Source organism: Azonexus sp. (assembly GCF_049652925.1).
In the GTDB taxonomy this organism is placed as follows: domain Bacteria; phylum Pseudomonadota; class Gammaproteobacteria; order Burkholderiales; family Rhodocyclaceae; genus Azonexus.
In genome coordinates, this window is record NZ_JBASFI010000040.1 from 113,200 (window position 1) to 168,725 (window position 55,526).

General features: G+C 61.4%; 61 protein-coding genes, 1 other RNA gene and 1 riboswitch (2 of these 63 only partly in view). Of the genes, 32 read left to right on the forward strand and 30 right to left on the reverse strand.

What is annotated here, in order from left to right:
* A protein-coding gene (locus tag WBK19_RS19145; RefSeq protein ID WP_511292619.1) for a GntR family transcriptional regulator crosses the window boundary here: on the forward strand, positions 1–353 show its final stretch. 409 nt of this gene lie to the left of the window's left edge; the window shows 353 of its 762 coding nt (coding positions 410–762); the start codon falls outside the window, past its left edge; its stop codon occupies positions 351–353.
* Here WBK19_RS19145 and WBK19_RS19150 read toward each other — a convergent pair.
* The 5 genes from WBK19_RS19150 to WBK19_RS19170 form a co-directional block, all read right to left on the reverse strand.
* A complete protein-coding gene (locus WBK19_RS19150; protein ID WP_511292621.1) occupies positions 285–1,085 on the reverse strand; it encodes a sulfite exporter TauE/SafE family protein in 801 nt (266 codons plus the stop codon). The two genes, WBK19_RS19145 and WBK19_RS19150, sit on opposite strands and share 69 nt — an antisense overlap.
* Complete coding sequence (locus tag WBK19_RS19155; protein ID WP_511292623.1) at positions 1,082–1,534, reverse strand: EVE domain-containing protein; 453 nt, start codon at positions 1,532–1,534, stop codon at positions 1,082–1,084. The genes WBK19_RS19150 and WBK19_RS19155 overlap by 4 nt, the downstream gene beginning before the upstream one ends.
* Before the next feature lie 42 nt (positions 1,535–1,576).
* Positions 1,577–1,755, reverse strand: a non-coding RNA gene (ssrS, locus tag WBK19_RS19160) — 6S RNA.
* A 34-nt stretch (positions 1,756–1,789) separates the two neighbouring features.
* A complete protein-coding gene (locus WBK19_RS19165; protein WP_511292625.1) occupies positions 1,790–2,134 on the reverse strand; it encodes a cell division protein ZapA in 345 nt (114 codons plus the stop codon).
* Complete coding sequence (locus WBK19_RS19170; RefSeq protein WP_494646602.1) at positions 2,127–2,324, reverse strand: hypothetical protein; 198 nt, start codon at positions 2,322–2,324, stop codon at positions 2,127–2,129. The genes WBK19_RS19165 and WBK19_RS19170 overlap by 8 nt, the downstream gene beginning before the upstream one ends.
* Positions 2,325–2,439: 115 nt before the next feature.
* Positions 2,440–2,646: riboswitch (cobalamin riboswitch) on the forward strand.
* 108 nt (positions 2,647–2,754) lie between these two features.
* Here WBK19_RS19170 and WBK19_RS19175 point away from each other — a divergent pair.
* The 10 genes from WBK19_RS19175 to WBK19_RS19220 all read left to right on the forward strand — a co-directional run bounded on the left by WBK19_RS19175 (position 2,755) and on the right by WBK19_RS19220 (position 15,608).
* Positions 2,755–4,575: a TonB-dependent receptor domain-containing protein gene (locus WBK19_RS19175; protein WP_511292627.1), complete on the forward strand. Its 1,821-nt coding sequence runs from the start codon at positions 2,755–2,757 to the stop codon at positions 4,573–4,575.
* Positions 4,576–4,581: 6 nt separating this feature from the next.
* A complete protein-coding gene (locus WBK19_RS19180; RefSeq protein ID WP_511292629.1) occupies positions 4,582–5,559 on the forward strand; it encodes a FecCD family ABC transporter permease in 978 nt (325 codons plus the stop codon).
* Positions 5,556–6,329, forward strand: coding sequence for an ABC transporter ATP-binding protein (locus WBK19_RS19185; RefSeq protein WP_511292631.1), 774 nt, complete (start codon positions 5,556–5,558; stop codon positions 6,327–6,329). The genes WBK19_RS19180 and WBK19_RS19185 overlap by 4 nt, the downstream gene beginning before the upstream one ends.
* 65 nt (positions 6,330–6,394) lie before the next feature.
* Positions 6,395–6,985 carry a cob(I)yrinic acid a,c-diamide adenosyltransferase gene (gene cobO / locus WBK19_RS19190; RefSeq protein WP_511292633.1) on the forward strand — a complete coding sequence of 197 codons (591 nt, stop codon included), beginning with the start codon at positions 6,395–6,397 and terminating at the stop codon, positions 6,983–6,985.
* On the forward strand, positions 6,985–8,598 hold the full coding sequence (locus tag WBK19_RS19195; protein ID WP_511292635.1) for an adenosylcobinamide amidohydrolase: 1,614 nt from the start codon (positions 6,985–6,987) through the stop codon (positions 8,596–8,598). Before cobO ends, WBK19_RS19195 begins: the two co-directional genes overlap by 1 nt.
* Before the next feature lie 9 nt (positions 8,599–8,607).
* Positions 8,608–9,891 carry a cobyrinic acid a,c-diamide synthase CobB gene (locus tag WBK19_RS19200; protein ID WP_511292637.1) on the forward strand — a complete coding sequence of 428 codons (1,284 nt, stop codon included), beginning with the start codon at positions 8,608–8,610 and terminating at the stop codon, positions 9,889–9,891.
* A 100-nt stretch (positions 9,892–9,991) separates the two neighbouring features.
* A complete protein-coding gene (locus WBK19_RS19205) occupies positions 9,992–10,861 on the forward strand; it encodes a Tim44 domain-containing protein (protein ID WP_511292641.1) in 870 nt (289 codons plus the stop codon).
* A 195-nt stretch (positions 10,862–11,056) separates the two neighbouring features.
* The gene (locus WBK19_RS19210; RefSeq protein WP_511292643.1) at positions 11,057–13,090 is read left to right on the forward strand and encodes a TonB-dependent receptor plug domain-containing protein; all 2,034 of its coding nucleotides are present in this window, start codon (positions 11,057–11,059) and stop codon (positions 13,088–13,090) included.
* A gap of 2 nt (positions 13,091–13,092) precedes the next feature.
* Positions 13,093–13,644, forward strand: coding sequence for a YfiR family protein (locus tag WBK19_RS19215; RefSeq protein WP_511292645.1), 552 nt, complete (start codon positions 13,093–13,095; stop codon positions 13,642–13,644).
* Complete coding sequence (locus WBK19_RS19220) at positions 13,641–15,608, forward strand: ATP-binding protein (protein WP_511292647.1); 1,968 nt, start codon at positions 13,641–13,643, stop codon at positions 15,606–15,608. The genes WBK19_RS19215 and WBK19_RS19220 overlap by 4 nt, the downstream gene beginning before the upstream one ends.
* A gap of 115 nt (positions 15,609–15,723) precedes the next feature.
* Here the strand turns inward: WBK19_RS19220 and WBK19_RS19225 are convergent, their stop codons facing one another.
* Positions 15,724–16,737, reverse strand: coding sequence for an MBL fold metallo-hydrolase (locus WBK19_RS19225; RefSeq protein WP_511292649.1), 1,014 nt, complete (start codon positions 16,735–16,737; stop codon positions 15,724–15,726).
* Positions 16,738–16,808: 71 nt separating this feature from the next.
* Here WBK19_RS19225 and WBK19_RS19230 point away from each other — a divergent pair, with 71 nt between their 5' ends.
* Positions 16,809–17,027: a hypothetical protein gene (locus WBK19_RS19230; protein ID WP_511292651.1), complete on the forward strand. Its 219-nt coding sequence runs from the start codon at positions 16,809–16,811 to the stop codon at positions 17,025–17,027.
* Positions 17,028–17,075: 48 nt separating this feature from the next.
* Here WBK19_RS19230 and WBK19_RS19235 read toward each other — a convergent pair whose 3' ends face one another.
* The gene (locus WBK19_RS19235) at positions 17,076–18,179 is read right to left on the reverse strand and encodes a YeeE/YedE family protein (protein WP_511292653.1); all 1,104 of its coding nucleotides are present in this window, start codon (positions 18,177–18,179) and stop codon (positions 17,076–17,078) included.
* Positions 18,180–18,181: 2 nt separating this feature from the next.
* Entirely contained in the window at positions 18,182–18,859 is a 678-nt protein-coding gene (queC, locus tag WBK19_RS19240; protein WP_511292655.1) for a 7-cyano-7-deazaguanine synthase QueC, read from the reverse strand.
* Between the two features lie 99 nt (positions 18,860–18,958).
* On the opposite strand from queC, the gene WBK19_RS19245 reads away from it, so the two are divergent.
* The 5 genes from WBK19_RS19245 (at position 18,959) to WBK19_RS19265 (ending at position 23,579) form a co-directional block, all read left to right on the forward strand.
* Positions 18,959–20,125, forward strand: coding sequence for an ABC transporter substrate-binding protein (locus tag WBK19_RS19245; protein ID WP_511292657.1), 1,167 nt, complete (start codon positions 18,959–18,961; stop codon positions 20,123–20,125).
* A gap of 137 nt (positions 20,126–20,262) precedes the next feature.
* Positions 20,263–21,177, forward strand: a complete 915-nt coding sequence (locus tag WBK19_RS19250) for a branched-chain amino acid ABC transporter permease (protein WP_511292659.1) — start codon at positions 20,263–20,265, stop codon at positions 21,175–21,177.
* Positions 21,177–22,124, forward strand: coding sequence for a branched-chain amino acid ABC transporter permease (locus tag WBK19_RS19255; protein WP_511292661.1), 948 nt, complete (start codon positions 21,177–21,179; stop codon positions 22,122–22,124). Before WBK19_RS19250 ends, WBK19_RS19255 begins: the two co-directional genes overlap by 1 nt.
* Positions 22,117–22,872: an ABC transporter ATP-binding protein gene (locus tag WBK19_RS19260; RefSeq protein ID WP_511292663.1), complete on the forward strand. Its 756-nt coding sequence runs from the start codon at positions 22,117–22,119 to the stop codon at positions 22,870–22,872. The genes WBK19_RS19255 and WBK19_RS19260 overlap by 8 nt, the downstream gene beginning before the upstream one ends.
* On the forward strand, positions 22,869–23,579 hold the full coding sequence (locus WBK19_RS19265; protein ID WP_511292665.1) for an ABC transporter ATP-binding protein: 711 nt from the start codon (positions 22,869–22,871) through the stop codon (positions 23,577–23,579). The genes WBK19_RS19260 and WBK19_RS19265 overlap by 4 nt, the downstream gene beginning before the upstream one ends.
* On the opposite strand, the gene WBK19_RS19270 is transcribed toward WBK19_RS19265, so the two are convergent.
* The 10 genes from WBK19_RS19270 to ybgC all read right to left on the reverse strand — a co-directional run bounded on the left by WBK19_RS19270 (position 23,576) and on the right by ybgC (position 31,914).
* A complete protein-coding gene (locus WBK19_RS19270; protein WP_511292667.1) occupies positions 23,576–25,783 on the reverse strand; it encodes a sensor domain-containing protein in 2,208 nt (735 codons plus the stop codon). The two genes, WBK19_RS19265 and WBK19_RS19270, sit on opposite strands and share 4 nt — an antisense overlap.
* A 202-nt stretch (positions 25,784–25,985) precedes the next feature.
* Positions 25,986–26,348: a PilZ domain-containing protein gene (locus tag WBK19_RS19275; RefSeq protein ID WP_511292669.1), complete on the reverse strand. Its 363-nt coding sequence runs from the start codon at positions 26,346–26,348 to the stop codon at positions 25,986–25,988.
* 14 nt (positions 26,349–26,362) lie between these two features.
* The gene (gene queE, locus WBK19_RS19280) at positions 26,363–27,001 is read right to left on the reverse strand and encodes a 7-carboxy-7-deazaguanine synthase QueE (RefSeq protein ID WP_511292671.1); all 639 of its coding nucleotides are present in this window, start codon (positions 26,999–27,001) and stop codon (positions 26,363–26,365) included.
* Positions 27,002–27,742, reverse strand: a complete 741-nt coding sequence (ybgF, locus tag WBK19_RS19285) for a tol-pal system protein YbgF (RefSeq protein ID WP_511292673.1) — start codon at positions 27,740–27,742, stop codon at positions 27,002–27,004.
* A 5-nt stretch (positions 27,743–27,747) separates the two neighbouring features.
* The gene (gene pal, locus WBK19_RS19290; protein ID WP_511292675.1) at positions 27,748–28,293 is read right to left on the reverse strand and encodes a peptidoglycan-associated lipoprotein Pal; all 546 of its coding nucleotides are present in this window, start codon (positions 28,291–28,293) and stop codon (positions 27,748–27,750) included.
* Positions 28,294–28,317: 24 nt separating this feature from the next.
* A complete protein-coding gene (tolB, locus tag WBK19_RS19295; RefSeq protein WP_511292677.1) occupies positions 28,318–29,598 on the reverse strand; it encodes a Tol-Pal system beta propeller repeat protein TolB in 1,281 nt (426 codons plus the stop codon).
* Between the two features lie 22 nt (positions 29,599–29,620).
* Complete coding sequence (gene tolA, locus WBK19_RS19300) at positions 29,621–30,406, reverse strand: cell envelope integrity protein TolA (protein WP_511293092.1); 786 nt, start codon at positions 30,404–30,406, stop codon at positions 29,621–29,623.
* 6 nt (positions 30,407–30,412) lie between these two features.
* Entirely contained in the window at positions 30,413–30,814 is a 402-nt protein-coding gene (gene tolR / locus WBK19_RS19305; RefSeq protein WP_511292679.1) for a protein TolR, read from the reverse strand.
* Between the two features lie 3 nt (positions 30,815–30,817).
* Complete coding sequence (tolQ, locus tag WBK19_RS19310) at positions 30,818–31,495, reverse strand: protein TolQ (protein WP_511292681.1); 678 nt, start codon at positions 31,493–31,495, stop codon at positions 30,818–30,820.
* On the reverse strand, positions 31,492–31,914 hold the full coding sequence (gene ybgC, locus WBK19_RS19315) for a tol-pal system-associated acyl-CoA thioesterase (RefSeq protein WP_511292683.1): 423 nt from the start codon (positions 31,912–31,914) through the stop codon (positions 31,492–31,494). The genes tolQ and ybgC overlap by 4 nt, the downstream gene beginning before the upstream one ends.
* A 174-nt stretch (positions 31,915–32,088) precedes the next feature.
* On the opposite strand from ybgC, the gene WBK19_RS19320 reads away from it, so the two are divergent.
* Positions 32,089–33,525, forward strand: coding sequence for a sensor domain-containing diguanylate cyclase (locus tag WBK19_RS19320; protein ID WP_511292685.1), 1,437 nt, complete (start codon positions 32,089–32,091; stop codon positions 33,523–33,525).
* Here WBK19_RS19320 and ruvB read toward each other — a convergent pair whose 3' ends face one another.
* The 8 genes from ruvB to WBK19_RS19360 all read right to left on the reverse strand — a co-directional run bounded on the left by ruvB (position 33,526) and on the right by WBK19_RS19360 (position 39,486).
* Positions 33,526–34,599, reverse strand: coding sequence for a Holliday junction branch migration DNA helicase RuvB (gene ruvB / locus WBK19_RS19325; protein ID WP_511292687.1), 1,074 nt, complete (start codon positions 34,597–34,599; stop codon positions 33,526–33,528).
* On the reverse strand, positions 34,596–35,651 hold the full coding sequence (locus WBK19_RS19330) for an AI-2E family transporter (protein ID WP_511292689.1): 1,056 nt from the start codon (positions 35,649–35,651) through the stop codon (positions 34,596–34,598). The genes ruvB and WBK19_RS19330 overlap by 4 nt, the downstream gene beginning before the upstream one ends.
* Entirely contained in the window at positions 35,651–36,232 is a 582-nt protein-coding gene (ruvA, locus tag WBK19_RS19335; RefSeq protein WP_511292691.1) for a Holliday junction branch migration protein RuvA, read from the reverse strand. Before ruvA ends, WBK19_RS19330 begins: the two co-directional genes overlap by 1 nt.
* 49 nt (positions 36,233–36,281) lie before the next feature.
* Positions 36,282–36,821, reverse strand: coding sequence for a crossover junction endodeoxyribonuclease RuvC (gene ruvC, locus WBK19_RS19340; RefSeq protein ID WP_511292693.1), 540 nt, complete (start codon positions 36,819–36,821; stop codon positions 36,282–36,284).
* Complete coding sequence (locus WBK19_RS19345; RefSeq protein ID WP_511292695.1) at positions 36,818–37,669, reverse strand: DMT family transporter; 852 nt, start codon at positions 37,667–37,669, stop codon at positions 36,818–36,820. Before WBK19_RS19345 ends, ruvC begins: the two co-directional genes overlap by 4 nt.
* Positions 37,670–37,675: 6 nt before the next feature.
* Positions 37,676–38,182 carry a 3'-5' exonuclease gene (locus tag WBK19_RS19350; RefSeq protein WP_511292697.1) on the reverse strand — a complete coding sequence of 169 codons (507 nt, stop codon included), beginning with the start codon at positions 38,180–38,182 and terminating at the stop codon, positions 37,676–37,678.
* A 29-nt stretch (positions 38,183–38,211) separates the two neighbouring features.
* Positions 38,212–38,688: a hypothetical protein gene (locus WBK19_RS19355; RefSeq protein WP_511292699.1), complete on the reverse strand. Its 477-nt coding sequence runs from the start codon at positions 38,686–38,688 to the stop codon at positions 38,212–38,214.
* 72 nt (positions 38,689–38,760) lie between these two features.
* Positions 38,761–39,486 carry a YebC/PmpR family DNA-binding transcriptional regulator gene (locus tag WBK19_RS19360; protein ID WP_511292701.1) on the reverse strand — a complete coding sequence of 242 codons (726 nt, stop codon included), beginning with the start codon at positions 39,484–39,486 and terminating at the stop codon, positions 38,761–38,763.
* Between the two features lie 159 nt (positions 39,487–39,645).
* Here WBK19_RS19360 and WBK19_RS19365 point away from each other — a divergent pair, with 159 nt between their 5' ends.
* From WBK19_RS19365 to WBK19_RS19375, 3 genes are all read left to right on the forward strand, one after another.
* Complete coding sequence (locus tag WBK19_RS19365; RefSeq protein ID WP_511292703.1) at positions 39,646–41,262, forward strand: helicase HerA-like domain-containing protein; 1,617 nt, start codon at positions 39,646–39,648, stop codon at positions 41,260–41,262.
* A gap of 300 nt (positions 41,263–41,562) precedes the next feature.
* The gene (gene pepA / locus WBK19_RS19370) at positions 41,563–42,360 is read left to right on the forward strand and encodes a flocculation-associated PEP-CTERM protein PepA (protein ID WP_511292705.1); all 798 of its coding nucleotides are present in this window, start codon (positions 41,563–41,565) and stop codon (positions 42,358–42,360) included.
* Between the two features lie 360 nt (positions 42,361–42,720).
* Positions 42,721–43,119 (forward strand): bacteriohemerythrin, encoded by a 399-nt coding sequence (locus WBK19_RS19375; protein WP_511292707.1) that lies wholly within the window; start codon positions 42,721–42,723, stop codon positions 43,117–43,119.
* Positions 43,120–43,225: 106 nt separating this feature from the next.
* On the opposite strand, the gene WBK19_RS19380 is transcribed toward WBK19_RS19375, so the two are convergent.
* Positions 43,226–44,140 (reverse strand): DMT family transporter, encoded by a 915-nt coding sequence (locus tag WBK19_RS19380; protein ID WP_511292709.1) that lies wholly within the window; start codon positions 44,138–44,140, stop codon positions 43,226–43,228.
* Between the two features lie 315 nt (positions 44,141–44,455).
* Positions 44,456–45,331, reverse strand: a complete 876-nt coding sequence (locus tag WBK19_RS19385) for an SDR family oxidoreductase (protein ID WP_511292711.1) — start codon at positions 45,329–45,331, stop codon at positions 44,456–44,458.
* A gap of 89 nt (positions 45,332–45,420) precedes the next feature.
* Here WBK19_RS19385 and WBK19_RS19390 point away from each other — a divergent pair, with 89 nt between their 5' ends.
* From WBK19_RS19390 to WBK19_RS19420, 7 genes are all read left to right on the forward strand, one after another.
* Complete coding sequence (locus WBK19_RS19390; RefSeq protein WP_511292713.1) at positions 45,421–45,828, forward strand: winged helix-turn-helix transcriptional regulator; 408 nt, start codon at positions 45,421–45,423, stop codon at positions 45,826–45,828.
* A 182-nt stretch (positions 45,829–46,010) separates the two neighbouring features.
* A complete protein-coding gene (locus tag WBK19_RS19395; RefSeq protein ID WP_511292715.1) occupies positions 46,011–46,421 on the forward strand; it encodes a hypothetical protein in 411 nt (136 codons plus the stop codon).
* Between the two features lie 271 nt (positions 46,422–46,692).
* Entirely contained in the window at positions 46,693–47,322 is a 630-nt protein-coding gene (locus WBK19_RS19400) for a hypothetical protein (RefSeq protein WP_511292716.1), read from the forward strand.
* Between the two features lie 615 nt (positions 47,323–47,937).
* Positions 47,938–48,792: a LysR substrate-binding domain-containing protein gene (locus WBK19_RS19405; RefSeq protein ID WP_511292717.1), complete on the forward strand. Its 855-nt coding sequence runs from the start codon at positions 47,938–47,940 to the stop codon at positions 48,790–48,792.
* A 250-nt stretch (positions 48,793–49,042) separates the two neighbouring features.
* Positions 49,043–49,960: a branched-chain amino acid transaminase gene (locus WBK19_RS19410; RefSeq protein WP_511292718.1), complete on the forward strand. Its 918-nt coding sequence runs from the start codon at positions 49,043–49,045 to the stop codon at positions 49,958–49,960.
* Between the two features lie 54 nt (positions 49,961–50,014).
* The gene (locus WBK19_RS19415; protein WP_511292719.1) at positions 50,015–50,581 is read left to right on the forward strand and encodes a Tll0287-like domain-containing protein; all 567 of its coding nucleotides are present in this window, start codon (positions 50,015–50,017) and stop codon (positions 50,579–50,581) included.
* 124 nt (positions 50,582–50,705) lie between these two features.
* On the forward strand, positions 50,706–50,894 hold the full coding sequence (locus tag WBK19_RS19420; protein WP_511292720.1) for a hypothetical protein: 189 nt from the start codon (positions 50,706–50,708) through the stop codon (positions 50,892–50,894).
* Between the two features lie 29 nt (positions 50,895–50,923).
* On the opposite strand, the gene WBK19_RS19425 is transcribed toward WBK19_RS19420, so the two are convergent.
* Positions 50,924–51,841 (reverse strand): LysR family transcriptional regulator, encoded by a 918-nt coding sequence (locus WBK19_RS19425; RefSeq protein ID WP_511292721.1) that lies wholly within the window; start codon positions 51,839–51,841, stop codon positions 50,924–50,926.
* Positions 51,842–51,924: 83 nt separating this feature from the next.
* On the opposite strand from WBK19_RS19425, the gene WBK19_RS19430 reads away from it, so the two are divergent.
* The 4 genes from WBK19_RS19430 to ptsP are packed head-to-tail and all read left to right on the forward strand — an operon-like array spanning position 51,925 to position 55,267.
* Positions 51,925–52,812: a DMT family transporter gene (locus tag WBK19_RS19430; protein WP_511292722.1), complete on the forward strand. Its 888-nt coding sequence runs from the start codon at positions 51,925–51,927 to the stop codon at positions 52,810–52,812.
* Positions 52,813–52,838: 26 nt separating this feature from the next.
* Positions 52,839–53,228, forward strand: a complete 390-nt coding sequence (locus tag WBK19_RS19435) for a PTS sugar transporter subunit IIA (RefSeq protein WP_511292723.1) — start codon at positions 52,839–52,841, stop codon at positions 53,226–53,228.
* 5 nt (positions 53,229–53,233) lie between these two features.
* Positions 53,234–53,503: an HPr family phosphocarrier protein gene (locus tag WBK19_RS19440; RefSeq protein WP_511292724.1), complete on the forward strand. Its 270-nt coding sequence runs from the start codon at positions 53,234–53,236 to the stop codon at positions 53,501–53,503.
* 6 nt (positions 53,504–53,509) lie between these two features.
* Positions 53,510–55,267: a phosphoenolpyruvate--protein phosphotransferase gene (ptsP, locus tag WBK19_RS19445; protein ID WP_511292725.1), complete on the forward strand. Its 1,758-nt coding sequence runs from the start codon at positions 53,510–53,512 to the stop codon at positions 55,265–55,267.
* A gap of 95 nt (positions 55,268–55,362) precedes the next feature.
* Here ptsP and WBK19_RS19450 read toward each other — a convergent pair whose 3' ends face one another.
* Positions 55,363–55,526, reverse strand: the end of a protein-coding gene (locus tag WBK19_RS19450; protein ID WP_511292726.1) for a tetratricopeptide repeat protein. The gene runs 424 nt beyond the window's last position; 164 of the gene's 588 nt are visible here — the last part of the coding sequence; its start codon lies beyond the right edge, outside the window; its stop codon occupies positions 55,363–55,365.

Consider the following 55,526-nt stretch of genomic DNA (forward strand, 5'->3'; position numbering starts at 1 on the left):
AAGTCTTCCACCAGCGCATCTATGAAGCCAGCCACAACAGCTTTCTGGTTGAGCAGGCGGCGGCGCTGCACCGCCGCTTACGCCCCTACCGGCGACTCCAGCTACGCGTGCGTAACCGGATGAACAGCTCGTTCAACGAGCATCAGGCCATCGTCGACGCCATCACCAAAGGTGATGGCGATCTAGCCTCGGCGCTGCTACGCGCTCACGTGACAGTACAGGGTGAGCGTTTCGCCGACCTGGTCGCTACCCTGCGTGATTTCAACGCAGGGGATTTGAAACGCTCAGCCGATCAGGCTGTAAAGCATCTTGCTGGCAAGAAGGGCGAGAAAGGCACCAAACGCGCGCTTTAACTTCTTGACCGGCAACTTGTGGGCCAGCCTGGCGCCGACCGGCGCCATCAGGATACTCATCACGACAATGCCAACGAAGGCCGGCAGATAAATATAGCCCAGCGCATAGTGCGGCAACCCGGAATCACTAGACCCGGCCACGATGTAGCCGATTGCCCCGGCCAGAGCAATCGGAAAACCGAGCGCCGACGAGGTGCCGACTGCCGAATGAATGGCAACGTTGCAGAACAGCATGAACGGCACTGACAGGAAACCGCCGCCCGCCGCAACCAGACTCGACACGCCCCCAATGGCGCCGCCGACAGCAAACAATCCGGCCGGTCCGGGTAGTTGCCGATGGGCGTGAGGCTTGAAATCGAGCATCATCTGGATCGAGGCGTAATAGACAATGACCACGAAAATCACCGTCATCGGCCCGGTCGGCACCTGACCGGCCACCAGCGAACCGCCAAAGGTACCGATCACCAGCCCCGGCGCCAGACTACGGACGACATCCCAACGCACCGCGCCATGCGCGTGATGGGCGCGCATGCTGGAAATCGACGTGAAAACGATGGTCGCCATCGAGGTGCCGAGCGCCAGGTGCATGACATGCTCCGGCGGGAAATTCTGGGCGACGAACAGCATGTACATGAAGGGCACCAGCGTCAGCCCGCCACCAACGCCGAACAGACCGGCAACAAAGCCGCCGAAGATTCCCAGCAGGGGATAGGCCAGCCACCAGATTGTCATGAGTTATCTGCCATGAGACGGTTGATGAATGCCCACTCGTCGGGCGTGACCGGCATGATCGACAGCCGGTTGCCACGGGCGAGGAGGCGCATGTCAGCAAGTTCGGGATGGGCACGCAGTTCAGCCAATGGCACAGGGCGCGTCTTCTTCACGAAACGGACGTCACGCAGCCACCAGCGCGGATTTTCGGATTTCGATTTTGGGTCAAAATACCGGTTGACCGCAGCAAACTGCGTTTCGTCCGGATAAGGCTCGGAACACACTTCGCAGATGCCGGCAATGCCCGGCTCGGCACAACTGGAGTGATAAAAGAAGGCGAGATCGCCGACTTGCATCGCATCGCGCATGAAATTGCGCGCCTGATAGTTGCGCACACCAAACCACGGAAACGCCTGTCCTGGCGCGCCAGCGAGGTCATCGATGGAAACCTCGTCAGGCTCCGATTTCATCAGCCAATATTGCATGGTTTCGGGTAATTTCGAGGGCAAAAAAAGGCCCCCGCGAATGTCGTCAGGCCGGCATCCTGAACCTGGGTCCAGAGTGGTCGCATTCCTACCGCATCAGGCACACTCGCTGGGAGCGCGCTCAACAGCGGATTGTTGGTCCGCAACCGATGCCAATTAGCATTGGTTCAAGGAATATATGGCCTTAACAAACACCGCAGGGGACGCTCGGCGGGCGGCGCCGGGGTCAGCAGGAAATGACTACAAGTCCAGTTGCTGCTGGGGCGCAAGCACGGCATCAAGCCGTGCTCCCATGTCACCGATTCTACGCTTCGTTTCGGAACTATCAACTGCTTCCGAAAACTCTTTTGCAGCGCCGCCGGAAGCCCCGGAAAGGTGCTCGTGAGCAATGTTCAGGGCAGCCATGACGGCGACACGTTCGGCGATGGTGTTCTTGGTGCGCTGCGCGATTTCGCGCATTTTGTTGTCGACGAGATCAACCGCCGACAGCAGGGCATCACGTTCTTCAGGCGTGCAGGCGACGCGGTATTCGCGCCCCATGATCTTGACGTCGAGGAAATTCGGCTCGCCACTCATCTCAGACATCCTCGGGTATCTTGTCCATCAGACCTTCGAGCCGCTCCCGGGCGACCGTCATCGTCTGCCTCAGATGCAGCCGTTCGGCCTCGGCCGCGGTCATCTGATTCTTCAAAACCTCGTTCTCGGCGCGCAGCTGGTGAACCAGCGCGACAACCTGTTCGATTTTGGCTTCCAGCGTTTCGAGTTCCACATTCATGCGTCGAACTATAGAGGCAAAAACGCCGCGTGGTCAAGGACTAAGCCATTATTCTAAAAGTGGTTTATAGCAACTGGCGGCATTCCGCCTGATGTACTGCAGCGCGAATGAATGTAGAATGCGCGCCGTGTCAGGTGCTGCGTAAGGTTTCTCCAAACGCAGTTAAACGGGAAAGCGGTGCGTCTCCAACGAGACAAATCCGCTGCTGCCCCCGCAACGGTAAGCAAGTGCGGGCGTATCAACATGCCACTGGGTGCAAACCTGGGAAGGCGATACGTCAAGACTTGTGAGCCCGGATACCGGCCTGAGACAAAAAGCGGAAGTGCCACGGGGGTGTGGTGCGGGTTAACGCAACCGGCCCTTCTCCCCTCGCATTTCCTTTTCAATGCTCTTCCGGCATGCGGGGACGCCCGCCGGGAAAAGGAAAACCATGTATCCACGTTTAAAACCAATTGCCGCGCTGCTGGCGCTGTCGTTTGCCCCGACGGCCTTTGCCGTCGACCAACTCGCCGCACTCGACCCCATCCTGATTACCGCAACGCGCCAGGAAATGCGCGTCTCGGAGCAGTTGTCGGATGTTTCCGTGATCGAACGCGAAGCCATCGATGCGGCCGGCCAGTCGACGCTCGAAGAAATCCTCTCGCGCCAACCGGGCATCGAGTTCTCGGCAAACGGTAGTTTCGGTGCCAGTTCATCGCTGTACATACGCGGCACAAGCGGCGCGCACGTGTTGTTGCTGGTTGACGGCATGCGCATGGGATCGGCCACCTCGGGTAGCGCCTCATGGAATCGCATTCCAGCCAGCCAGATCGAACGTATCGAAATCGTCCGCGGCCCGACTTCATCGCTCTATGGTAGCGATGCCATCGGCGGGGTCATTCAGGTATTTACTCGCCAAAGTGATGGTCCGCTGAGTTTTTACGGAGAAGTCGGCGGTGGCTCTTACGATACGGCCGCTGCCTCCGGCGGCTTTTCCGGCGCGCAGAACGGCTGGCGTTACGCACTGAATGCGAGCACCTATTCAACTGCCGGCTTCAACAGCAAGCCGTGGACGGCGACAGCCAACAAGGATCGCGACGGTTTCTGGATGAACAGCCTGAGTGGCCGCTTGGCTTACAGCTTTACCAAGGGCCATGAAGCCGGCATCAATTTCTTTTACAGCGACGGGGAAAGCAAGTACGACGGCAGCGGCGCAACGGTCGACTGGCGCAACCGGACCAGCGTGAGCAGCATGAATGCGTTCATGAAAAACTCGCTGACCGAAAACTGGACGAGCACGGTCACTATCGGCATGAGCGCCGACGATTCCGATGACATCAAGAACGGGCTGCGAAACAGCAATTTCCGGACGGATCAACGCCAATACTCGTGGCAAAACGATCTGCGCACCCGCTTCGGCAATTTCCTCTTCGCTGCCGAACGCCTGGAACAAGAGGTCAACACCACGGCCGCCTACGCCGTCCGCGAACGGACCAATAATTCGCTGCTCGGTGGCTGGACATTTGGCTATGAAGGGCACCGCCTGCAGGCCAACCTGCGCCGCGACGACAATTCCCAGTTTGGCGACAAGACGACCGGTTCGCTGGCCTACGGCTACCGCTTCTCGCGCAACTGGCGCGCCAACGTGGGCTATGGAACAGCCTTCAAGGCGCCGACCTTCAACGACCTCTACTATCCGTTGAGTTTCGGTTATCACGGCAACCCGAACCTTCTGCCGGAAAACGCACGTAACCGTGAAGCGGCCCTGCATTTCGAAACCGGTCAGCAGCATGTTTCGCTGACCTGGTACCTGAATCGTATCGAAAACATGATCGTGTGGACCAATACACCGAGCAACGTCGGCAGCGCACGCCTGGAAGGCATCACCCTGGCCTATGAGGGCGTTGTAGCTGGCCTGAACGTTCAAGCCAGCTACGACTATCTCGATGCAAAGGATCTGGACACCGATCTTCGACTGGCCCGCCGCGCCCAGAATCGCGTCGCCGCGGCCATCGGCAAAACACATGGCGCCTGGGAATGGCGCGTCGAGGAGCAGGTCAGCGACGACCGCATGGATTATCCTTTCGGCCAGCCGGCCAAGAAGCTGGGTGGCTATTCGCTCACCAACCTTTATGGAGCCTATCGATTTGCCAAGGACTGGTCTGTTTTCGCCCGGGTCAATAACCTGTTCGACCGTGAATACGTGTTGGCCGACACCTATGCCACGCCGGGCATGAACGCCTTTGTCGGCATCCGCTACAGTCCGAAGTAACAAACCATGCCCACCCGTCACCGCGCTTTCCTGATTCTCGCCAGCCTCGGCCTTCTGGCCGTGGCGAGTATCGGGCTGGCGTTGACGGTGGGTAGTTTCAAGGTTTCGTATGGCGAAGTGTTCGCCGCTTTGCTCGGGCAGGAGGGCGGGGCCGGCGATGTTGTGCTGCAGCTTCGCCTGCCGCGCGCGCTGGCCGGTTTTGCCTGCGGCGGGCTGCTGGCGCTGGCCGGGGCGCTGATGCAGGTGTTGTTACGCAATCCGCTGGCCGACCCGTACGTGCTAGGCATTTCGGGCGGCGCCGGGGTCGGGGCGATGTTCGCCATGCTGCTCGGCTGGCCGGTGCTCGGCATCGACGGGCTGGCCTTTGTCGGCGCCTTTGGCGCGATGCTGCTGGTTTTCGGGCTGGCCCACGGCGACGGGAGCTGGACGCAGACGCGCCTGCTGCTGACCGGTGTTATCGTCGCCGCCGGCTGCGGCGCGCTGGTCGCATTGATGCTGAGCATCGCCGACGAACACAAACTGCGCGGCATGCTGTTCTGGCTGATGGGCGACCTCGGGCAGAGCGCGCAGTGGTGGCCGGCCTTTGCCGCGCTGGCCATCGCTCTCGTGCTCGCCATGCCCTTTGCCCGCGAACTGAATTTGTTGTCGCGCGGACTGATGCAGGCGCAGGCTTTGGGCGTTGCGGTCGGCCGGCTGCGCTACGCCATTTATCTGCTCGCTTCGCTGGCTACCGCTGCTTCGGTGACGACTGCCGGCTCGATTGGTTTCGTCGGTCTGGTCGTACCGCATCTCGTCCGACTGGCGACGGGTAACGACCAGCGCCTGCTGCTGCCGGCCTCGGTGCTGGCCGGCGGCTCGCTGCTCGTGCTGGCCGACACGCTGGCCCGTACCCTGATCGCGCCGCAACAGTTGCCGGTTGGCGTACTGACAGCGCTGATCGGCGTCCCGGTGTTCCTTTTCCTGCTCTCGAGGCAGCCGAAATGACCCGGCCTTTGCTCGAAGCCCGGCAACTGGTCGTCCAAATTGGCGGCAAAACGGTGGTCGACCGGGTCGATCTGAGCGTTGCCAGCGGCGAGCGCATCGCCATCCTTGGCCGCAATGGTGCCGGCAAATCGACGCTGCTATCGACGCTGGCCGGCCTGCGCCCTGCTGCCGGCGGTTCCCTGCTGCTTGATGGCGAAGATGCTGCCTTGCTCCACGCCCGCGAGGCCGCCCTGCGCCGGGCCTGGCTCGGCCAGTTTCAGTCCGACCCTTTCGGCTCAACCGTGCTGGAAACGGCGCTGACCGGCCGCCACCCTCATCTCGGGCGCTGGGATTGGGAATCGAAGCACGATGCCGAACTGGCGCGTAGCGCGCTCAAAGCCGTCGGGTTGGACGGCATGGAGGCTCGCCAGATCCACACGCTTTCCGGTGGCGAACGTCAGCGGCTGGCCATCGCCACGCTGCTGACGCAAGCGGCGCCGCTCTACCTGCTAGACGAGCCGCTGGCGCACCTCGACCTCAATCACCAGATGGCAGTCCTTGAACTCTTCGCCGGCACGGCGCGCGATGGTGGTGCCGGCGTCATCATGGTCCTGCACGACCCGGCGCTGGCCCATCGATTCTGCGACCGCGCGCTGCTGGTTTATGGCGACGGGCGCACAGAAATTGGTACGGTCGATGCCATCCTGAACGCCGAAAAATTATCCGAACTCTACGGCTACGGCCTGCGTCAGATCGAAGACCGCGGCCATCGCTGCTTCATCCCCGAATAATCACTTTTCAATTTTGGGCATTTTTTCCGGTTGACCGTGGGAATGCCTTTTTCGAGCAAATCATCATGACCGTCACCCACGAACAACGCATGCAGAAGAAGAAAGCCGTCATTGACAGCAAGATTGACGCGGCACAGGAGGAACGCGGTGTGCTGGTCATCAACACCGGCAACGGCAAGGGCAAATCGAGCGCTGCATTCGGCGTCGTCGCCCGCGCCCTCGGCCATGGCCTCAAGGTCGGTGTCGTCCAGTTCGTCAAAGGTCGTTCGGATACCGGCGAGGAAGCCTTCTTCCGCCAGCAGCCGAATGTCGCCTGGCATGTCGGCGGCGAAGGTTTCACCTGGGAAACGCAGGACAAGGAGCGCGACGCCAAAGCCGCCCAAGCCGCTTGGGAAATCGCCTGCGACCACTTGCGCAATCCGGAAATCGGCCTCGTCGTCCTCGACGAAATGACCTACGCCTTCAAATACGGCTGGCTCGACCTCGACACCGTGATCGCCAAGCTGCTCGCCCGGCCGACCATGCAGCATGTCATCATCACCGGTCGCGGCGCGCCGCCAGCGCTGCGCGAAGCCGCCGACACGGTGAGCGACATCGGCATGGAAAAACACGCCTTCCAGAGCGGCATCAAGGCCATGCCCGGCCTCGAATTCTGATGAAAAAACTGGCCCGTTTCGTCCTCCTGCTGCTCATATCCGCTGCCGCCTGGGCGGGCGAAATCGACATACCGGCCAATATCCAGGCCGAAGCCAAGATCATCCGCGGCGAGCGAGACGGCTATTGGGAAAAAGTGCTGCTCGTTTCCTTCCCCGAAGCGCGGCGCACGCTGTCCACCTCCGACGGCCTGCTCGACGCCCGGGCCGCGCTCAACCACGCCGGCCACCCGCTGCTCTGGCACAAGCTCGGCATGCGCTTCATGGGCCAGGATGGCCGGGGCGGCAAGGCCTACGCCGAGCATGTGCGGGAAAACATGGCCGCCCAGCTAAAGCTGGACAAATCGGTGGTCGCCGGGATGTCTACGGCCGCCGACCTCGACAACCTGGCGGTCGTCACCCACAGCTACGGCCCGCTCACCGTCACCGTGCTGGCCACGGCCGGCGCCAAAAACAACGCCATCCGCACCGGCGTCGATGCCGGAACCTACATCGAAGACAACACCCCGGCCGGCACGATCAACATCATGGTGCTGACCAATATCCGCCTGACCGACGCGGCGATGGCGCGCGCCCTGATAACCGTCACCGAGGGCAAGACCGCTGCGCTGCAGGACCTCAACGTGCCGAGCACCTACACGAAAACCGTGCAGGCAACCGGAACGGGCACCGACAGCATCATCGTCGTCTCTGGCACGCAAGGCCCGCAAGCCAGCTACACCGGCGGCCACAGCCGGATCGGCGAGTTGATCGGCAAGGCCAGCTACCAGGCGGTGATCGAAGCCCTCGGCAAGCAGAACGGTTTCTTCCTGCCGGGCGCCAAGCGTTTCGCGGCCACGGCCGAAGCACCCGCCAAAGCGCCGGAAGCGTTGCGCATCGCCCTGCTTCATCTCGACGCGATCCCCGGCGACATCGCCGGCAACCGCGCCCGCATCGAAGCCGGCATTCAGGAAGCGGTCGACCACGGCGCCGACTGGGTCATGACACCCGAACTGGCCGAAACCGGCTACAACTTCGCCAGCCGCATCGGCACCAACTGGATCGCCCCCTTTCCCGACGCCTGGATCAGTACGCTGGCCGCCATCGCCCGCGACAACCGGGTCGCGCTCTTCGTCGGCTTTGCCGAGCGCGACGCCAAAAGCGGCACATTCCACAACAGCGTCGCCGCGATCGACCGCGCCGGCACAATCCTCGGCGCCTACCGCAAGCAGCGCGTACATGGCGGGCCTGAAAGCTGGTCTACGCCCGGCACCGGCGGCGCCCCTTTCATGGTCGACGGTATCCCGGTCGGCGTCCTGATCTGCGCCGACACCTACAAGCCGGAGCCAGCCGCCAGCTATCGCCAGCAAGGCGCCGCGATCCTCCTCGCCCCGGCCAACTGGCCGCCGGTCGACGGCATGGGGCCAGACGATCTCTGGGAGCGGCGCAGCGCCGAAACCGGCCTGCCGCTGGTCGTCAACAACCGCACAGGCCACGAGCCGGAACTCGATTTCTCGCTTGGCGAAAGCGTCGTCGCAGCCGGCGGCGAACGCCTGTTCTCATTCAGCACCAGCCAGAGCCGCGTGTTTTACGTCGATTGGAATCGTCGGCAGGGCTTTACCCAGCCAGTCCGTTAAGGAACAAGAATGCCCGCCTGCCCCGCTCTACTCATCGCCGCCCCCGCCTCCGGCCAGGGCAAGACCACCGTCACCGCCGCACTGGCCCGGTTGCATGCCCGGCAAGGGCGACGCGTTACCGTCTTCAAATGCGGGCCTGACTTCCTCGACCCGCAGATTCACGCCGTCGCCAGCGGCCGCCCCTGCCAGAACCTCGACCTCGGCATGTGCGGCGAAGACGATGCACGCTGGCGACTGGCCCGCGCGGCTGAGGAATCCGACCTGATCCTCATCGAAGGCGTCATGGGCCTCTTCGACGGCCAACCTTCAGCCGCCGACATCGCCATGCGCTTCGGCGTTCCAGTCATGGCCCTGATCGACGCCGGGGCGATGGCCCAGACTTTCGGCGCCGTCGCCCACGGCCTGGCCAGTTACCGGCCCGGTCTGCCCTTTGCCGGCGTGCTGGCCAATCGGTCGGCCAGCGAAGGCCACACCAAATTGCTGCACGACAGCGTCCCCCCCGGCATGGGCTGGTTCGGCGCCCTGCCGAAAAGCAGCGACAGCCTGCCCGAACGCCACCTCGGCCTGCTCCAGGCGGCCGAAATAACCGACCTCGAAGCACGCCTTGACGCCCTGGCCGATGCCCTGCAGGCGAGTGCCACGGTCGACCTGCCAAAACCGGTCAATTTCGAAAATGCCCCAGCGCCGCACATCGAACCCCTGCTCGCCGGCCAGCGCATCGCTATCGCCCGCGACGCCGCCTACGGCTTCATCTACCCGGCCAATCTGGAAACCCTCGCCACACTGGGTGCCGAGTTGCGTTTCTTCTCGCCCGTTGCCGGCGACCCGCTGCCCGACTGCGATGCCGTCTGGCTTCCCGGCGGCTACCCGGAACTCCACGCTGACAGCCTGAGCCAGAACGCCGCGCTTTGGCAGGCCCTTAAAAACCACGTCGCCGCCGGCAAGCCGCTGCTCGCCGAATGCGGCGGCATGATGAGCCTGTTCGAGGAAGTCGTGGACAAGGCCGGTGTCAGCCATCGCTTTGGCGGTCTACTAGCCGGGCGTTCGGTCATGCAAAATCGCCTCGCCGCGCTCGGCACACAATTCGTCGAACTGCCGGAAGGCCGCCTCGCCGGTCACACCTTCCATTTCTCGAAGAGCGAAACGCCGCTCACCCCACTCGTCCGCGCCACCACCGCCGATGGCCGTGACGGCGAAGCAATCTACCGGCAGGGCCGACTGACCGCCTCCTACGTCCATTTCTACTTTCCGTCGAATCCGGTGGCAGTTGCCAGCCTGTTCACCAAGCTCTGATGCTTCGGTTTTTACGAACAGTCATACAGGCCCGGATTCATTTTTCAGCAATGGGAAGCGGGTACACTATGGATTGCAACTTTTCCACACGGAGACAACCATGAAGAATTTCGTACTGATGGCCGCAGCAGTGGTGCTCGGCTTCACGCTGCAAATCGGTGACGCTGAAGCCAAGCGCCTCGGTGGCGGCAGCTCGGCTGGCATGCAACGCCAGTCGGTTTCCCCCAGCGCCCCGCCCTCGGCTGCCAAACAGGCGCCCGCCGCCGCTCCGGGTGCCGCCGCAGCCCAACCCAAGCGCTCGTGGATGGGCCCGCTGGCTGGTCTGGCCGCCGGTCTTGGTCTGGCCGCGCTGGCTTCACATCTCGGCTTCGGCGAAGGCCTGGCCAACATGATGATGATCGGCTTGCTGATCATGGCTGTCGTCATGGTCGTCGGCTATTTCATGCGCAAGAAGGCCGGAGCGACCCAGCAAGGTGGCATGCAGTATGCCGGCGCTGGCGCAAACTACGGCGCCAACGCGCCGCGTCAGCCTGACTTCATGCCGGCCGGCGGTTCTGCCGCCGCCCCGGTTACTGCTTCCACCGGTGGTGGCAACATCCCGGCCGACTTCGATGTCGAGAGCTTCGTCCGTAACGCCAAGGTCAACTTCATCCGTCTGCAGGCCTCGAACGATGCCGGCAATCTTGACGACATCCGCGAATTCACTTCGCCGGAAATGTTCGCCGAGATCAAGATGGGTATGAGCGAGCGTGGCAACGCCAAGCAGGAAACCGACGTCGCCCAGCTTAACGGCGAAGTCCTTGATGTTGCCGAAGAAGCCAACCGCTACGTTGTCAGCATCCGCTTCACCGGCTTGATCAGCGAAGAGAAGGGCGCCGCACCGGCTCCGTTCGACGAAATCTGGCACATGACCAAGCCGACCGACAATAGCCGCGGCTGGGTTCTGGCCGGCATTCAGCAAGTCCAGTAACCAACAACGCCACACCCAAGGCTGGCCGGAGCAATCCGGCCAGCTTTTTTTTGGTGCAATCAGCTGGCGATGCAGTTCCATGCACCAATACCGTGAATTAGCAGATTGATATGAAGCCTGACCAATGGCATAGTCACTACTTATTCACGCGCCGCGCAGAACACATTGTTTCGTAACAGTAAATTTCCGAATGCTTTGAGAGTCTCGTATGCGGCCACAGCCATCGTCCTGGCAGTCGCATGGCATCCTGCACACGCCGCCCAGGATGATGATCTCAACCTGGAAGACCTGACTAAAACCGAAGTTTCTTCCGTTTCGCGGCGCAACCAGAGCCTGAGCAACGTTCCCGCCGCTGCCTTTGTAATTACGGCCGAAGATATCCGCCGGTCAGGTGCACTGGCCCTGCCGGATGTGCTGCGCATGGTACCGGGCATTCAGGTGGCGCAGATCGACAGCGGACGCTATGCCGTATCAGCGCGCGGTTTCAACGGTCGTTTTGCCAACAAGCTGCAGGTGCTGATTGACGGCCGCAGCGTCTATCACCCTTTCTTTTCAGGAACAGTCTGGGAATATGACCCGATCCCCCTCGAGGACATCGAGCGAATCGAAGTTATACGCGGTGCGGGGGCAGCCATGTGGGGCGTCAATGCCGTAAATGGTGTGATCAACATCATCAGCCGGCATTCGCGGACGCAAACGGGCGGCATGGTGGCCGGAACGATAGGAAGCAATGGCCAGGGGCAGCTGTACACCCGGGCAGGCGGTAGCATCGACGCCGACACGACATGGAAACTGTCTGCCCAGGGGCGTCACGCACAGCCATCGAGACAACTCGCCAACGACAACTACAGTGAAGACGACCTGAACAATGGGGTGGTCGATTTCCGCCTCGACCGCTCGCTGTCCGGCGGAAGCAACTTCAGCATATGGGCCAATGCCGGAAAATCCTCACTCGGCGATCTGTATCCGCTCACCCCCAATCCGCTCAATCCGCCGGTGCTCATTCCCGTGGCAGTGACCCAGAAAATGTCCACCCAGACACTGGGCGGCCGCTATCGCTGGCTCAGCGGTGCCGGTATCGAATCGTCCGTGCAAGCCTCGGTTGGCAGCTCCAGCATAGAGCTGAAGGGTGCTTTGGAGGTAAGCAACACGCAGTTTGATATCGATTATCAGGGTCGCTATACCTTCGCTGACCACGATTTTTTGTGGGGCGCCAGTCACCGGACCGTTTCCGACAAAGTCTGGGCAAAGTACGCCGTCGAGATTGGGACGCCTGAATTCACCCAACGAACAACCGGCTTTTTCATTCATGACAACTGGACGTTGATCCAGGATACTCTGCAGATTGGTCTGGGCGCTCGCTGGGACCAGACCAATCTGGGTGGCAATACCTTCTCGCCAAACGCTACGCTGATGTGGACGCCGAGCCGCAGCGACACCATTTGGGCCAAATACTCCAAGGCGCCACGGATGCCGGCACGCGCCGAATTCGACGTGACCATGCTGACCGGCTACGTGCCGCCGGTTCCGCCGTTCACACCCCCCGTGGTATTTCGCGCCCAGCCGGGAAGTGTGCCTTTGCGCCAGGAATCGATGGAAGGCGTTGAGCTGGGATATCGCAGCCAGCTGAGCCAACAGCTTGGCGTTGATATCTCAGTCTACCGCTATCGCTACACAGATATCGTATCGAGCACACTAGGCACCGCCGATCTTCAGGTTTTGTACAGCATTCCCATTGTTTTCCAAAATCTTGATCGCCAGAACGGGGGAAATGGCTGGCTGAGTGGCGCAGAGCTAAGTGTGGACTGGCTTCTGGCGCCAACGTGGCGGATGCAGCTGTCGTATGCCTTCACGCATGTGGACATGGACGATTCGGCCAACCCGATTGCCCAGGGTCAAGGCCTGAAAGAAGAGCGCAGCACGGCTCGCCATTATGGTTCACTACGCTCGCAATGGAATGTATCGTCCAGCCAACAGTTCGATGCCTGGATCCGGGGTTCATCCGGCATCGATCGCACGCTTTCACCCTACACCACGACGATCCGCGTCCCTGGTTATGTAACGCTCGATCTGCGCTACGCCTACAAGCTCAACAAGGATATCGAACTGGCCCTGACCGGCCGCAATCTGGTCGGCCCCCGACGTATTGAATACGTCACTGATTACGTTCCGGCGACGCCCGTGATCATCGAACCGTCGCTACTTTTGTCGGCACGCTGGAAATTCTGATCATGCGTGCCACCGCCTTCAGTTCTCCGCGAAAAAACCCGCTTCGCTGGCTGGCAGCCCTGCTGCTCACCAGCGTTTCCCTGGTTTTTGCCCAGCCTGACTCCGAGCCGCAACTGGAATCCGCCTATCTCGTCAATTTCCTGAAATATGTCGAGTGGCCAGCCAATAACCGAAACACCGCAACCATCTGTCTGTTTGGCCGCGATACCCTGGGGCCGTACCTGAGCAACCATGAGGGGCGCGTGATCGGCGGCAAGGAACTGCGCATTCGCCGGGTCAGCAGCCCTGACGACATGCAACACTGCCAGTTGCTCTACATCCCCGATGTCGAAGAGGCACGCATTGGTGCGGTCTTGCGCTGGATACAAGGGATGCCCATTCTGGCTGCCAGCAATGCTGATGGTTTTGCCCGATCTGGTGGCGGCATCGAACTTCTGCGTACCGGCGGCCGCGTGCAATTCATTGTCAATTCGGACACGCTGGCCCGACACGGATTGACCCCGAGTTCGCAAATGATGCGACTGGCCAACCGGGTGATTGGAGGCGAACGGTGAACGCTCGCCAGACCATCCGGAAAAAAATTGCGCTGGCCATTGCGGCTTCACTCGGCGTCGGCCTGCTGCTTTCCTTCCTGACCTTTGCCGTGCGCGAAATCGATCAGCGACGACAAGCCAAAACAACCGAATTGTTTGCGATGGCCGACGTCGTCGCCTTCAATGCTTCAGCCGTCATCGAGTTCCGTGACGTCATGGGCGCCAAACGCCTGCTCAGCTCGTTTGCCGAACACAAGGATGTGCTGGCGGTACGTCTGATTGGCATCACGTCCGATTTTCACTATCGCTACGATGCGGCCGGGCGCCCCTTGCCTGCCCAGATCGGCCTTGGCGACAAACCGCACCGCGAACGGGCGGTTTATGCCGATTGGTCATCGGTCACCGTTGCCGTGCCCATCCGCTCTGACGACGAAGTAGTCGGCACGGTGTCGATTTCAGCCAGTCTTGACGCCGTCTGGCGAGCGATCGCCTGGAACCTGACCCTGTCCTTGCTGGCGCTGGCCATATCGTTCGTAATCGCCTTCGCCATCGCCCGGCAAATGCTGGCATCGATTCTCGCCGCGCTGGGGTCGCTGACCGACACGGCGCAGTACGTGGCTGAATCGAAGGATTACAAGCGACACGCAAAGATCTATTCGGATGACGAAATCGGCCATCTGGGCAATGCGTTCAATACCATGCTCAGCGAAATCGCCGAGCGCGACGGACAACTGGCTGACCAGCGCGATCATCTCGAGGACACGGTGCAGGAGCGGACCCAGGCCTTGTCCCTGGCCAAGGAGGCGGCCGAGGCGGCCAGCCGCGCCAAGAGCACATTCCTGTCCAACATGAGCCACGAACTGCGAACGCCGATGAACGCCATCATCGGGATGACCTACATGCTCCGGCGCAACAATCAGGATCCAGGCCAGATGGACAAGCTGGGCAAGATCGACAATGCCGCCAACCACCTGTTGCAGTTGCTGAACGATATTCTCGACCTGTCGAAGATCGATGCTGACCGGATGACGCTGGAACAGACCGCCTTCACGGTCGACGCCCTGACCGATGAACTGGCCAGTCTGCTGTCACCCCGCGCCGAATCGGCCCGCCTGCGTTTCATTCTTGACATCGATTCGCGTCTCAAATCACTGCAGCTTCTCGGCGACCCGCTGCGCCTGCAACAAATTCTGCTCAATCTGGCTGGCAATGCCATCAAATTCACCGAGCGCGGCGAAGTTCGCGTCGTCGCCCGTATTGCGGAGGATGACGGCGAGTCGGTCCTGCTTGAGCTGTCGATCTGGGATACCGGCATTGGCATTGCCCCGGAGGCGGTCGAACGCATCTTCAACCCGTTTGAGCAGGCCGATGGTTCGACAACGCGCAAATATGGCGGCACCGGGCTGGGCCTCCCCATCTGCCAGCGTCTCGTTCGCCTGATGGGCGGCGAAATTCAGGTGGTCAGCACGCCGGGGGCCGGTAGCGTCTTCACCTTCAATGTTCGCTTGCGTCGAGCCCAGGCGATGCCTGCCGATTCAGCCGAAAAGTATCAATCCGGCGTCGCCGCCGAGCGCGCCTTGCGGGCCGAATTTCCGGGTTGCCGCATCCTTGTCGCCGAGGATGACTGGGTCAATCAGGAGGTTGCCCTTGAACTGCTCCGAGAAATGCTCGGCTTCACCGTCGATATCGCCGGGGACGGCGCTCAAGCCCTCGACATGGCGATCAACTGCCGCTACGACCTGATCCTGATGGACATGCAGATGCCCGAGCTCGACGGTTTGGGTGCCACCCAGGCCATCCGGGAGATTGACGGCTACGCCGAAACGCCGATCATCGCCATGACCGCCAATGCCTTTGCCGAAGACCGCGCACTTTGCCTGGACGCCGGCATGAACGATTTCATCGCCAAGCCGGTCGATCCGGACAAGTTGTTTGTCATCATGCTCAAGTGGCTGCAAGCACGCCAGCCTGAGAGCATCAGCTAGAGCGACCAATCTCCAGCCTGCGTGGTCAGCTCCAGCATCTCCGATTCCAGTTTTGGCCGTTTTTCCCGGTTGACCGTAGCATTCGCCCCCCGGCCTCGAGAGCGCGGAAGATGGCTCAGAAACCGGCCGCCTCGGCTTCCAGGTAGGCGATGCTGACGTACTTGCCGATATTCGCCTCGAAACCCTTGGTTTCCTTGGCCCGACTGGCCACACGCGAATCCTTGAGAACCAGTGCCTTGGCCTCCTCGAGCGCCAGACCATCCTTGATGGCCTGCTCGCAGGGGCGGTAGATGCCCTCGAACAGTTCGCGGTTCCACTTCAGCACATGCTCGCCCGGTTCGCCGTGCGCCGGCAGCCAGATCCGGGTCCCCGTTTTCTTGATCAGCGCGTCATAGGCCTTGAAGGTGCCGAGGTATGAGCCATCGTCCATATTGGCAATGCGCCGGTCCATCGCGATGTCGCCAACCAGCGTGACGCCATCCTGGACAACCTCGACGCAGAGGTCGAATGGCGTGTGCACGGTCCCGTAGTGATGGATGCGCAGGGTCACATCACCGAATTTGAGCACCGCGCCATGTTCGAGCGGCGTATTGGGCGGCACGATACGGGTGCCGAGCGAGGCCTGATTGGTCGACTTTTCGATCAGTGTCAGCCAGAGATTGCCTTGAATGCCCTTTACCGCCTGAATGGTGCCGGGATGGGCGTAAATCGGCAGGCTGTCGCCAAAGCGATCGACGTAGGCATGATTACCGAGCCAGTGGTCGCCGTGATAATGCGTGTTGATGATGGCGATGACCGGCTTTTTCAGATGCTTTTCCAGTTGCCGGATGGACATTTCGCCGATCTGCACCGAGGCGCCGGTATCGACGACAACGATACCCTTGCTCGTATTGACGAAGGTCACGTTGCTCATCATCCCCTGGTTTTCCGGGGTTGGGAAAGCGTCGGGCGTGAAGATGATCGACACATGCCGCGAGATCTGGCGTAGCGGGTAATCCTTGATCGCCGGGCCGCGAACGAAATCATCGACCTCCCGGGCGAAGGCGCTCACGGCCTGCCATGGGGCAAACTCGACCGCCCCCAGCGCCGAGATGGCGGCGACTGAGCGCAAAAAATCGCGACGGTTCATGAGCATCTCCTGAAACGTTAAAATAGCGGCCTATCATCGCGCCGAATCGGGCGCTCGTCTACACTCACACCATGCGCCGCTACCCATTCTCTTTTGTTGCCTTGACCGCCTTGGGCGTTCTCTGCGCCATTCCCGGCGCGATCAGCCTCGCCGGCTTTGGTGCCAGCCTTCACCCGGTGCTCGACGACCCGATGGCCGGACTGGCCTTCATCGTCTCGGCCATCGCCCTGATCGGCTCGGGGGCCTTCCCGCTAATCATCGAAAAGCTCAAGGAAAACGAAGGCCCCTGAGCAGTTTCAATTTTGGCCAGAATTTCCGGTTGACCGTGGCAATGCCGGTCAGGCTTCGCGCATCACACGCCAGTACTGGAACTTGAGCGTTGCCGCGGCGCCGGCGACGATGGCCAGGAAGGTAACAATGGAACCGAGCGCCAGGGTCGAAAAACCGGAGATCCCCTGACCCACCGTGCACCCCATCGCCACCACGCCGCCAAAACCCATCAGGGCGGCGCCGATCAAGTGGCTGGCCGTATCTTCAACGCTGGCGAAGCCCTCCCAGCGGAAATTCCCGGTCAGCAAGGCCCAGGCCCCCGAGCCGGCGATGACGCCAAGCACCGTGGCGATGGCGAAAGTCACCGTTCGGCTGGTGTCGGACCACAGCATCAGCAACTCCAGGGTATAAGCCTGCGGTGCCACGAAGGTCAGTGACTCCATGCGGCCGCTGTTGGTCGCCAGAAAAGCTTCTTCGAGCGTATCGGGATGTTCGGCCAGATAGCCGATGTGACCGCTGATGTACCACGCAGCGACGACGGCCAGCCCGGTGCCGAGGCCGCCGAGCATGTTGTCGAGTGTCCAGAAGTCGCGATTGAACAAGCAGAAAGCGGTCAGGCCTCCACCGATGAAAAGCACGGCCAGCGCAAACGCTGTCTTCGCCTCCAGGCCGGCGGCAGTGAGCAGGGCGGGAATATCCTGCCCGCCGGGAAAGGTGATCGCCGCTTTTTCCAGCACATTGACGCGAAACACGCCGAACACGCCGCGCATGGTCATGTAGGCAACCAGACCGAGCACCAGGAAAACAACCAGCGACTTGAGATTGCCGGCGCCGATACGGATCAGCGTCTTCGAGCCGCAACCGGAGGCGAAGACCATGCCGATGCCGAAAGTCGCACCGCCGACGATGTACGACAGCCAGGTGAAACTGGGCGTCCGGTAGATCGATTTATCGAGGTCAATCAGCCCAGCCGCATGCAACGCGCCGGCGCCCAGAATGGCGATGCCGATGGCCAGCAGCCACATGCGCATGCGACTCCAGTCGCCCATGTTGACGATGTCCGAGACCGCACCCATGGTACAGAAGTGCGTTTTCTGGCCGATGGCGCCAAACACGAAAGAAACGGCAAAAGCCAGCCAGAGAACGGTATTCGACAGGGCAGCAATTTCCATGATCAGGCTCGGTAAAGGGTCGGGTCGGTCAAACCGGCGGCGGCAAAACCTTCGGCGCGTAGCCGGCAAGAATCACATACACCGCAGGCCCGGCCAAGTTCATCGGCCTGGTAGCAGGAAACGGTCAGGCCGTAATCGACGCCGAGCGCCGCGCCGGTGCGGATGATCTCGGCCTTGGAAAGGTCGATCAGTGGCGCGTGGATGCTCAATTTGACGCCTTCGACGCCGGCCCGCGTGGCCAGATTGGCCATCTTCTCAAATGCAGCAAGGTACTCCGGCCGGCAATCCGGGTAACCGGAATAATCGACCGCGTTGATGCCGACGAAAATGTCGCGGCTGCCCAGCACCTCGGCCCAGGCCAGGGCCAGCGAGAGCATGATGGTGTTGCGCGCCGGCACGTAGGTGACGGGAATACCCGGCTGCACGCCGTCGATCGGGACATTGATGTTGGTATCGGTCAAGGCCGAGCCGCCAAACTGGGCCAGCCCGAGATTGAGCACCTTATGCTCGGCGGCGCCAAGGGCCTTGACGACCCGCTCGGCCGCCTGCAACTCGGCACAGTGGCGCTGACCGTAGTTGAACGACAGACAATAACAGTCAAAACCCTGGCTGCGGGCAATGGCGAGGCAAGTGGCGGAATCGAGTCCACCGGAAAGGAGAACGACGGCTGGCTTCATCATGGGGCGCGAATATACCTGAAAACCGGCCCGTTTTGACCCGGTATCTGCTTGTTCCTGCGCTACAATTTGCCGTATTGTGCCCCCTGACTGGAGATACGAATGTCGCTTCGCCTGACTGTCCTTGCCGTAGCACTGATGCTTGCCGGCTCCGCCCACGCTGCCGACCAGATCAAGGTCGGCTTCGTCTCCACGCTGTCCGGCCCCGGTGCCGGCCTTGGCGTCGATATCCGCGACGGTTTCAATCTGGCGATGAAGCAACTCAATGGCAAGCTCGGTGGCCTGCCGGCCGAGGTACTGATCGCCGACGACCAGCAAAGCCCGGACATCGCCAAGCAGGCGGCCGACCGATTCCTGAAGAAGGACAAGGTCGATTTCATGACCGGCATCGTCTTCTCCAACATCATGCTCGCCGTCGGTCCAAGCGTTTTCGAGAGCAAGACCTTCTACATCTCGGCCAATGCCGGCCCGTCGCAATACGCTGGCGAGCAATGCAATCCCTTCTTCTTCAACGTCGCCTGGCAGAACGACAACCTGCACGAAGCGGTCGGCAAGATCGTCCAGGACAAGGGCTACAAGAACGTCGTGATCGTCACCCCGAACTACCCTGGCGGCAAGGACGCCGTCTCCGGCTTCAAGCGCTACTACAACGGCAAGGTCGCCGACGAGGTCTACACCAAACTCGGCCAGCTCGACTACGCCGCCGAACTGGCTCAGATCCGCGCCACCAAGCCCGACGCCCTGTTCTTCTTCCTGCCCGGCGGCATGGGCATCAACTTCGTGAAGCAGTTCGTCTCGGCCGGCCTGTCGCGCGACACCCAGCTGTTCGCCCCCGGCTTCTCGGCTGACGAGGACGTGATCAAGGCCGTCGGCAGCTCGATGATGGGCATGTTCAACTCGTCGCACTGGGCGCACGACATGGACAACGCCGAAAACAAGCGCTTCGTCGCCGACTTCCAGAAGGAATACAACCGCCTGCCCTCGCTCTACGCCTCGCAGGGCTACGACGCCGCTCTCATGATGGACGGCGCCGTGCGCGACGTGAAGGGCAAGGTTGAAGACAAGGCGGCGCTGCAGAAGGCGCTCGAAGCCAAACGCTTCAAGTCCGTGCGCGGTGATTTCAAGTTCAACACCAATCATTATCCGGTGCAGAACTACTACCTGCGGGCCATCGGCAAGGACGCCAGCGGCCGGGTCACCAACAAGACCATGGGCACCATCTTCACGAATCATGCGGATGCCTATGTGGCCTCTTGCAAGATGAAGTGAGGAGCCTGCTCGCCGATACATCGTTGGCTGGGGCCGGCGGCACCTTGCCGTACTGACGTACTGTCTGCGGCGCCGCCGACACTGCCGCCTCGTCTTGGCTTCGCCTTGAGTGTGGCGCGTGTCCGCACCGTTTCTCTATGACCCAACTCATCCTCGAACAAGCCCTCAACGGACTGCAGTTCGGCCTCATGCTTTTCCTGCTCGCGGCCGGGCTGACGCTCGTCTTCGGCATCATGGACTGCATCAACCTGGCCCACGGCTCGCTTTATATGGTGGGCGCTTATCTGGTCGCTGCGGCCACCCAGGCGGCGGATTCCTTCTGGATCGGACTGGGGGCGGGGGTAGCTGGCGCCGCCGTGCTTGGCCTGCTGCTTGAACTGTCGCTGTTTCGCCAGTTGTACAAACGCGACCACCTGTCACAGGTACTCGCCACCTTCGCGCTGATCCTGATCGCCAATGAAGCAGTGCGGGTCATCTGGGGCGCCCAGCCGGTCATGCTCAATCCGCCCGATGCGCTGGCCGGGCCGGTCGAAATCGGTGACTTTTTCTACCCGGCCTATCGCTTGGTCATCATCGCCTTCGGCCTTGCCGTGGCCGGGCTGCTTTACCTGGTCGTCGCCAGGAGCCGGGTCGGCATGTGGGTGCGGGCGGGCGCGTCGAATCGGGAAATGACCGAGGCGCTCGGCATCAACGTCCAAGCCCTGTTCACCGCCGTCTTCGTTTTCGGTACGGCGCTCTGTGCGCTGGCCGGCGGGCTGCTCGGGCCGTTGCTTGCCGTTCAGGTCGGCATGGGCGAGAGCGTGCTGATTCTGGCTTTCGTCGTCATCATCATTGGCGGTATCGGGTCGATTCGCGGGGCGCTGGTCGGCAGCCTGATCGTCGGCTCGGTCGACACGCTGGGCCGGGCACTGTTGCCGACTCTCCTGCGCGCACTGCTCCCGGCCGATGCCGCGTCAACACTCGGCCCGGCGCTGGCCTCGATCCTGATCTACCTGCTCATGGCCGGCATCCTGTTCTTCAAGCCGCAAGGCCTTTTCCCGGCGCGCGCCTGATGGCTTTCTATCGTGCCGCCCCCTACCAGAAGCCTGTCGCCATCGCGCTCCTGCTGCTTCTGGCCGCCCTGCCGTTCGGGCTGACCGCTTTCGGCCAGGAGTTTTACATCGGCTTCGCTACCCGCATCCTGATCTTCGCGCTGGCCGCCTCCAGCCTCAATCTGGTGCTCGGCTTCGGCGGCATGTTCTCGCTCGGCCATGCCGCCTTTTTCGGCGTTGGCGCCTACGCGGCGGCGATTTGCCAGCAGGCCGGGATCAACGAGGCGCTCATCGCCTTTCCGCTGGCCATGGGCGTGGCCGGCCTGTTTGCGTTGGCCGTCGGAGCCATCAGCCTGCGCACGCGCGGCGTCTATTTCATCATGATCACGCTGGCCTTCGCCCAGATGGCCTATTACCTGTTCATTTCGGCCCGCGTCTGGGGCGGCGACGACGGTTTGCCGCTGGTTGGCCGGATGACGCTGGCTGGCGTTTCGCTGACAGACGACACGCATTTCTATTTTGCGGCTTTTTTCGGGTTGACCGTGGCAATGGTGTTTCTTGGCCGGCTGGCCGATGCCCGTTTCGGCCGGGTCATCCAAGCCATTCGCGAAAACGAAACACGCATGGAAGCGCTCGGCTACCCGGTTTTCCGCTATCGCCTGATCTGCTTCGCCCTCGGCGGGGCGCTGGCCGGACTGGCCGGTGCCCTGCTCGCCAACCTGACCGGGCTGGCCAGCCCCAATCTGCTGGTGTGGACGCAATCCGGCACGCTGCTCGTCATGGTCATCATCGGCGGCGTTGGCTACCTCTATGGCGGCGCGGTCGGCGCGCTGATCCTGCTCTGCCTGGAGGAAGTGCTGGTCGGCTTCACGCCGCACTGGCACATCGCCCTCGGCCTGATCCTGCTTGGCGTCGTGCTCTTTGCGCCAAAGGGCGTCGCGGCACTGTTCGGGAAAAAGCATGGCTGAAGCACTGCTCGAAGTCCGCCAGCTATCGCGCCGCTTTGCTGCGGTCGACGCGCTAAAAGAAGTCAATTTCAGCGTCGAGGCCGGTGAAGTCCACGCCCTGATCGGTCCCAACGGTGCCGGCAAGACGACCTTCATCCACCACGTTTCCGGCGCCCTGCAACCGGATTCGGGCAGCGTCCATTTTGCCGGCCAGGATGTGACCCGGCTGGCCATGCACCGGCGGGTCGCTGCCGGCATGGCGCGCTCTTACCAGATCACCAACGTCTTCCTCGGCCTCTCGGCCCTCGACAATGTCGCCCTGGCCGTTCAGGGAAGGCAGGATGCCGGCAGCAGTTTCCGTTTCTGGAAGCCGGTCCGAAGCGAGGTCGCGCTGTTCGACGAGGCACGCGTCTATCTGGCGCAGGTCGGCCTCGAAAGCCGCGTCGACGCAGTCGCCGGCAACCTTGCCCACGGCGAACAACGGGCGCTGGAACTGGCCATGGCGCTGGCCACCAAGCCGAAGATGCTGCTCCTCGACGAACCGATGGCCGGCACCGGCCCGGAAGAGTCGGCGCGCATGGTCGAGCTGATCGAACAGCTTGCCCGTCACGTCACCATCCTCCTCGTCGAACACGACATGGCCGCCGTTTTCCGGCTGGCCGACCGCATTTCGGTATTGGTCAATGGCCAGCTGATCTGCACCGGCGAACCGGAAGCCGTACGCGCCAATCCGGAAGTGCGCCGCGCCTACCTCGGAGATCACCTGTGAGCGCCCTGCTCGAAATCAGCGGCCTCGAAGTCGCCTATGGGCCGAGCCAGGTGCTGTTCGGCCTCGACGTGAGCATGAACGAGCGCGAAGCCGCGACGCTGCTTGGCCGCAACGGCATGGGCAAGACGACGACCCTGCGCGCCATTTGCGGACTGCAGGCAATCAGGGCAGGGACAATCCGCTTCGCCGGCGAGCGCATCGACGGCTGGCGCCCGGACCGTATCGGCCGGGCCGGCATTGCGCTGGTACCGGAAGGGCGTCAGTGTTTTCCGAATCTCACGGTCGACGAGCATTTGGTCGCCTTTTTCGCCAACCGGCGCGGCGTCGGCGAGCCATGGACGCCAGCCCGGGTTTACGAACTTTTCCCGCGCCTGCTCGAACGTTCGAAAAATCTCGGCAACCAGCTTTCCGGCGGCGAGCAGCAAATGCTGGCCATCGGCCGGGCGCTGGTCACCAACCCGCGCCTCCTCATTCTCGACGAAGCGACTGAAGGGCTGGCCCCGCTGATCCGCGAGGAAATATGGGCTTGCCTGTCGAGATTACGCAGCGAGAACCAGAGCGTGCTGGTCATCGACAAATACGTCGAAAAATTGATCGGGCTGGCCAACCGCCACACCATCATCGAGCGCGGGCAGGTGGTCTGGCAAGGCACATCGGCCGAACTGGATACCGACCATGGCATCTGGCACCGCTATCTCGGGATCTAGATCACCCAGTCGTCACACGCTTCGAGAAGCTCCCCGGACAATGCTTCCAGAGCAGCATCAAAGTCGGCGAAGGACATCGGCTTGCCGAACAGGTAACCCTGAAACTGGCTGCAACCATGCTCGACCAGATAGTCGTGCTGAACGCTGGCCTCGACACCTTCGGCCACCACCCCGAGACGCAAGGTATTGCCCATGGCGATGATCGCCCGGACGATGGCTGCTGCATCAGGATTGTTCGTGATGTCACTGATGAAGGACCGATCGACCTTGAGCTGTTCGAAGGGGTAACGCTTCAGGTAAGCCAGTGAGGCGTAGCCGGTGCCGAAATCATCGAGGGAAAAGCGTACGCCCGTTGCCCGCAGGGCCTGCATTTTCGCCACGGTGTCTTCAACGTTGTCGAGCAGCAGGCTTTCCGTCAGCTCCAGTTTGAGCAGGCAGGGATTTGCGCCATGGCGGGCCAATGCATCTCCAACCTGTGTGACGAAATCAGCCTGACGAAACTGGCGGGCACTGACATTTACCGCCATTGACAGGCTGGAGGTGCGTGGATCATCGGCCCACCGGCGCAAGCCGGCACACGCCGCGTCGAGGACCCAGAGTCCGACCGCCACGATCAGCCCGGTTTCCTCAGCGAGCGAAATGAAGTCACCAGGCAACACCATCGGTTTGCCGGGCGGTTGCCACCGTAGCAGGGCTTCGGCGCCGATCAGCCGACGTTGGGTATCGACCTGTGGCTGGACATGCAGCAGCAGTTCGCCACGCGCCAGTGCCCGACGCAAACCGGCCTCGAGCGCGGCCCGTTCATCAAGTGCCGTCTGCATGGCATTGTCAAAAAATCGTATCGTATTTCGCCCGGCATCCTTGGCCTTGTAGAGGGCAATATCGGATTGCTTGAGCAGTATGTCGGTCGATTTTTCCTGCCCCAGGAAGAGGCTGATGCCAATGCTGGCAGTTCGCACGTATTCAGCTTCATCGCCCAGAAAATAGGGGCGGCCGAGTTCAGCGCGAATTTTCTCGGCGACCATTTCAGCCTGGATACCGGCATTTTCCGGATCGTTATCAAGTTCTTCGAGCATCACGACAAACTCATCGCCCCCCTGGCGGGCTGCCGTATCTCCCTCGCGGATGCAGGCACCCAGACGCGTCGCCACCTCAACCAGCAGGTAATCGCCGACATCGTGCCCCAAGGTGTCGTTCAGTGTCTTGAAATGATCGATGTCGATGATCAGCAAGGCACCGTACTTTCCGCTCCGCTTGCCGGCTGCACAGGCCTTGTTGATCCGGTTGAGCAGCAGACGGCGATTGGGCAGCCCGGTCAACGGATCGTAGAAAGCCAGGTTATGGATTTCCGATTCAGCCACTTTGAGGTTGCTGATGTCCGAAAAAGTACTGACGTAATGGGTGATCTCACCTCGGGTGTCACGGACACCATTGATGGTCAGCCATTCCGGATAGATTTCACCGTTTTTGCGGCGATTCCATATTTCGCCCTGCCAATGTCCGTTGCGCTCGAGCGCCTCCCACATGTCTTTATAAAAAGAGCTCTCCTGCCGCCCGGACTTGAGCAACCTGGGGGTCTGCCCAACCGCTTCATCGGCTGAATAGCCGGTCAGTTTCGTGAATGCGGCATTGACCTGAAGGATGCGCTGGCACCCATCGGTGACCAGAATGGCGGCCTGTGACTCGAAGGCGATCGCGGCGATGCGCAGGTCCTGCTCCAGCTTCCGTCGAACGGAAATATCTGCGGCAATGCCGAGATAACCTTGTACGCACCCCTGCGTATCGCGCAAGACACTGACTGTCAGGCTGGCCGGAAGCTGCGAGCCATCCTTGCGGACCAATGTCCAGTCTGCATCGTGTTGCGCCTTGATGCCGAGGCTGGCAATGAATACATCAAATCCTGCCGCTACCGGTCGCTGCAACTCGGCCGCCAGGGCGTCGGCCCGGCTGCTCACTTCTTCGGGCAGATGGAAAATCATCGGTGTGGTTCGATAAACCACTTCTTCCCAGGTGTAGCCAAGGAGTTTCTGGGCCGCGTTATTGAAATAGAGGATCAGGCCATCGGGATCAGTCAGGACGATTGCCCGGCCGGCATTTTCAAAGATCGCATGCTGAATCGCACACAGCCCGGGTAGCCGAACAGCCGCCTCCGGAGCGCGTTCGCCCGAACAGCATGGATGCTCAACCAGATGGCCAGACGTCATGTGAGACAAGCTTACCGAGTGGAAGGCCCCATCCTGCACAGCGTCGGGCCGCGAAAATTCCGCCGTTCGACCATGGATCCTCCCAGAACCATGTTACCCCCGCGAATTGGTTTGTATAGTCAGGGGCACCGAGGGGGATTATGGCGAAAGAATAGGCATTTCAGCAAGCACTGATACTGAAATGCCTGATTTACAGCGACTGTCAGTTGTGGGTCAACGAAGAGAATTCCCGCTCTGCCATAACCTCGTCGCCCAGATTGAGCTCAACCAGACGACGCAGATGGGTGACGCTGTCGAGATCAATGTCACGACACGCCAGGCCATAATAATTGGCCATGTGATGGACAATCGTGGCGTCCATGCGGATGCTGGCTCCGGAATCGTCGAGACGGATTTTCAGGGTGCAGTTGGTACCAACTGTGATGAAGACGTTGGCGTTCGGATGAATCAGCGCGCCTTTGAGCGAGAGATCGAGCACCTCGACGACGTATTCGCCATCGGGCAGGAAAAGACTGGCCTCGGCCTGGAAGGGAATGCGGGAAAACTTGCGGCGATTACTTTCCATGACCTTCTCCTCCTTTATTTTCCCTTCATGTTACCCCAAAGCAGCTTGTGCAACTGCAGCTGGAAGCGCACGTTCAGGCCGTCCTCGAGGATCCAGTCGGCCAGCGACTGGGGCTCGATGAGTCCACCGGCGGGCGACAAAAGCACCGGACACAGGCGATCGAGCTGTCGTTCGCGCAGGACATCGCGAGCCCACTCGTAGTCGCTGCGCGAGGCGATGACGATCTTGATTTCGTCGCGCTGGCTGAGAACGTCGAGGTTGCTCCACAGATTCCTGGCCGACTCGCCGGAATCCGGCGCCTTGAGGTCCATGATCCGCGCCACGCGCGGGTCGACGCCAGCGACATCGAGCGCCCCGGATGTTTCCAGCGAGACGTCGTAACCGGCATCGCAGAGCGCCGTGAGCAGCGGCAGGCAGTCCTTCTGCGCCAGCGGCTCACCGCCGGTGACGCAGATCTGGCGGGCGGGGTACTTGCCGACTTCAGCCAGCACCGATTCGACCGTCGCCGGCTCGCCACCGGTAAAGCTGTAGGTCGTGTCGCACCAGGTACAGCGCAAGGGGCAGCCAGTCAGGCGGACGAAAACCGTCGGCAGGCCGGCGCGCGACGCCTCGCCCTGCAGGGAATAGAAAATTTCGGTGAGGCGTAAAGCCAATTACTTCTTCTTCAGGCGATCGCGTGCCGTATCGGCAGCCGGGGTGCCCGGGTACTTGGTCATGACCGTTTCGAGCGAGCGCTTGACGCCCGTCGGGTTACCCAGTTCCTGCTGGCAGGTGGCTATGGCCAGCCAGGCGTCGGGCGCCTTGGTGCTGTCGGCGTACTTGGTGGTAACCACGCTCTGCGCCTCGATGGCGCGCTTGCAGTCGCGCTGAGCATACCAGGCGTTGCCAAGCCAGTACTGGGCATTGGGGGCCAGCGAACTGGCCGGATATTTCTGCACGTAGGCTGCGAAACCGGCGGCGGCTTCCTTGTACTTGCCGGCCTTGAACTGGTTCAGAGCGGCTTCGTAGTCCTGGCTTTCCTTGGCCGGGTCGGTAGCCGGTTTGGAATTTGGCCCGTTTTCCGGGTTGACCGTGGCATTCGCGCTGTCGGCCGTTTCAAACTTGCGCAGGCGGGTGTCGAGGTCGAGATAGAAGTCCTGCTGGCGCTTCTTGGCTGTCTCCAGCTCGTAATTGAGCGTTTCGATCTGGCCGCGCAAGCGGGCAATTTCGTCGGCCTGGCGCTGGATCTGGCTGGCCAGATCCAGCTGGCCCTTGGCCTGCTGGTCGAATCGCGCCTCGGTCTTGATCCGCAGATCGGCAACCTGGCGACGCGCTTCTTCGTCGTCAAACACGCCGGCGTGGGCTTGTGCTGCCCCCAACGCGGCGATAAAAAGGGCGATTCGAACCGGGCGCATGATGCTTAGAACTCGCCGCGACCGTCTGCACCCTTGTACAGGATGTCGGCGCGACGGTTTTGCGACCAGGCAGCTTCGTCATGACCGGCATCTTTCGGCTTTTCTTCGCCGAGGCTGACGGATTCAATCTGGGCTTCCGGAACGCCGAGCAGGCTCAGCGAACGCTTGACGGCTTCGGCACGCTTCTGGCCGAGCGACAGGTTGTATTCGCGGCTGCCGCGCTCGTCGGTATTGCCTTGCAGCAGAACCTTGAAGCCCTTGTTGGCGCTCAGGTACTTGGCGTGGGAGGCAACCAGATCCTTGTACTCGTCCTTGACTTCATACTTGTCGAGGTCGAAGTAGATGCTGCGCTGCGACAGCTTGCTCTTCGGGTCGGTCAGTTCGCGCGGCAGGCCGTTGGCGTCAACACCGCCGGCGGTCACCGAGGCGACACCGGTGGAGGCACCGCTGCGCGACTCGACCGGGGCACCGGCGGTATCTTCCGGCAGCGGGGTGGTCGAGCAACCGACGAGAATGGCGGACAGCAGGGCGGGGATAAGCAGTTTTTTCACAAAGTTCTCCGGATGGATTGTGGCTTATTGATAGTAAGGGCCCCAGGCCGGTTCGCGAACATCACCCGCGGCGACCGTGAGACGTTGTTTGATCCTGCCATCGCTGGAGACAGCCGATAGTACGCCGCGACCGCCAACATCAGTGGCGATCAGGATCATGCGGCTATTCGGGGCGAAACTTGGAGATTCGTCCTTGTTCGAGTCGCTCACCACCTGGACCTGGCGACTGGCCAGATCCATCACGGCGAGCTGGAAGCGGCCTTCACGGCGGCTGATGAATGCGAGGCTCTTGCCGTCCGGCGACGGACGCGGCGAGACGTTGTAGCTGCCCTCGAAGGTGACGCGACGGACATCGCCACCGGTGGCAGCCATCTGGTAGACCTGCGGGCTGCCGCCGCGGTCGGAGGTGAAATAGATCGTGCCACCGTCGGCCGAATAGCGCGGCTCGGTGTCGATGCCGGACGACTGGGTCAGGCGCTGCAGGCCGCTGCCGTCGGCACTGACCGAATAGAGCTGCGAGAAGCCATCTTTCGACAAGACGACAGCGAGCTTGCGACCATCCGGCGACCAGCCCGGTGCCGAGTTGGAACCCTTGAAATTGGCCACAATCTGGCGTTGGCCGGAAGCCAGCGAATGGACGTAGATGACCGGTTTTTTCTTCTCAAAGGAAACGTAGGCCAGACGACCGCCATCCGGTGACCAGACAGGCGAAATGATCGGTTCGGTCGAGGTCAGCGCGGTTGCCGCATTCTGGCCATCGGAATCGGCGATCTGCAGCAGGAACTGGCCGCGCGCCTTGACGACGTAGGCGATGCGCGTCGAGAAGACACCCTTTTCGCCGGTCAGTTTTTCATAGATGAAATCGGCGATACGGTGACCGGCGGCACGCAGCTGGGCATTGCTGGTGACGTAGGCGGCGCCGCCCAGCGACACCCCCTTTTGCGTGTCGTAGAGGCGGAAGCGGGCTTCCATGCGGCCATCGGCGCTACGCGCGATACTGCCGGCAGCCAGCGCGTCGGCTCCCTTGCTCTTCCAGTCAGCGTAGTTGATCGGCGCGTTTTCGTCGAAAGTCAGGTTGTTGTGATCGATCAGCTTGAACAGGCCGCTGCGATCGAGGTCAGCACGCACCGTCGAGGTGATGACGCGGGACGCGGACGGATCACCGGGAAAATCGACAATCGTTACCGGAATGCGGTTGGCGCCAGCGCCGGTAATCTCGATCGACAACTGGGCCTGGGCGAATCCCACGGTCAACAGGAAAAAAGGCAGAAAAATGAAACGGAAAATTAGGGACATTGCATTCATTTTCATAAGGGGTCGCGCGATTTTACTCTTCTAACGGCTTGTATTTGATTTCAAATTCCCGCTTGAACTGGGATGGATCATCCGGCTTGGGCAAGGGCGACGATTTACGGATGGCGCGCTCGATGGCGGTATCCAGCGCCGAATTGCCGCTCGAGCGTTTCAGCTTGACGTCGAGGACTTCGCCGCCCGGCAACTGACTGACGTCAAAAACAGCTTCCGGATTGCCCTGAATGGCGGGCGGTAAAACGATATTGCCGCGCACCTTGCCGCGAATCTTGTTCGCGTAATCAGCCTTTCCTCGACTATTGGCCGACGCCCGCTGCTCGGCCTCGGCTGCCGCGGCATTGTTCATCTGCTGGGTATTCGGCCGTGGTTTCAGGTTGGCCGTTTCGCGCGACAACTCCTTGCTGAAATCGAACTTGGGTGGCGGTTTGATCTCGGGTTTGGGTTCAGGTTTCTTCGGCTCCGGCTTCGGTGGTTCCGGTTTGGGCTCGGGCTTTTTCGGCTCCGGCTTCTTCTTTTCTTCCTTGACCACGATTTCCGGCTTTTTCAGCACCGGTTCGGGCTTCGGCTCAACCTTGGGCAGCGGTTTCGGTTCCGGCTTGACTTCGGGCGGCGGCGGTGGAGGCGGTGGCACATACTGGGCCGGCATCGGCTGCGGCGACCACAGCTCGACTTCCATGACCTCGGGCTTGCTGCGTTTCCATTGCACCCCGAAGAACAGAAAAGCGAGCAAGGCCACGTGCACCAAAATGGTGAACGCCAGCGCGTACTTCTTGCCGGGCTCTTCGGGTTTGTCGAGGATCATGTCCACTTATTTGCTGGCGGTTTCCAGGCCAACCTTGTCGAAACCCATGCGCTTGACCTCGTCGAGCACCTCGATGACGTTCTTGTACTGGGTTTCCTTGTCGCCCGCGATGAGCACGGCAATCTTCTCGTCGGCCTCTTTCAGGGAGTTCAATTCGCCTTTTAGAGCCTTGATTCCCTTGATCTTTGTCGCCTTGCCATCGGTGTTGTAGACCGACAGGGCGCCATCGCTGCCGACCTCGACCTTGATGTATTTCGGCGGTTTCTGCGGCGCCGTGCCGGTACTCGGCAGATCGACCGAACCGGTCGTCATCATCGGCGTCGCCACCATGAAGATGACGAGCAACACGAGCATGACGTCGATGTAGGGAACGACGTTGATTTCGCTTTTCAGACGACGCTGGCGCATGGCTTAACGCATCTGCCTTTGCAGGATGTTCGAGAACTCTTCCATGAAGCTCTCGTAGCGCGTGGCCAGACGGTCGATGTCATGTGAAAAGCGGTTGTAGGCGAGCACGGCGGGAATCGCCGCGAACAGGCCGATGGCCGTGGCGACCAGCGCTTCGGCGATGCCCGGGGCGACCGAGGCGAGCGTCGCCTGACCAACGTTGGACAGGCCGCGGAAGGCGTGCATGATGCCCCAGACCGTGCCGAACAGGCCGATGTAGGGGCTGACAGAACCAACCGAAGCGAGGAAGGCGAGATGCGCTTCGAGCGAATCCATTTCGCGCTGGTAGGTGGCGCGCATGGCGCGGCGCGAGCCGTCGACGAAATCCTTCGATTCAAGATTCTTCTGGCCGCGCAGTTTGGTGAATTCGCGGAAACCGGCCTCGAAGATGCGCTCCATCGAACCAGCGTGGTGGCGGTCATTGACCGCGCTGTTGAACAGGTTGTTGAGATCGCCGCCGGACCAGAAGTCGCGCTCGAAAGTCTCGGTCTTGGCACGCGCCTGCTTGACGGCAAACCACTTCATGAAAATGTAGTACCAGGACATGAACGAGACGCCGGCGAGCAGGGCCATGACGGCCTGGACGACCGCGCTGGCCTGAAGAATGAGGTGGAGGATGGAAAGATCCTGGGTGACGTTCATTTAAGCGCTTCCAGTTTGCTGTGCAGGAATTCGGGGATGGCGGAGGGGGTCATGGTGGCCATGTTGACGCAGGCGATTTCGACGGTGCCGGTGACCAGTTCAATGTCGCCGCGGCGGACGTGCTGGCGGAAAATGACACGGACGCGGGTCAGTTTTTCGACTTCGAGGCCGACGATCAGTTCGTCGTCGAGGCGTGCCGGCTTGAGGTACTCGCAGCTCGCCTTGCGCGCCACGAAGCCAATGCCGGCTTCGGCGGCCAGGGCCGACTGGTCGTGGCCGGCAAAACGCATCCATTCGGTACGGCAGCGCTCGAAGAATTTCAGGTAATTGGCGTAGTAAACGACACCGCCAGCATCCGTATCCTCGTAATAAACGCGGACCGGAATGGTGAAGGCGTTCGGCTTCGGCTCGTATTTCATCCCAGGATTTTACATTGCGCCGCAACATTGTTTTGTAACGATCTGTTTCCATGCCAATATTTTTCTCGCCAACTAAACAACGCAAATGCATGGCATTCCCGGCTACCGTCCCACATAATTATGGCTATGCCCCGTCATTTCAAAATCAGTGATCGACGCAGCCTGATCCTTCTGTTGAGCCTGCTTCTCAGCATTGGCTTCTTCGCCACGACGCTGTTCGGCTACTTCGTTTCCAAGGAAGCCATCCGTAGCGCCATCATCGGCCAGGATCTGCCACTGACTTCCAGCAACATTTATTCAGAGATTCAGAAGGATCTGGTCCGCCCCGTTCTCATTTCGTCGACCATGGCGCACGACACTTTTTTGCGCGAATGGGTACTCAAGGGCGAAAAAGATGTCAGCGAACTGGCGCGTTACCTGGCCGAAGTCAAACTGCGCAACAAAGCCTTCAGCAGTTTCTTCGTCTCCGACAAGACCGGCAATTACTACACCGGGGAAGGCGCGTTCAAGCACGTCTCCGAAGGCGAGCCTCGCGATGCCTGGTACTACCGGGTTCGCAATATGCCGGACGACTACGAAATCAATGTCGATCCGGATCTCGCCAACAACGACAAGCTGACCATTTTCATCAATTACCGCGTGTCTGATTTTGCCGGGCAATACATTGGCGCCACCGGCATCGGCCTTACCGTCGATTCGGTTCGCCGCCTGATCCAGGAATATCAGGCGCGCTTCCAGCGCACCATCTACTTTGCCGATGCCACAGGTCGCGTTGTCCTCCATGGTGGACAGAAAGGCCAGGCGCCGGATCTGCGCAGCCGGCCGGGGATGGCCGCGATCCTTGACCGCATCCTGGCCGAACGAAGCGGCTCTTATCAGTTCCTCGATGGCGGCGACAACCATATTCTCAACGTCAATTACGTCTCCGAACTCAAGTGGTACCTGTTCGTCGAGCAGAACGAGGACGTTTCGCTGGCCGGCATTCGCCAGACGCTATATCTCAATCTGGCGATCAGCCTGGCCGTCACGCTGGTCGTCATTTTCCTGACCCACCTCGCCCTTGGCCGCTACCAGTCGAAAATCGAGGAAATGGCGTCGACCGACAAGCTGACCGGCCTCCTCAATCGCCACGCTTTCAGCATCCTGATCGACAAACTGATGGCCAACTATCGGCGCAACCCGCAAGCCATCACCGTGTTGCTCGCCGATGTCGACCATTTCAAGAGCATCAACGACCGCTATGGCCACCGCGTTGGCGACGAGGTACTGACCAGCGTCGCGCACCGGTTGCGCTCGACGCTGCGGGCAGCCGATTTCGCCGTGCGCTGGGGCGGCGAGGAATTTCTCATGGTACTGCCCGGCTGCGCCGCCGAAGAGGGTCGCCTGATCGCCGAGAAACTCCGCCTGGCGGTAGCAGAAAACACGCCTTGCCCGGAAACCCCGGGAATCCGGGTCACCATCAGCCTGGGCGTCAGCCAGTTCGATGGCACCGAATCGACTGACCATACGGTAAATCGGGCCGATGCTGCGCTCTATGCCGCCAAGGCCGCCGGGCGCAATCGCGTCTGCCTGGCCGGGGCGGACTCCGCCCCGAGCGACAACGCAGCCTGATCAGCTATCGGCCAGCAGGTCGCGAACGACCGCGCTGGCCGGCTCGGCCAGACCGAGGTGGCGATAGACAGCGGGCGTCGCGATACGGCCACGCAACGTGCGTTGCAGGTAGCCTTGCTGGATCAGATAGGGTTCGAGCACGTCCTCGATGGTGTCGCGCGCTTCGCCGATGGCGGCCGCGATGTTGTCCACGCCGACCGGACCACCGCCGAATTTGTCGATGATGGCGGAGAGCAGCTTGCGGTCCATGACATCGAGCCCGGCCGAATCGACGTCGAGCATGACCAGCGCGGCATCGGCCACCTGACGCGTGATATTGCCGTCGGCCTTGACCTCGGCGTAGTCGCGGACGCGGCGCAGCAGGCGGTTGGCGATGCGCGGCGTGCCACGCGAACGCTTGGCGATTTCGAAAGCGCCTTCCGGATCGATCGGCGCGTTGAGCAGCGCAGCGGAACGACTGACGATGCTCTGCAGTTCTTCGGCAGTGTAGAACTCAAGGCGGGCGACGATGCCGAAGCGGTCGCGCAGCGGGTTGGTCAGCATGCCGGCGCGGGTTGTCGCGCCGACCAGCGTGAACGGCGGCAAGTCGAGCTTGACCGAACGGGCGGCCGGACCTTCGCCGATCATGATGTCGATCTGGAAGTCTTCAAGCGCCGGGTAGAGGATTTCCTCGACGACCGGGCTCAGACGGTGGATTTCGTCGATGAACAGGACGTCGTGCGGTTCGAGATTGGTCAGGATGGCAGCGAGGTCGCCGGCACGCTCAAGCACCGGGCCAGACGTCGAACGCAGATTGACGCCCATCTCGGCGGCGACGATGTGAGCCAGCGTCGTCTTGCCCAGCCCCGGCGGGCCGAAGAGCAGGACGTGGTCAAGCGATTCGCTGCGGTTACGGGCGGCCTGGATGAAGATTTCGAGCTGTTCGCGGATCTTGACCTGACCGGTGTAATCGGCCAGCCGCTTGGGGCGCAGGGCGCGTTCGAGCGCCTCTTCCTGGGCCGATTTCGAATTTGGGGCAATTATCCGGTCGACCGTGGGAATGGCCCCCGGACTCAGTTTGTCGGTTTCGATCATGCGAAGGGTTCCTCACGCAGCCAGCGTTGCAGCAGCATGTCGCCCAGCGCCAGCAATACCGGGCCGAGAAAGATGCCGATGAAGCCGAAGACCAGCACGCCACCAAGCACGCCAAGCGCAATGAGCAGAATCGACAGCCCGGCACCGCGGGAGATGAGGATAGGCTTGACGAAATTGTCGATGCTGCTGATCACGAACAGGCCGTAGAGCACCATGAAGATCGCCCAGCCGGTCTGCCCTTCGCTGTACAGCCAGGCCGCCGCGCCGCCCCAGATCAGCGGCGGGCCGACCGGGATCATCGACAGGAAGAAGGTGGCGAAACCGAGCAGCATGGCGGCCGGAACGCCGGCGATCAGAAAGCCGATCATCGCCACCGTACCCTGCGCCGCCGCCGTGCCGACGATGCCGAGCATGACGCCGACGACAGTGCCGCGCGCCTTGTCCATCATGTTTTCGCCGAGCTCGCCGCCCAGCTTGCGGGCGCCGACGTAGAGCGCGTTACTGATCGCCGCACCGTCGCGATAGAGGAAGAAGGTCACGAAGAGGACCAGCGCCAGTTGCAGCAGACCGTTGGCCGCGATGCCACCGAGAACCAGCGCAAACTGGCGGGCCGGGGCGATCATCTGCTTGACCAGGCCGTTGAGTTCCTCACGATTGCCGGCGAGGCGATGCCAGGTCGCCTCGATTTCCGTACCGACGAAAGGCAGTCCGCTCAACCAGCCCGGCGGTTCGGTCGGCAGGCCTTGCTCGATGTAAGGCTTGAGGAAATCGATCAGGTTGTCGGCACCATTGGCCAGAGAACCGGCCAGAAAAACCGTCGGCAGCAGCATGACGAGAACCAGCGCCAGCGTCATCAGCGAGGCGCCCAGCGTATCGCGCCCGCCCAGTCGCGGCAGCAGCTTTTCAGCATAGAAAGGCCAGGTGCACATCCAGACGACAAAAGCGAAGAGCACGGCACCGATGAAGGGCAGCAGGACGGTAACGCAGCCGATGATAAGGAGCACCACCAGCGCAATTTGCGCCAGCCGTTTGGGATCGTTTTCTTCGATCATCAGACCTTCGACAACAGTTTGAGGGCAGCCCGTATGCCGTCCGAGGTGCCGATGTCGGCCGGCAATTGCTTCATTGCCGCGGCCGCTTCCTTCTCGTTATAGCCCAGGGCGAGCAGGGCGTTGGAAATATCCTGTTTGGCGTCGTCGACAGCCGTATGCAGTGATACGCCGCCGATGGTGTCGGCCAGCTTGCCTTTAAGCTCGAGGAGCAGGCGCTCGGCGGTTTTCTTGCCGATGCCGGGAACCTTGATCAACCGGCCGAGTTCCTGCTGCGCCACGGCAGCAGCCAAGTCATTGACCGACAAGCCGGAGAGCACCGACAGCGCCGTCCGGGCGCCGATGCCGGAGACCTTGAGCAACTGGCGGAAGGCGAAGCGCTCGGCTTCAGTCAGAAAGCCATAAAGAAAATGCCCGTCCTCGCGCACCGCGAAGTGGGTGAGCAGCGTGACCTTCTCGCCGCTCGCCGGCAGGTTGTAGAAGGTGCTCATCGGCACATCGAGCTCGTAGCCGACGCCGTTGAGGTCGAGCACGATCTGTGGCGGGTTCTTTTCGGCGATCAGGCCGGTCAGTCTTCCGATCATTTCCGGGTCATCTCTTTCTGGAGAAAGTACTGTAATTTCAAACAGTCTATCATCCTACCAGCCGTCCGCCACGAACGCGATAGCCGGCTGTCGCCAGCGCCCCCAGACCTTGCCCGCCATGGGCGTGGCAAATGGCGCAGGCCAGGGCATCGGCGGCGTCAGCCGTCGGCACGCCGGGCAGGCTTAACAGCCGGACGACCATGTCCTGCACCTGTTCCTTGGCCGCCTTGCCGTGACCAACCACGGCCTGCTTGGTTTGCAGCGCGGTGTATTCGGCCACCGGCAAACCGGCGTGAACCAGCGCACTGATCGCCGCACCGCGGGCCTGGCCGAGCAGCAGCGTCGATTGCGGATTGACGTTCACGAAGACCTTTTCCACCGCCGCCTGATTCGGCGCATAGGTGGCGATGACCTCGCTGATGCCGGCAAACAGCGTTTTGATACGGTCAGGCAGCGACTCCTTGTCGTTCGACTTGATGCAGCCGCTGGCGACATAAACGAGCTTGTTGCCGTGCATTTCGATGACACCAAACCCGGTGATCCGCAGACCGGGGTCGATGCCAAGAATACGCGGTGCGGTGATGCTCATTTCGTCCTCGCCACCAGATAAACGCCACTCACGGCGACCAACATGCCGAATGCTGCGGTCAACGTCAAATTTTCGCCAAAAATGAAATAGGCGATCAGTGCCGTCGTCGGTGGCGTCAGATAGAACAGGGCGGCGACATTGACTGCGCTGCCGCTGCGGATCAGCAGATTGAGCAGGCTGATGGCGCCAAGCGAAAGGACGAGCACGAGCCAGCCGAGGGCGAAGATGAACTGGCCGTTCCATTCGATCCGGTAATCCTCGAAAACGGCGACGGCAATCGCCGTGACGATGGCGGTCGGGACGAACTGGATGACCGAACCGGTGCGCAGGTCGAACTTCGGGCAGAAGCGTTTCTGGTACAGCGTGCCGACCGTGATACCGAGCAGCGCGACGATGGCTGGGATCAGCATCGGCCCGAGCGCGCCATCGCCGAGCTTGCCCGAAACGACCAGGCCTACGCCAACAAAACCGAGCCCGAGCCCGGCCCATTGGCGAGTGCTTACTTTCTCGCCGAGCAGCCAGCCGGCGCCAAAAGCCGTGAGCAACGGCTGCATGCCGACGACCAGCGCCGTCACCCCGGCCGGCAGGCCGTGCTTGATGGCGACGAAAACGCCACCGAGATAAACGGCATGGACGAGCACGCCGGAAACGCCGATGTGCAACCAGTCGCGCGCCTTCTCCGGCCAGGGCGCCCGGGTCGCCAGCGCAATGACCAGCATCAGCGTGATGACCAGCCCGTAACGGCTGAGCAGGAAGGACAGCGGCTCGGCGTAAGGCAGGCCGAGCTTGGCGCCGATGAAGCCGGTGCTCCACAGAAAGACGAAGAGAATGGGGTAGAAGCGTTGCATGGCCGCTCAGACGATGAGGTCGCCGGTACATTGCCGGCGTGCTTCGAGCAGGGTTTCAAACAAGGTTCGCGCGTCGCCACTGGCCCGGTGACGTTGCAGCGCCAGGCGCGCTTCAACCAGTGACCGGGTGGCGTGCCACAGCGATTTCTCGCACTCGGACAACAACTCGCGGATGTCCCGGAACTCGAACGACGGCACCAGATCGGCGGCGTCGTACATCACACTGAGCCAGACATAGTCGTAGGACCAGGCATCGCAATAGACGCGCTGGTCACGCAGGCTGCGATTGAGGGCCAGACAGACATCGACGGCCGATTTTCCGTGGCTGGCCAGTTGTTCGCGGGCGATGCCGTGCACCGCCTCGGCCGAACTGTCCCAATGCGTCCACCCCGCCTCGGGGCGGATCAGGGTGCAGAACGAGCTGCCATCCGGCATGAAATAGCCGATCTCGATCGGATAGCTGCCCTTGCCAAAGCCCGAGGCTTCGATATCGATGATGACGGGCAAGGTCATGGCCTGCCGCGCGCCGGGCGTCTCAGGTTTCAGTCGCAACTCGCCTTGCAGTTGGCCGCATCGGCAGCGCAGGCCTTTTCATCGAGCAATTTGCAGGCGCCTTTGGTCCGGTAGGTGAAATTGATCCCGCTCGGGTAGGTGCACACCAACTTGGTCAGCTTGCCCTGCTGCACGACTTTCATGCTCGTCGCCTTGAGCGCCTTGAACTTGTCAGCTGGCAGATCGCACGAGACATAGCCGTCGAATTGGCCATCCTTCGATTCCCAGCGCGCCGTGTTCTTCATCTGGCGATAGTCTTCGTAGCGAACGCATGAATCGGTCTGATTGGCATAGGCCTTGGCGTTGTCGCTGCAATAACCGTTGTAGGTAAACTTGAGCTCTTCTTCGCTCGGGCAGGCATTGACCTGGACGGCGACGGCCAGCTCAGGGCAGGCAAGCTGGACAGCAGAGGCCGAAAGACTCAGCGTGGCAGCGAACAGGGCAAGGGCAAGCGAACGAAGATTCATGGAAGTCCTTTGGCTGCAACGGCAATGCGGGGTCGAGGCGCGCCACCCGAGGGCGACGCGCCTCGCGGCACGTCAGTCTTCGATGACTGCCGTGGTGTAGATTTCCTGCACGTCGTCGAGGTTTTCCAGCGCGTCGAGCAGCTTCTGCATCTTCACGCCTTCCTCGCCGGCGAAGACGTTTTCGCCTTCCGGCTTCATCGTCACTTCGCCGAATTCGGACTTGAAGCCGGCGGCTTCGAGCGCGTCCTTGACGGCCATGTAGTCGTTCGGCGGGGTGATCACCTCGATAGAACCGTCGTCGTTGGTCGCCACATCGTCGGCACCGGCCTCGATGGCAGCATCCATGAGCGCAGCTTCATCAGTACCCGGCGCAAAAATCAGCTGGCCAACATGCTTGAACTGGAAGGCCACACAGCCGTCGGAGCCCATGTTGCCGCCGAACTTGGAAAAGGCGTGGCGAACTTCGGCCACCGTGCGTACCTTGTTGTCGGTCAGGCAGTCGACCATGATCGCCGCGCCGCCGATGCCGTAGCCTTCGTAGCGGATCTCGATGTACTCGACGCCTTCGAGTTCGCCCGTCCCCTTCTTGATCGCCGTGTCGATCTTGTCCTTGGGCATATTGACGCCCTTGGCCTTGTCGACCGCGACGCGCAGGCGCGGGTTGAAGTTGATGTCGCCGCCGCCCATCTTGGACGCAACGGTAATTTCCTTGGCAATCTTCGAGAAGGCGGCACCGCGCTTCTCGTCCTGGCGACCTTTACGGTGCTGGATATTGGCCCACTTGGAATGACCAGCCATGCTGTTTTCCCTGAATGCAAATAACGAAGAAGGCGTGATTTTACTCGCCCGGCGGCTTCCCGTCAGGCCCGCGTAGCACGCCGACTTACGCTATTTAACAAAGCGCCATCGCCGCGTTGCTAGAATGCCGGAATACCTTTCCCGCTGGAGCCAGCCGCCATGTCCGAACCCATGTACCTCGCCAAATCCGAAGACGGTTACCCGGCCCTGCTGCCGCAGATGGCCAACCGCCACGGGCTGATCACCGGCGCCACCGGCACCGGCAAGACGGTGACCCTGCAATCGATGGCCGAACGGCTCTCCTTTGCCGGCGTGCCGGTCTTCATGGCCGACGTCAAGGGCGACCTCTCGGGTATGGGCGCCGCCGGCAGCCCTTCGGAAAAACTGCTCAAGCGCATCGCCGAACTCGGCCTTGAGGGCTTCGCCCCGTACGCCAACCCGGTCGCTTTCTGGGACGTCTTCGGCGAAAACGGCATTCCGATCCGCGCCACCATTTCCGACATGGGCCCGCTGCTCCTCGCCCGCCTGCTCAACCTAAACGACACGCAAGGCGGCGTCCTGCAACTGGTCTTCAAGATCGCCGACGACCAAGGCTTACTGTTGCTTGACCTCAAGGACCTGCGCGCCATGGTCCAGCACGTCGGCGACAACGCCAAGACTTTCACCACCGAATACGGCAACGTCGCCTCGGCCTCCATCGGCGCCATCCAGCGCGGCCTGCTGACGCTCGAACAGCAAGGCAGTGACCAGTTCTTCGGCGAGCCGATGCTCGACATCAACGACCTGATGAAGGTCGACGAAAACGGCCGTGGCGTCATCAACGTTCTGTCGGCCGAAAAGCTCGTCCAGGCCCCGGCCCTCTACTCCACCTTCCTGCTCTGGCTGCTCTCCGAACTGTTCGAGCAACTGCCCGAAGCCGGCGACCTCGACAAGCCCAAGCTCGCCTTCTTCTTCGACGAAGCCCACCTGCTGTTCAGCGATGCGCCCCAGGCACTGACCGACAAGGTCGAGCAGGTCGTCCGCCTGATTCGCTCCAAAGGCGTCGGCGTCTATTTCGTCACGCAGAACCCGCTCGACGTCCCGGAAAAAATCCTCGGCCAGCTCGGCAACCGCGTCCAGCACGCCCTGCGCGCCTTCACCCCGCGCGACCAGAAAGCCGTCCAGGCAGCAGCCGAAACGATGCGCGCCAACCCCAAATTCGACGCCGCCACGGTCATCACCGAACTCGGTGTCGGCGAAGCGCTGGTTTCCTTCCTCGACGAAAAAGGCCGGCCGACCATCGTCGAACGGGGTCTCATCTTCCCGCCCGCCTCCCGCCTCGGCCCGCTGACCGCCGACGAACGCCAGGCCTTCATCAAATCGAGCCCGCTGCTCGCCACCTACGGCACCACGGTCGACCGCGAATCCGCCTACGAAATCCTGCGCGGCAAACCCGCCGCCACCCAGCCCGCCCCCGGCGCCATCCCCGCGCCGGCCGGCAACGGCAAGCTCAACGACAGCGACTGGGGCAACAGCGCCAATCAGGAACCCGTACGCCGCGAACCCGCCCCGCAACCCCGCCAAAACACCCCGGCCCCGCAGGAATCCGGCGGCATCTTCGGCAGCCTCGGTGACATGCTCGGCGGCACCACCGGCCCGCGCGGCGGGCGCCGTGAAGGTGTGCTGGAAAGCGCAGCGAAAAGCGCGGCACGCGGCGTTGCCGGAACGGTTGGCCGGGAAATCGGGAAGCAGATTTTGCGTGGGGTGCTGGGGTCCATCCTCGGCGGACGACGCTAAGCAAGCAGTCAGAAAATCCCCGACCAATCCCGGGGATAGCCCAAACACAATGGCGCAGAACCTCCTGCGCCATTTTCATTTTTGAGTCTTTTTCCCGGTTGACCGTGGAATTCGCTGCCATCCAGCCATTCCCATGACATAAATGATTGCTGCTCGGCGCTCCGAAACCGTTAAAATCGTACGGTTGTCCCATTTGGCATATTCGGAAGTCGCTTGTTTCGACGCTAAAGGGGCATCTCCATGGCCCGGGCGTCATTTCGGGCCGCCGTTCACAACACTCTCGAAAGCAATCCGAACGTCATGCGATTGTCAAATCAAGTCAAGTACGGCCTGAGCATTCTGGCCTTTTCGTTTTCCGCGCAGTCGGCCCTGGCCGCCAGCGATTGGCAGATCAATCCGCTGGGTAGCGGCGTCGCCGGGGCCAGCACGGTTTCCGCGCTCAATGTTGGCGGCGTCGGCTTCGTGCAAAAAACGCTCGATGCGATCACGCCGGCGCTGTTCACTTTCATCGAACATGGCGCGTATCAGGTTTTCAGCCCGGGCAGCCTTTCACCGTTCACCGACCGTGAAATGACCGTCGTCTACTCGGTTTCCGGTTCGGGCAATTCTGACAACCCGGGCGCGATGCAGATGTCGGCGGGACAGATCGATATCTTCTCCGATGCCAATCGCGATTTCGGCACGATGGCGGCAAATTATGGCGCCGACAATGGCACCCGTATCGCCAGTTTCGCAGTCAATTACGGATACGTGGCAAATGCGGAGGGGCTGGTTATCGTGAACGCCACCGGCGTGGCCGGCAGCTTTGCCCAGGGCTATCTCTTCGATGCCGCCGGCACCGATCTGGCGACGCTCTCCAAAGTCCAGCTCCAGCTCGGCCTGTACAATCAGTTGACGGTTCCGGATGCCGAGATCATGTCCGGGGTAGTGTGCGGCATTTCCGGGGCATGTCAGGGCGGGCCGGTTACCTTCTCACCGCTGGCTTTCACCGTGCGGGACAGCGGATCGGTGAGCATTTCGGCAGTTCCCGAACCTGAAACCTCAGCCATGTTGCTGGCCGGTCTTGGCCTGATTGCCGCCGTCGCCCGTCGTCGCTAATCGGGGGCAGCCCCGAAGCCATGAAATGGCGCAGGAACTCCTGCGCCATTTTGTTTTTGGTGTTTCACGCAGCCAATCCGCTTGAGCGTGGAATTACCTTGGCGAGCATGCAAAAAACTTGTCGCCACCACCCGACAGGCCAGTTCGCCGTAGTCACATAACCAACTGAACAGAAACGATTATTTGCCGATCGTCCGCCGATAGTAATATGCCATTCGCGTTATTGCGTATGCAATTGGAATTTACTAGGCTTCGTTTTGGCCGTCGTGCCGCCGCAGCCGCCACCCTTCAACGGGTGCTCACATGGGGCGTGCCGCACGGGCTTCATCGTCAACCTGTTTTACAAAAGGAAAGAAACCTATGTCTTTGATCAAATGGACCCCTGAAGAATACGGCACCGGCATCTCGCAGCATGACGAGGAACACAAGCACCTGTTCGGGCTGCTCAACGGGCTGCATGCGTCGGTCAGTGCAGGTGAGCGGGGCTCCATCGGCCGCGCGCTCGATGGCTTGATCGCCTTCGTCGCCGAACATTTCGCGGCCGAGGAAGCAAATATGCGCAAGGTGAGTTACCCGGCCCTCGACCAGCACCTTCTCGAGCACAACAAACTCGTTAAGACCTGCGTCAACCTGCAACAGCAGTTCCATGCCGGCGCCACGGAAATCACCGAAGAAACCACGGCCTTCCTGCGCGACTGGCTAAAGCAGCACATACCGACCGTGGATCGCAAATACGCCCCGGCGCTGTCGGCCATCTGAACCCTGAAGCAAGGGAGATTTGTCTCCCCCTCCTTTGCCGGACGGCTCTTATGAGTCGCCCGGTTTTTTTTGGCCGGTCAGGCCCTATTGGTCGCGCCGGGCCTTTTCAATTTTGGCCATTTTTTCCGGTTGACCGTGGGATCGGCCGCAGCAGGCCGGACAGCATTTCCCACTCGTGGACGGCGAGGCCGAGGAGGATGGTGGCAGTACCGAACCACAGGCGCAGGCCGATGCTCTCGCCGTTGAGCCAGTGGCCGAGCAGCAGCGCGATGACCGGGGTGATCAGCGTGATAAGCGCCACCTTTGAGGTTTCGAGATGCTTGATCACGTAGTAATAGAGCGCGAAGCCGATCACCGAACCGAAGACGCCGAGGTACACGATGGCCGCCCCGGCACGTGGTGGGACCATCTCGGGCAGTCGGCCGTCGGTCAGATACCAGACCAGGCCAAAGAAGGGCAACGCGACGGCCAGCGTGCCGACGGTGGTAGCGAGCGGCGGGCTGTCGTCGCCGATGTGCTTGAGCCAGACGAGGCAGCCGGAATAGATGAAAACGGCACCGAGCAGCGCGACCAGACCGAGCAGCGCATTTTCGTGACCGAGGCTTTCACCGTGGATGAAAATTGTCGCCAGACCGAGGGCGCCGAGCAACATGCCGATGAGCCTGAGGCGCGTCAGTGAGCGCTCACCCAGGAAGAGCGCGGCGAGGAGGCCGGCAGCCAGTGGCGAGAGGCCGAAGAGGACAGAGATCAGCCCGGAATGAATGTAGCGTGCCGCCCAGTAGGTGAGCGCCATGGCGAAGAACAGGCCAAGGCCGCCGACCACATAGGCGCGGCGCGCCCGGTCGTGCAGCGGAAAACGGATGCGCCAGGCAAGGCTGACGGCCGCGGCGACAAGGACGCCGATCAGCATGCGGGCGAAGACGGCAAGGGCAAAACCGGTGCCCTCGGTGCTCCACTGGATGGCCAGTGGCGTGGTGGACCAGATCAGGATGATGCCGAGATAGGCGAAGGGTATGGACACGACATTCTCCGGTTTAGTGCGGTTGCGGCGAGGGCGGATGCATCGCAGCCCGGGCAAGGCGCTCGGCGTTGTGGCGAATTTTGACCAGCGGGGTCCAGTGGGCAATACGAGTCATGGCACTTCCTTTCGGCGAGGGAAAAACAGGGAGAAAACAAAAAGGCCGCGGGTTTCAAATCCGCGGCCTTTGCTGAAATCGGGTCAGAAAACTTCGACTATCTCACCCCGGGCCCCGGACAAACAGCGACGCGCCACGCACGCAGAATGCGGCGGCACGGGGCTTTCAGAACGAACAGGGAAATAGCAGAAATCATGGATTCATTTTGCCGGCATATTGTGCAGTGCGTCAAGCACCGGCTTGATCTGCGCGGCAATCGGCGTCGTCGGGCGGCCGATCAGCCGGCTCAACTGATGGCTGTCATCGAACAGCGCGCCCTGAGCGGCGCCCGCGTCGGAGTCGGCCAGCAAGCCGGCAAAGCCCTCGGGCAATCCGGCACCAACCAGCGCCGCCTTGAATTCGGCTTCGGGCAGGTTCTGGTAGATAACCGGCTGGCCGGATTGACGGGCCACCTCGGCGGCCAGCTCGGCCAGCGAATAGCTTTCGTCGCCGGCCAGTTCGTACACGCGTCCGGCCTGGTTTTCGGCGCTCAGCACCGCGGCCGCGGCGGCGGCATAGTCGGCCCGGGCAGCCGAGGCAATCCGGCCATCGCCGGCGCTGCCGATCAGCGCCCCGAACCGCAACGCCGTCGGCACGCTGGCCAGATAGTTTTCCGAATACCAGCCATTGCGCAGCAGCACGAAGGGTACGCCAGAATCCTTGAGCAGCGCCTCGGTGGCCTTGTGTTCGCCGGCCAGCCCGAGCGGCGACGTATCGGCATGGAGCAGGCTGGTGTAAGCGATCAGCTTGACCCCGGCACGGCTGGCCGCTTCGATCACGGCGCGGTGCTGCGGGAGGCGACTGCCGACTTCGCTCGAAGAAATGAGCAGCAGCTTGTCCACGCCGCGAAAGGCGGCTTCCAGCGTGGCCGGCTGGTTGTAGTCGGCGTGCCGGACGTGCGCACCGCGCGCGGCCAGGTCGGCGACCCGATCCGGATTGCGCACGGCAGCAACAATTTCAGTGGCCGGCAATTTATTCAATAACGCGTCGATGACAAGACGGCCGAGTTGGCCGGAGGCTCCGGTAATGGCGATCATGGTTGAAATTCCTTGGGTCGGTTGAGAAGAAATGGCAGAATACCAACCGTACTTATTTTTAGTAAGTACGCACATAAAGGTAAGTACCCATGCACAACGACAACTCGCAAATCACCGAGGCGTCCTCCACACTGTCGGCGCAGATGCGACGCGGCGACCTGTTCGCGGAAAAATGCCCGTCGCGCGACGTACTCAAACACGTCACCAGTCGCTGGGGCGTCCTGATCCTCGTCGCCTTGCTCGGCGGCACCCACCGCTTCAGCGACCTGCGCCGCAAGACCGCCGGCGTCAGCGAACGTATGCTCGCCCAGACCCTGAAATGGCTGGAAAGCGATGGCTTTGTCGCCCGCAAGGCCTATCCGGTCGTCCCACCCCACGTCGAATACAGCCTGACCCCGCTCGGCCGCGAAGTCGCCCTCAAGGTCGAAGCCCTGGCCGACTGGATCGAAGGAAACCTGCCGCAAATCATGGCCGCCCAGACTCTGCCCGAGGCGTGAATGGTGAGGGGCTGCACGAAACATCGCACCAGCACACCGAAAACGTCTTCCTGACAAACACATGCCGTCGGGCGACAACCGGCCAATAGCAGCCCTTCGTGTGCATAACCCTGAAGCGGACATTCTCCTTGAGAAAAATGCAGTATGGATAGATACTTGCTAGTCTGCCTTCGTTTTCGTATATGCCCATGCTCGACAGGCCTAAACCATCATTCCGCGTCTACGCAGTCATCTTTTGGTTGCTCGTCTTTGGGCTTGCCATGTTTGCTCACGGTTGGTTTGGGTGGGTAGAAGGAAGCGTTCTCATTCGGTTAAAGAACTCTCCTCCATATCTTGCAGTTCCCGGTAGCGCCACGGCTACTTCGTTCTACGTCTATACCCTAGGGTTGATGGCCGTCGGTTCATTCGCATCTTTGGGCGCCATTCTGCTGGCTTGGTCAGTCTTGATTGCATCGCCATCCCAGAAGGCCAAGGTTATTCGCACGCTTTCTCAACCGATGAAAGGGCGGCGACGCACAGATATTCCCAGATGGTTCTTCTGGGGTGTTATTGCAGCTTTTATAACGCTTTTCATCTATGCAGCCATCAAATAAACCTAACATCCAGGTCAAGGCGTAGTCTGCGGCTGCTGTGACTTTCCGCAAGCGGACCGCCCCTTACCTAGTACGTTCCTGAACGTCCGTTTTCCTAAGCCTGCAACTACCGCATTGGCACGCTGGGAGATGGAAACATGCTGAGATTTTCCAACGTCACGTCAAAACTACTTGTGCTTCTGTTCCACTGAAGAAGCCAAGGAAAGCATTACCACCGCCAAACTGATTGTTCAACAGAACGACCTATGCGTATCCGAAGGCAAACTTTCAGATGAATGAAACAGAGATCGCTAGTCATGCCTCGAACCTCCGACAACAGGCAATATGCCGATTAAATGGAGTTGAGTATAAAGAATCTGCCATCGCGAATCCCAAGCCTCAGGTGGTGGATCACGAGCTCAAAAGCGAATTATGGCTTAGGTCAGATATCGACTATCAAACGCTGATTGTTGGGATAGCCGCATTCATAGTCATTTTCAATGGCTACTCGTTTTATGTCAGCGAGGCACAACGAGACTACCTGCTAGCGACAACAAACAGTAGATGCATTTCTGACGTCACCATCAAACGTAGTGCCGGCAAATCGCCGGCGCCTTACTTCAATGACGCACAAGGGCAAAAAGTAGCTTCTTGCTTTAAGTTTCGGTGCTCATACAAAAATTGGTATGGCGATGTGGGTAAAGTAGCCAAAATCTGTATCTCTGGAGATGTCGTGGTCAGCATCGAGACCGAAGGCGAGCTAAAAATAACTCGGGACAAATTGATCGTCGCACTCAATAGCAGTATCTGGTGGTCTAAATTCTGGGTTGCGCTCGGTGGCATTTGTCTGGCTATTCTTGCCTTCCTAAAGCGAAAAAAATTGATGGAATCCATCCGTTCGCGATTTGCGTCCCTTAGGTAGCCAGCAGAGTGGTCGAAACCAAATCTTCCTGTAATGGATGCGGGAAACTCTGCCCTGACAGCAGATTCTTTTGTCCACACTGCAAAGAAGTGAGGCCAACACGTTTCCTTGTGTGCCTAGCTTGTTTGCTTATTTTCCTATTTTTGGCAGGTGCAGGAATAATGAATATTCTTACGGAACATAGTGCTGGCTATACACGTCAGGGAAAGTTCGTCGAATCGGACGGCCTTCCGGCAATTGCCCACGGAATATTACTTATTTCCGGAGGCACGTTATTTTTAGCAGTGGGATGGAAAGGAAAATTTGGCTTTGTCTCTGGCCTATTCGCTCTCGCGGGCATATTGCTCAGTTTCACGGTTCTCTATCTATCAAAACACCCTGCCTAATATCTCGGTCAAGGCGCTCTCTTCGGTCGCTGGGACGCGCGGCAAGCAGCATGCCCCCTACATGTACCTGAACGTCCGCTACTTTGAGCGGGTAATTTCCGCTTAGGGCACCCAACAGCCGCTTGCCAAACCCCGAACAACGGGATGACTTCGGCAGGTCAGCTCCGATGAGATTGGGTAGTCAAGTTCGGGCAGAATACGGTGCATAACATCCCGCCCTCCAGCCTCCATGCGCGATCTTCCGCCGCTCCACACGCTTCCTGCCTTTGAGGCCGCCGCCCGGCTTGGCAGCTTCCTGGCTGCGGCTGAGGCGTTGCACCTGACGCCATCAGCGATCAGCCATCGCGTTCGCCAACTTGAGACGCATCTCGGGCAGGCGGTGTTCGAGCGGCGGCATCGCGCCATCGTGCTGACCGCGGCCGGGCGGCGCTATCTGGCCGTTGTCCGCGACGCGCTGCTGCGTCTCGACGAGGCGAGCGCGGCATTGCGCGCGCCGCAGCGGGAACGCCTGCGGATTTCGGCGGCGCCGGCGTTGGGCAGCAAATGGCTGGTCAGCCACGTCGCCGAGTATCAGGACGCCCACCCCAACCTCGAATTCAGCCTTGGCACGGCGACCGGACTCGGCCCGTTGCTCAACGGCGAAGCCGATATCGGGCTGCGCTATGGCGAGGAGGAATGGCCGGGCCTGCTCGCCTGGAAGCTGTTCGAGGAGCGCGTTTTTCCGGTGTGCAGCCCGACGCTGGCGGTTGGCCTCAAGGCGCCGCAGGATCTCGATCAGGTGCGTCTGCTACGTCACCCCCTGCTGTCGTGGCAGCGCTGGTTTGCCGCGGCCGGCATTCGGCACCCGGAGCCATCGACCGGCCCGAATTACGAAGACGCGCTGCTCATGCTCGAAGCCGCTGTCGCCGGCCACGGCGTGGCCTTGATGGCCGGCACGCTGGCCGCCCCCTATCTGGCCGAGGGGCGGCTGATCCGCCCGTTTCCGCAGGATTGCCCGGACCGCAGCTTCTACATCGTCGCGCCGCCCGCCGTGCAGGATAAGCCGGCAATCATGGCCTTCATTCGCTGGTTGCTGCGCCCATAGCCCCATGGGCGGATTCCACGGTCAACCGGAAAAAATGGCGGAAATTGAAATGTCGTTTCGGATGAATTGAATTCATTCGACACGCAATTTAATCGTTTGAGCGACAGCGAATCCCGGTTCATCCTTGCCCCATCCCCAAGCACCGTTCGAGGCCCGCCCACCCGGCAGCGGCCTCGGCGAAACCCACCGCGCCACCCTCACGCGGCTCCCCGGCAAAGACCGGTTTCAAGACCATTTTGAGGATTCCATCATGCAAGACCGCGACGGCTTTATCTGGCTCGATGGCCAGTGGCTTCCCTGGCGCGATGCCAAAGTGCACGTGCTGACCCATACCCTGCATTACGGCTACGGCTGTTTCGAAGGCATCCGCGCCTACGAAACGCCACACGGCCCGGCCATTTTCCGCCTCGCCGAGCATTTGCGCCGGCTTGAAGATTCGGCCCACATCCTCGCCGTCGACCTGCCTGTCGACCGCCAAACGCTGGCCACGGCGTGTTGCGAGGCGGTGACGCGCAACCGTCTGAGCAGCGCCTACATCCGGCCGCTGGTCTTTCTCGGCGCCGAAAAGCTGGGCGTCGACCCGGCCGGCGCGGCGGCCCACATCATGATTGCCGCCTGGCCGTGGGGCGCCTATCTCGGCGCCAAGGCCATCAACGAAGGCGTTCGCGTCCGCGTTTCGTCCTATGCCCGGCATCACCCGAACGTTCAGATGTGCCGCGCCAAGGCCATTTCGACTTATTCGAACTCCATCCTCGCCGTCCGCGAGGCGCGTCGCGACGGCTACGACGAGGCATTGCTGCTCGACACCGACGGCTACGTTTCGGAAGGTTCCAGCGAAAACCTGTTCATCGTTCGCGATGGCGAACTGCTGCAACCCGACAGCGCCTCGGCGCTCGACGGCATCACGCGCCGCACCGTATGCACGCTGGCGGCAGAAGCCGGCCTGGAAGTGCGCAGCAAACGCATCACCCGCGACGAAGTGGTGTGCGCCGACGAAGTTTTTCTGACCGGCACGGCGGCCGAAATTACGCCGGTCGTCGAAGTTGATGCCCGGCGCATCGGCAACGGCAAACCTGGGCCTGTCACCCGAATGCTGCAGGCAGCGTATTTCGCCAGCGTACGCGGCGAAGCGGACAATCACGGTGACTGGCTGACCATCGCCGGATGACGATAGCGGCGAGCGGGGTTAATATCAGCATTTTCTAATTAACCAAGGATGACCATGAAAACTCTGCTCGCCATCTCTCTGCTCCTCGCATCACTTCCCGCCGTGGCCCAGGACATCGGCGCACTGACCGCCGAAACCAAGAAAGCCGTGCTGCCGGTCGTCCCCAAGGTTGTCAATGCCATGCAGGAAGCCGTGGCCGAAAAGGGCGTCGCCGGAGCGATTCCCGTGTGCAAGGACCAGGCGCCCGAACTGATCAAGGCCAAACGCCAGGAAACCGGCTGGGACATCCGTCGCGTCAGTCTCAAGACGCGCAACGCCGAACGCGGCACGCCGGATTTGTGGGAAGTTCGCCAGCTAGCCGATTTCAACATTCGCGCCGCCAATGGCGAGAAGATCGACACCATGGAGAAGAGCGAGATTGTCACTATCGACGGCAAACAGGTCTTCCGTTACATGAAGGCACTGCCGGTCGGCGACGTGTGCCTCAAGTGCCACGGCGCGGTCGATGGCATGGATGCGAGCCTCAAGGCCAAGCTGGCCGAGAGCTACCCGCACGATCAGGCGACCGGCTACAGCAAGGGCCAGATTCGCGGCGCGCTGACCGTCAAACGCCCGCTGTAATACGCCTACCGGCGCAAGCAGTCGCTGACACGGCGACTGCTTGAAAGCGGTCCGAACGCGCTTTGAACATAGCGCCCCGTCAAGCACAATGGCATTCTCCCAACCACCCGGATGGAACAACGCCATGCGCTCAACCGCGATCCTCGCCTTTTGCCTGCTCTCCCTCGGCGGCTGCCAGACCGCCTACGAGGCAGGACAGCAAAACGCCGAACACCAATGTCGAAAACTGCCCAGCAGCGAGGTGGAGAGTTGCATGGCACGGATCAACCGGCAGGGTTACTCGGACTACGAAAAAGAACGCAAGGCGAGATAGCCGGCGCTAATTGCGCTCTCACCTGACCATCATTCGGACAGCGGCGGAGCTTCGCCGTGAGCACCACCCTTGCCGGCCAGATGGTCGAACAGGGCGGTCGCCGCCGGGCTCAGCGCAGCCCGCGAACGAACGCATAGCTGCAAATCCCGCGGCGCCCACGGGTCGGTGATTTCTATCGTTTTTATGCCGTCGACCGTAGCCGAGCGCGGCACCATGCCGATGCCGACGCCGGCCGCCACCATGCGGCAGACGGCACTGAAACTGCGCACCTGAATGCGCACGTCGAGCCGGCTGCCAAGGCGGGCGGCGTGGTTCATCATGAAGGTATGGATGGCGCTGCCGGCGTGCAGGCAGACGAAGGGTTCGCTCAGCACATCGGCGAAGGCCAGTTCGCTTTTGTCGGCCAGTGGGTGGCCGGGGGCGACGATGAGGACCAGCCGATCCTGGCGGTAAGGGCGTGTTTCGACGCCGGTCAGTCCGACCTCCGAAGCCACCACGCCAATCTCCACCTGCCCGGCGGCCACCGCCTGAATGATCGCCGGGCTCGGCTGCTCTTCGAGGCTGACCCGAACACGCGGATGTTCGCGCAGGAAATCGCCGAGATCTTCGGGCAAAAAACAGTTGATGGCGTTGGTGTTGGCGAACACCGTGACCTGGCTGTTCAGGCCGCTGGCGTAGGGCGCCAGGTCAGCGTGCATCTGTTCGAGCTGGGCGAAGACTTGCCGGGCGTGGCGGAGCAGCGATTCGCCGGCCGCCGTCGGCGTCAGGCCACGGGCATGGCGGGCGAAGAGTGGCACGCCGAGGGCGGCTTCAAGCTGCGTCAACCGGTGGCTGGCCGAAGACGGCGCCAGATGCACCTGTTCGGCGGCACGGGTCAGGCTGCCGGAATCGGCGATGGCTGCCACCAACCGCAGGTCGGGTAAATCGTAGCGCATGGTTTCGTCCATAACGAATGCTTGCTTTGAATAATACCAATTGCCCGCGGCACCAATGGCGCTTTTAATGGCATCTGGTCAACATCAACCCGGGAATGGTTTTGGAAAAATCGAATGCTTATGGTGCAGGTCTGGCTCTCATCGCGGCACTCGGCTTTTCGCTCAAGGCCATTTTCGTCAAGCTGGCCTATCCCTACGGCGTCGATGCCATCACGCTGCTCGCCCTGCGCATGGGTTTCGCGCTGCCGGTTTTTCTCTGGGTCGGGTTGGCCGGGCAGCGGGCCGGCGCCAGCCTGACGCGCGACGACTGGCTCAAGCTCATCGCCCTCGGCTGCCTCGGCTATTACGGCGCGAGCATCCTCGATTTCTGGGGGCTCGAATACATTTCGGCCGGGCTCGAACGGCTGATCCTGTTCACCTATCCGACGCTGACCATCCTGATCGGCGTGCTCTTTCAGGGCAAGCCTTTCACCCGGCGCGAATTGATCGCCATTGTGCTGTGCTATCTCGGCATTGGCTTCGCCTTCATTCACGACCTCGGCCTCGGCGATGCGCGCGATGTGTGGATCGGCGGCGCGCTGGTTTTTGGCTCCAGCGTCTCGTATGCGCTCTATCTGTCGGGCAGCGGGACGATGATCGCCCGCCTTGGCGCCATGCGCTTTTCGGCCCTGGCCATGCTCGTTTCGTCGGCCGTGACGCTGGCGCACTTCTCAGCCTCGCACCCGATGACCGCCTTCATCCAGCCGTTGCCGGTTTATGGCTGGGGACTGGCCATGGCAGTGTTCGCCACCATCGTGCCGGTCTTCGCCCAGTCGGCGGCGATTCGCCGCATCGGCGCCGGGCGGGCTTCGCTTTTCGGCATGGTCGGGCCGATCCTGACCATCGGTTTCGGCTGGTGGCTGCTTGGTGAATCAATCTCGCTGGCGCAGATGGCCGGCGCCGCGCTGGTGGTCATCGGCATACTGATCGTCAGCCGCCGATAAAAGCGCTTCGGGTTAGAATCCCGAGCATGATCGGCATCTTTCTCATCACCCACGGCAGTTATGGCGAGGCGCTCGTCCAGAACGTCAGCCATGTGCTGAACAAGCGGCCGCCGCAAGTGATGCAGCTCGGTCTCACATCGCAGGATGACCCGCTCGACATGTTGCCGATGGCCCGCGACATGCTCGCCCTCGTCGACAAGGGCGACGGCGTGCTGATCCTGACCGATATTTTCGGCGCCTCTCCGGCCAACCTTGCGCTAAAGTTGCTGGAACGTGGCCGGGTCGAAGGTCTGACCGGCGTCAATATGCCCATGCTGCTACGCGCCCTGACTTACCGCGAAAAAGGCATGGAAACCCTGCTCGTTCGCGCCCGCGATGGCGGCCGCGACGGCATCATCAACATGCTGGACCACTGAGAAATATGATCACGACCGAAACCGAAATCATCAACAAGCTCGGCCTTCATGCCCGCGCCTCCGCCAAGCTGACCCAGATGGCCGGCAAGTTCAAGTGCGAGGTGTGGATGAGCAAGGGCACCCGCCGCATCAACGCCAAGAGCATCATGGGCGTCATGATGCTGGCCGCCGGCAAGGGTTCGAAGGTGACTATCGAAACCGATGGGGCCGATGAAGCCGAGGCCATGGAAGCCCTGCTGGCGCTGATCGCCGATTATTTCGGCGAGGGAGAATAAGCAAACATGAGCTTCATCCTGCACGGTCTCGGAGTTTCCGGCGGTATCGCCATCGGGCGGGCCATGCTCATGTCGCATGCGACGCTCGAGGTGGCTCACCTGACGCTGGCGCCGCGCATGATCGACAAGGAAATCGAGCGCTTCGACGATGCCATCAAGGCGGTCAAGGAAGAGCTCATCCAGATGAAGGAAAACACCGAGCACGCGCCGGCCGAGCTCAATGCCTTCATCGACATCCACACCATGTTCCTCGAAGACCCGGAACTGGCGGACAAGCCGCGCGAGATCATCCGCGAACGCCGGTGCAACGCCGAATGGGCGCTGGTCCAGCAGATGGAGCATCTGGTCGACCAGTTCGAGCAGTTCGACGATCTCTACCTGCGCGAACGCAAGTTCGATGTCGTGCAGGTTGTCGAGCGCGTCGTCAAGGAACTGCTCGGCCACCCCCGCCGCGCCACGCTGAAGGCGGCCAAGAGTTCGAAGGAAGAAGCGCTGATCATCGTCGCCCACGACCTTTCGCCGGCCGATACCATCGCCTTCAAGGACCACCGTTTCGCCGCCTTCATCACCGATGTCGGCGGGGCTACTTCGCATACTTCCATCCTCGCCCGCAGCATGGCGATCCCCGCCGTGCTCGGCCTGGAAAACGCCCGCGGCCTGATCCGCGACGGCGAACTGCTGATCGTCGACGGCATGCGCGGCGTCGTCATCGTCAATCCGGATCAGCGTGTGCTGGACGAATACCAGCTGCGCAAGGAACAGATCGAGCTCGAAAGGAACAAGCTCAGGCGCCTGAAGACGGCCAAGTCGGAAACCATCGACGGCATTCCGGTGCAGCTGTTCGCCAATATCGAGCTGCCCGGCGACGTGCCGATGGCGCTCGATTGCGGCGCCGAGGGCATCGGCCTGTTCCGCACCGAGTTCCTCTTCCTCGACCGCGGCGACATGCCCGACGAGCGCGAGCAGTACGAGGCTTACAAGAAAGTGGTCAAGGGCATGGGCGGCCGGCCGGTCACCATCCGCACCTTCGACCTCGGCAACGACAAGGACTTGCGCCCGAACAACAGCGCCGGCGACCGCGTGCAGACCAACCCGGCCCTCGGCCGCCGCGCCATCCGCCTGTCGCTGGCCGAGCCGCGGATGTTCCAGACGCAACTCCGCGCCATCCTGCGCGCCTCGAAATACGGCCCGATCAAGCTGCTCATCCCGATGCTGGCCCACGCTCACGAGATTGATCAGACGCTGGCCGCGCTCGAGCAGGCCAAATCGAGCCTGCGCGGCGAGAAGGTGACTTTCGACGAAAACATCCAGGTCGGCGGCATGATCGAAATCCCCGCCGCCGCGCTGGCCATCGGGATCTTCCTGCGCCGCCTCGACTTCCTGTCGATCGGCACCAACGATCTCATTCAATACACGCTGGCCATTGACCGCTCGGACGAGCAGGTCGCCTCCCTCTACGACCCGCTGCACCCGGCCGTACTGATGCTGCTCGCCCACACGCTGTCGATGGCGGAAAAAGCCGAGATTCCGGTTTCGGTGTGCGGCGAAATGGCCGGCGACCCCGACCTCACCCGCCTGCTGCTCGGCATGGGCCTGCGCATTTTCTCGATGCACCCGTCGCAGATCCTCAAGGTCAAGAACCGCGTCCTGAAGTCCGAGGTCAACGAAATCGCCCCCAACGTCCGCAAGATGCTGCGCCTCGACGAACCCGGCAAACTGCGCGAAGCGCTCGACAAGCTGAATGGCGTTACCCCCGCCAGCTAAGGCGGACTCCGGGCTGCCAGCGCACGAAATAACCGGCCGAAGCGGATGCCACGGTCAACCGGGAAAAACCGCCAAAATTGAAATGCCGGACGCCCTCAGCGAATCGTCGTCGCTGCTTCCAGCGCTGCCGTTTCGGTCGGACGCCCGGCATCCATCCCGGCCCGGCGCCTGAGTTCGGCGACAACCAGAGCTGAGCTTGCCCGCGATGCCGCCACCTGTTCGCGGCGGTCGCGCTCCTCGATCAAGGCCAACGCCTGCT

Coding starts and splice junctions, on each gene's coding strand:
- WBK19_RS19350 (WP_511292697.1), bottom strand. CDS start 38,182: ATGACCTTGCCCGTCATCATCGATATCGAAGCCTCGGGCTTTGGCAAG.
- tolA (WP_511293092.1), bottom strand. CDS start 30,406: ATGATCCTCGACAAACCCGAAGAGCCCGGCAAGAAGTACGCGCTGGCG.
- WBK19_RS19360 (WP_511292701.1), bottom strand. CDS start 39,486: ATGGCTGGTCATTCCAAGTGGGCCAATATCCAGCACCGTAAAGGTCGC.
- WBK19_RS19250 (WP_511292659.1), top strand. CDS start 20,263: ATGACCCAACTCATCCTCGAACAAGCCCTCAACGGACTGCAGTTCGGC.
- ruvB (WP_511292687.1), bottom strand. CDS start 34,599: ATGATCGAAACCGACAAACTGAGTCCGGGGGCCATTCCCACGGTCGAC.
- WBK19_RS19245 (WP_511292657.1), top strand. CDS start 18,959: ATGTCGCTTCGCCTGACTGTCCTTGCCGTAGCACTGATGCTTGCCGGC.
- pepA (WP_511292705.1), top strand. CDS start 41,563: ATGCGATTGTCAAATCAAGTCAAGTACGGCCTGAGCATTCTGGCCTTT.
- WBK19_RS19330 (WP_511292689.1), bottom strand. CDS start 35,651: ATGATCGAAGAAAACGATCCCAAACGGCTGGCGCAAATTGCGCTGGTG.
- WBK19_RS19225 (WP_511292649.1), bottom strand. CDS start 16,737: ATGAACCGTCGCGATTTTTTGCGCTCAGTCGCCGCCATCTCGGCGCTG.
- ybgC (WP_511292683.1), bottom strand. CDS start 31,914: ATGAAATACGAGCCGAAGCCGAACGCCTTCACCATTCCGGTCCGCGTT.
- WBK19_RS19410 (WP_511292718.1), top strand. CDS start 49,043: ATGCAAGACCGCGACGGCTTTATCTGGCTCGATGGCCAGTGGCTTCCC.
- ptsP (WP_511292725.1), top strand. CDS start 53,510: ATGAGCTTCATCCTGCACGGTCTCGGAGTTTCCGGCGGTATCGCCATC.
- ruvA (WP_511292691.1), bottom strand. CDS start 36,232: ATGATCGGAAGACTGACCGGCCTGATCGCCGAAAAGAACCCGCCACAG.
- WBK19_RS19170 (WP_494646602.1), bottom strand. CDS start 2,324: ATGAATGTGGAACTCGAAACGCTGGAAGCCAAAATCGAACAGGTTGTC.
- WBK19_RS19425 (WP_511292721.1), bottom strand. CDS start 51,841: ATGGACGAAACCATGCGCTACGATTTACCCGACCTGCGGTTGGTGGCA.
- WBK19_RS19215 (WP_511292645.1), top strand. CDS start 13,093: ATGCGTGCCACCGCCTTCAGTTCTCCGCGAAAAAACCCGCTTCGCTGG.
- WBK19_RS19365 (WP_511292703.1), top strand. CDS start 39,646: ATGTCCGAACCCATGTACCTCGCCAAATCCGAAGACGGTTACCCGGCC.
- WBK19_RS19355 (WP_511292699.1), bottom strand. CDS start 38,688: ATGAATCTTCGTTCGCTTGCCCTTGCCCTGTTCGCTGCCACGCTGAGT.
- WBK19_RS19345 (WP_511292695.1), bottom strand. CDS start 37,669: ATGCAACGCTTCTACCCCATTCTCTTCGTCTTTCTGTGGAGCACCGGC.
- WBK19_RS19275 (WP_511292669.1), bottom strand. CDS start 26,348: ATGGAAAGTAATCGCCGCAAGTTTTCCCGCATTCCCTTCCAGGCCGAG.
- WBK19_RS19205 (WP_511292641.1), top strand. CDS start 9,992: ATGAAGAATTTCGTACTGATGGCCGCAGCAGTGGTGCTCGGCTTCACG.
- WBK19_RS19270 (WP_511292667.1), bottom strand. CDS start 25,783: ATGACGTCTGGCCATCTGGTTGAGCATCCATGCTGTTCGGGCGAACGC.
- tolQ (WP_511292681.1), bottom strand. CDS start 31,495: ATGAACGTCACCCAGGATCTTTCCATCCTCCACCTCATTCTTCAGGCC.
- WBK19_RS19185 (WP_511292631.1), top strand. CDS start 5,556: ATGACCCGGCCTTTGCTCGAAGCCCGGCAACTGGTCGTCCAAATTGGC.
- WBK19_RS19415 (WP_511292719.1), top strand. CDS start 50,015: ATGAAAACTCTGCTCGCCATCTCTCTGCTCCTCGCATCACTTCCCGCC.
- WBK19_RS19435 (WP_511292723.1), top strand. CDS start 52,839: ATGATCGGCATCTTTCTCATCACCCACGGCAGTTATGGCGAGGCGCTC.
- ybgF (WP_511292673.1), bottom strand. CDS start 27,742: ATGCGCCCGGTTCGAATCGCCCTTTTTATCGCCGCGTTGGGGGCAGCA.
- queC (WP_511292655.1), bottom strand. CDS start 18,859: ATGATGAAGCCAGCCGTCGTTCTCCTTTCCGGTGGACTCGATTCCGCC.
- WBK19_RS19255 (WP_511292661.1), top strand. CDS start 21,177: ATGGCTTTCTATCGTGCCGCCCCCTACCAGAAGCCTGTCGCCATCGCG.
- ruvC (WP_511292693.1), bottom strand. CDS start 36,821: ATGAGCATCACCGCACCGCGTATTCTTGGCATCGACCCCGGTCTGCGG.
- WBK19_RS19385 (WP_511292711.1), bottom strand. CDS start 45,331: ATGATCGCCATTACCGGAGCCTCCGGCCAACTCGGCCGTCTTGTCATC.
- cobO (WP_511292633.1), top strand. CDS start 6,395: ATGACCGTCACCCACGAACAACGCATGCAGAAGAAGAAAGCCGTCATT.
- WBK19_RS19195 (WP_511292635.1), top strand. CDS start 6,985: ATGAAAAAACTGGCCCGTTTCGTCCTCCTGCTGCTCATATCCGCTGCC.
- WBK19_RS19155 (WP_511292623.1), bottom strand. CDS start 1,534: ATGAAATCGGAGCCTGACGAGGTTTCCATCGATGACCTCGCTGGCGCG.
- WBK19_RS19150 (WP_511292621.1), bottom strand. CDS start 1,085: ATGACAATCTGGTGGCTGGCCTATCCCCTGCTGGGAATCTTCGGCGGC.
- WBK19_RS19395 (WP_511292715.1), top strand. CDS start 46,011: ATGCCCATGCTCGACAGGCCTAAACCATCATTCCGCGTCTACGCAGTC.
- WBK19_RS19180 (WP_511292629.1), top strand. CDS start 4,582: ATGCCCACCCGTCACCGCGCTTTCCTGATTCTCGCCAGCCTCGGCCTT.
- WBK19_RS19440 (WP_511292724.1), top strand. CDS start 53,234: ATGATCACGACCGAAACCGAAATCATCAACAAGCTCGGCCTTCATGCC.
- WBK19_RS19230 (WP_511292651.1), top strand. CDS start 16,809: ATGCGCCGCTACCCATTCTCTTTTGTTGCCTTGACCGCCTTGGGCGTT.
- tolB (WP_511292677.1), bottom strand. CDS start 29,598: ATGAATGCAATGTCCCTAATTTTCCGTTTCATTTTTCTGCCTTTTTTC.
- WBK19_RS19175 (WP_511292627.1), top strand. CDS start 2,755: ATGTATCCACGTTTAAAACCAATTGCCGCGCTGCTGGCGCTGTCGTTT.
- WBK19_RS19420 (WP_511292720.1), top strand. CDS start 50,706: ATGCGCTCAACCGCGATCCTCGCCTTTTGCCTGCTCTCCCTCGGCGGC.
- tolR (WP_511292679.1), bottom strand. CDS start 30,814: ATGCGCCAGCGTCGTCTGAAAAGCGAAATCAACGTCGTTCCCTACATC.
- WBK19_RS19235 (WP_511292653.1), bottom strand. CDS start 18,179: ATGGAAATTGCTGCCCTGTCGAATACCGTTCTCTGGCTGGCTTTTGCC.
- WBK19_RS19375 (WP_511292707.1), top strand. CDS start 42,721: ATGTCTTTGATCAAATGGACCCCTGAAGAATACGGCACCGGCATCTCG.
- WBK19_RS19390 (WP_511292713.1), top strand. CDS start 45,421: ATGCACAACGACAACTCGCAAATCACCGAGGCGTCCTCCACACTGTCG.
- WBK19_RS19165 (WP_511292625.1), bottom strand. CDS start 2,134: ATGTCTGAGATGAGTGGCGAGCCGAATTTCCTCGACGTCAAGATCATG.
- WBK19_RS19405 (WP_511292717.1), top strand. CDS start 47,938: ATGCGCGATCTTCCGCCGCTCCACACGCTTCCTGCCTTTGAGGCCGCC.
- WBK19_RS19430 (WP_511292722.1), top strand. CDS start 51,925: ATGGTTTTGGAAAAATCGAATGCTTATGGTGCAGGTCTGGCTCTCATC.
- WBK19_RS19400 (WP_511292716.1), top strand. CDS start 46,693: ATGAATGAAACAGAGATCGCTAGTCATGCCTCGAACCTCCGACAACAG.
- WBK19_RS19200 (WP_511292637.1), top strand. CDS start 8,608: ATGCCCGCCTGCCCCGCTCTACTCATCGCCGCCCCCGCCTCCGGCCAG.
- WBK19_RS19260 (WP_511292663.1), top strand. CDS start 22,117: ATGGCTGAAGCACTGCTCGAAGTCCGCCAGCTATCGCGCCGCTTTGCT.